The sequence below is a fragment of the Pseudomonas quercus genome (assembly GCF_012033695.1).
In the GTDB taxonomy this organism is placed as follows: Bacteria; Pseudomonadota; Gammaproteobacteria; order Pseudomonadales; family Pseudomonadaceae; genus Aquipseudomonas; species Aquipseudomonas quercus.
This window is the reverse complement of the sequence record NZ_JAAVJI010000005.1, coordinates 57,672-113,739: the sequence shown is the minus strand read 5'-3', so window position 1 is coordinate 113,739 and position 56,068 is coordinate 57,672. Positions and strand designations below refer to the sequence as shown.

The window sequence follows — 56,068 nt, the reverse complement described above, 5'->3', positions numbered from 1 at the left end:
TGGCACGTTTGACACAAGTCGCCAGCGTGCTAGTCCGCTGGGGCCTCGGCGCCTGCGCCCTGTGCCTGATCCTGTTGGCCCTGTATGTAAGCCTGGGGCGGCAACTGCTGCCCATGGTGAGCGACTACCGGCCTGCGCTGGCATTGAAGGCGAGCCAAGCGCTGAACATGCCGGTTGAGATCGGCAGGCTTGAAGGCACCTGGGGCGGGCTGGCACCCATCATTGTTGCGCACAATGTAACCCTCGGTACAGGCGCTGGCGTACTGCATCTGGAGCAGGTACGGGTAGTACCGGCGCTGTGGCGCAGCCTGATCACCCTAGAGCCTCATGTGGCCACCCTTCAGCTTGAGGGTGTGCAGTTGACCGTGCAGCAGGACGGCGATGGCCACTGGGCCATACAGGGCATGGCCAGCAACCCGGATCCTACACCCTTCGACCCTGGCGTGGCCCTGGCTCACCTGCGGCAGCTGGGTGAGTTGAATGTGGTGGATAGCCAGTTAACCGTGCGGCCATGGCAGCGAGACCCTATGGCGCTCACCTACCTGGGCCTGAGCCTGCGAACGTTGACAGGCGAGCAGCGGCTGGACGCCCGGTTCCACTTGCCGGACGGCAAACCGGTAGCCGTACAACTGCGTGCTCAGGCCGAGCAGGCACACTGGCAAGACGGTTCTGCTCAGGCTTACATCAGTTTGCCCCAGAGTGACTGGGCCCAATGGGTGCCCGCCAGCCTCCTGAACCAGTGGCGCTTCGCTGAATTGAAAGCGGGAGGAGAGGTGTGGCTGAGTTGGGCGCAGCAGCACCTGGCCAGCGCCACTTTGCGCCTGAATGCCCCGCGTGTTAAGGGGGGCATCGAAGGCCGTGCGCCTGCTGCTGCAGAAGACATTGCCCTTACGGCCTGGCTACAGCGCACGGGCGAAGGCTATATCGCCGTGGCCCAGCCGCTGGCCATGAGCCTGAAGGGGCAACGGTGGGAAACCCATATCAAAGCCGTGCAAGCGGGCGAGGCGTGGCAGGTGCAAGCGGACCGCCTTGATCTCGGCCCCTTGCTGCCTTTGCTGGATGCCTATATGCCGTGGCCAGACAAAGCAGCGCTTGCGGTGGACACCCTTAAACCTAGTGGCGCCCTGCGCAACCTGCAGCTTACGTTACGCCCGCAGGAAACAGGCGACCGCCGCCTCGAGTTCGAAGCAAACCTGGAACAAGTGGCTTTCCAGGCCTATCACGGCGCACCCGGCGCTGCCAACGTGAGCGGAAGTATCAGCGGCGATCTGGGGCAGGGTGAGCTGCGCCTGGCAAGCGATGACTTCATGTTGCACCTGTGGCCTATCTTCAAGCAGCAGTGGCACTACAAAGAGGCCCACGCGCGGCTTCAGTGGCACTTGAACAGCGAAGGTTTCAGCCTAGTGGCACCTGTGATTCAGGTGCTGGGCGAGGAGGGAAAGATCGCGGCTGATTTCATGATTCGGCTGCCTTTTGGCGAAGGCCTGGAGCCTTACATGGACCTTCGTGTTGGGTTGCATGACGGAGACGGTCGTTATACCGCCAAGTACTTGCCAGAAGCGCTAAGCCCACAGGTAGCGGATTGGCTACGCAGCGCTGTACAGCAGGGCAGCGTAGGGGAAGGCTATTTCCAATACCAAGGGTCTCTGGCCCATGCCGCCCCGGACCATGCGCGCAGCATCAGCCTGTTTTTCAACGTACACAACGCAACGCTTGCCTTCCAGCCTGGCTGGCCGGCGCTCCATGGTGTAGACGGCAAGGTGTACATCCAGGACGGTGATGTTCGCATCAATGCCAGCCGCGGCACGTTGTTGAATACCGCCCTGAGCGGTGTGAAGGTAAAAGTACCCCATGTACCGGAGGGGCAAGCACCACACCTTACAGTACAGGGTGCGTTCGAAGGTCCCCTAGGCGATGGCATCAACATTCTTCAAACCGCCCCCATAGGTACCGGCGAAGTGTTCTCAGGCTGGGAAGCGGAGGGGCCGTTGCAAGGCAGCGTGGACCTGGACATTCCCTTGGCCCATGGCCAGGCACCCAAGGTGGTGGTGGACTTCAACACCAGTGGTGCACGTTTGAAAATCCCCCAGCCGGTACTGGAACTCAGCCAGCTCAAAGGCGCTTTCCGTTTCGACCTGGATAAAGGGCTGTCAGCGCAAAGCGTGGAGGGCCAGGCCCTTGGAAAAGCCTTTACAGGCAGTATCGCTGCGCTTGGCGCCCCGGGGGCGCTGTTCACCCAGATAAACGTAGGCGGCCGAATGGACGTTGCCACTCTTGGCAGCTGGTTGGGCGCTACACAGGCGTTGCCCGTCAGCGGGGAATTCCCCTACCAACTGCGGTTGGATCTGAACGCCAACAGCCAGTTGGTAGTGGACTCCCCCCTTAAGGGGGTAACGGTGGACCTGCCTAGCCCTTATGGCAAGGCGCCCGAAGACAGCCGCTCCGCCCATGTGGAACTGGACCTGCAGGGCAGTGCCCCTCAACTGCGGGTCGCTTACGCCAACCTTGCCAGCTTTATCTATCAGCCGGCCGAAGGACGGTTCACTGCACCTATCGGCGCCAGCCGAGGCGAGCTGTGGCTGGGAGAGGGCACACCACGGCTGCCTCAGGGTACAGGCCTGCGTATTCGAGGTGCAGCTGACACGCTAGACCTCAAAGCGTGGCAAGCCGTTCGTGACCGTTACCTGCCTGCGACGGCAAAGGCTGGTGCACCAACTGCCAATGCGGCGATGGCCAGCTCAACCATCAGCGGCGCAGACGTGACCATCGGGCACCTGAGTGCGTTTGGGCAGTCTCTGGAACAGGCCAGGGTGCGCCTGGATCGCGCACCTGAGGCGTGGTTGCTGCAGGTCAACAGCTCGCAGGTGACAGGGCGCGCAACCCTGCCAGACAGCGCCTCGGTACCTTTGGACATCGATATGCAGGACATTCATTTGCCTGCCCCTGCACCCGATGATCCGACGGCGCCCGAGCCGCCAGATACGCCAGACCCGCTGGCAGACGTGGACCCCCATACGTTGCCTGCGACCAACGTGCACATCGCGCGGCTTTGGCAAGGTGATGACCTGGTGGGCGCCTGGTCGCTCAAGCTGCGCCCGTCAGCGCGAGGGTTGGCATTGAATGACCTGAACCTGGGCCTCAAAGGCATGCAGTTGCAAGGCGATGGCAGTTGGGAGGGTGCCCCTGGCTCCACAGCGAGCTGGTTCAAAGGCCGCGTGAGCGGGGGCAACCTGGCTGACGTACTCAAAGCCTGGCGATTTGCGCCTTCTGTCACCAGCAAAGACTTTGCGGTCGACATCGACGGCCGCTGGCCTGGGTCGCCAGCCTGGGCGTCGCCCAAGCGTTATTCAGGCAGCCTTGGTGCAACGCTCAACCGTGGTCAGTTCGTGGAAGTGGAAGGTGGTGCGCAAGCCCTGCGCGTGTTCGGCCTGCTCAATTTCAATGCCATCGGGCGGCGCCTGCGCCTGGACTTTTCCGACTTGTGGGATAGGGGGTTGAGCTACGACAAGGTCAAGGGCCAGTTGGCGGCCAGTGATGGGGTATACGTGACGCGAACGCCGATTACGGTGGCGGGGCCCTCGAGTAACCTGGAACTCGATGGCACGTTGGACATGGCCGCAGACCGCGTAGACGCCCGCCTGCTTGTCTCCCTGCCGGTAAGCACCAACTTGCCCCTGGCCGCGCTCATTGCAGGCGCGCCGGCCATTGGCGGAGCCCTGTTCCTGGTAGACAAACTGCTAGGGGACCGCGTGTCGCGCCTGGTCAGTGTCAAGTACCGCCTTGAAGGCACGCTAAAAGAGCCCAAACTTACGTTTGACCGCCCTTTCGACAAAGCGCATTGATCACGTCGATAGTTAGCCCCATTGAATCGAGTGCGCTAGGATGCGGGCATAGCTTCTTGCACAAGGCCCTGTGTCAGCCTCATTACCTTGGCCAATGCCGGTGCAGGTGCATCAGCGGTTTTCCTTGCAGGGCGCATTGCGACCTGCCTCTTTCGCGGAGTGAACATGAGCGAAATGTTGAACACGGTCAGCGCACAATTACTGGCGCCTGGCAATCTTACCCTCGACAGCCTCACTGGCGTGCTGGGTGAGCTGGCAGGCCCGGGCATCGATGCTGCAGACCTGTATTTCCAGGCCCAGGTATCCGAATCCTGGGCACTCGAAGATGGCATCGTCAAGGAAGGCAGCTTCAGTTTCGATCAAGGCGTTGGCGTGCGGGCTCAGGCGGGTGAAAAGACCGGCTTTGCCTACAGCAACACGATCACGAGGGAAGCTCTGGGCCTGGCGTCCCAGGCGGCCCGTTCCATTTCCAGGGCCGGCCAGCAAGGTCGGGTTCAAGCCTTCAAGGCGCCTACGGTCGAGCAGCTGTACGCGCCCGACAACCCGTTGGACGTGATGACCCGGGCCGAAAAAGTCGAGCTGTTGAAACGCATCGACGCCTACACCCGCACCCTCGACCCCCGTATACAGCAAGTGACCGTGAGCATGGCGGGTGTGTGGGACCGTGTATTGGTAGCGGCCATGGACGGCAGCCTTGCCGCTGACGTGCGCCCGCTGGTGCGTTTCAATGTGAGCGTTATCGTGGAGCAGAACGGCCGCCGTGAGCGCGGTGGCCATGGTGGTGGCGCACGCACCCATTACCAGTATTTCGTAGAGGAAGAGCGCGCCATGGGTTATGCCCGGGAAGCGCTGCGTCAGGCGCTGGTTAACCTGGAGGCGCAGCCAGCGCCCGCAGGCACCCTGCCCGTGGTGCTGGGCTCCGGCTGGTCAGGCGTACTGCTGCACGAAGCGGTCGGGCATGGCCTGGAAGGGGACTTCAACCGCAAAGGCAGCTCGGCCTATAGTGGCCAGGTGGGGCAGAAAGTAGCGTCCAGCCTGTGCACTATCGTGGACGATGGCACGTTGCAGGGGCGCCGTGGCTCGCTGAGCGTGGATGATGAAGGGACCCGTACCCAATGCACCACCCTCATCGAGAAGGGCATTCTCAAAGGCTACATGCAGGACAAGCTCAATGCCCGGTTGATGGATGCAGCAGCTACAGGCAATGGCCGGCGTGAGTCCTATGCGCACTTGCCCATGCCGCGCATGACCAACACCTACATGCTGGCTGGCGAACACGACCCTGAGGAAATCATCAAGTCGGTCAAAAAGGGGCTGTACTGCGCTAACCTAGGTGGTGGGCAGGTCGATATCACCAGCGGCAAGTTCGTGTTCTCCACCAGCGAGGCGTACCTGATCGAAGACGGCAAGATCACCGCACCGGTCAAGGGTGCTACCTTGATCGGCAACGGCCCGGAGTGCATGAGCCGGGTATCGATGGTAGGCAGTGACCTGTCGCTGGACAGCGGTGTAGGTACCTGCGGCAAGGACGGGCAATCTGTCCCTGTGGGTGTTGGCCAGCCCACGCTCAAGATCGACGCCATCACGGTGGGGGGAACAGGCGCTTAAACGCTGTGATCACTCAGCGACAGAGTCACGGCGAACGCGCGAACCAATGTCGTTAAGCTCGGGTGCAGTAGTAGGCCTGCCCCGGGCTTATCCTTCGAAGCCCCCCCCTCTTCTAACCATAGTGCTCGTGACAAGCGCGAGCCCTGTGTGCCCGTGTGACTGTTTTTCGCGTTAGCGATTTATCCAACCAGACATAGTTACAGCAAACGCTATAGGCGAGTCGGTACGTTAAGGCAACCGGCTGCAGCGGAGTTGATGCCGGGTTAGAGGCGGTGCGTTGACATCGGTGCTCATTCGCAGGTGCAACGCGCCCTGTACTTCCATGGAGCAAAATATGAACAAGACATTAGAGATCGTTAGCGAACGGCTGTTGGCCCCCCATGGCCTCACATTGGAAAACGTTTCTGAAGCCGCGGACAAGCTGGCGGGGCAAGACGCGCTGTTTTCAGACATGTACCTTCAAACCTCAACGGTCCAGAGCATCACGGTACAGAAAGCTGATCAAGGCAGTGAATCTGTTGAGACATACATAGACATCGACCGGGGAGTAAATGCGCGGGTTGCAACCCGTAATGGCAACCGCCTTGCCTTTAGCAATACCATCTCCTCAGAAGCGCTGAACCGAACGGTGCAAACCGTTGGTACCATGGGGCAGGGGATCGAGCATGCTCTGAAGGTTGGAATGGGCGATCTGCTGGTCACTGACAACGTGTTCCAGGCTTCGGACCGCGAGGATAAAGTCGAGCTGGCCAGAAGTATCCAAGCGTATGCGCGAACGCTGGACCCTCATGTGCGTGAAGTAAAGGTCGGTATATTTGGTATCTCCCAGCATGTCTTGGTGGCAAGGCCAGGTGGCGGCCTGGCGGCTGATATTCGGCCTCTGCTGATGTTCAACGTGGCTATAAAGATTGAACGGGATGGCCGTTGTGTCGAAGGGGGCTATAACGCGAGCCTTCCGCTTCACGACCTTGCCTTCCTCAATGAAGAGCGCGGGAAGGTAATTGCCCGTGAGGCACTGCGTATCGCCCGATTCAATCTGGAAGCCACTACTGCACCAACGGGTGCCATGCCCGTGATACTGCCCCCGGGTGAGGCCTCAACGCTGATGATGTATACCGTCGGCCGCGCACTGGAGGCTCACCAACATCCAGCATTGAAAGGTTACGCCATGCCGATAGGGAAACAGGTTGCTTCAAGCCTGTGCAATATCATTGACGATGGCGCTCTCGTAGGCGCTGTAGGGACCATGAGGGTCGATGATGAAGGTACCGCTACCCAGCGTACCGATCTGATCGAGAACGGCGTCCTCAAAGGGCTCATGCACGATAGGCTCAGTGCTGAGCTGGCGGGTGTAGCGCCTACAGGCAACGGTAGGCGCGACCGCTATTCGATACCACCGAAGGCGCGCAGGACGAACCTGCGTCTGCTGCCAGGGCAGTCCGAGCCAGGCGAAATTATCGAATCGGTGAAGCGGGGGATCTACTGCGCTCAGGTGAACCTGGGGCGTTTCACGCTGGAAGATGCGAACTTTGCATTCCCTGTCACTGAAGCCTACTTGATCGAGAATGGAAAGATCACGGCGCCGGTTAGTGGCGCCATGCTCACCGGTAATTTGGGCACGTTCCTAAACGGCATGTCCATGGTCGGTACCGATCAGGGTGTGGATACGGGCATGACCAATCTGTGTGGCACTGGCAGGGTTATGGCGACACCGGCTAGCCATGGCCACCCTACAATAAGGGTAGACGGCCTGGTCATAGAGCCAACGGTGTAATGCAAAGCGTGGCATGAAGCGACAACACCTGCCCTGAGTGACTAAAATTGCTCAGGGCAGGCGCAAGCCACGTTGCTCGTGTTTGAGTATTGCTCGTTGCGTTCTTCCTGCCCAACGAGTGAACATAGGCGCATGTCAAACTGTACCCACCTACACTCAGCCTCCTTCGCCGCGCGTGCTTTTCGCCGTATCCAAGCCGCAATGGCCTTCTATTCTTCTGTAGCAGGGGCAGGGGAGTACCATACACCTTGCGAATGGGTTTCACTGCCTGATATCAGCGCAAACCACGCTGTTGCTCGTCGATTTCACGGATGTATTTGAATATTTTTCGGCTGGCCGAAGGCGGGCGATTGTGCGTGGCTTCATGCTGCGCATGGCGTACGAGTGAACGCAATTGCTGCCGATCGGTCTCCGGGTATTGGGTAACGAAGTTGTCCAATACGCTATCGTCACCGGTAATAAGCCGGTCGCGCCAGCGTTCCAGGTTATGGAAACGTTCGTTGTACTGCCGGGTAGAGGCGTCCACTTGGTCCAGCAACTGCAGGATCGCATCTGTATCCTGGTCGCGCATAAGCTTGCCGATGAACTGCCTGTGGCGCTTGAGTGCGGCATTGGCGGTATGTTTAGGCGCTTCTTCAAGGGCGCGCCGTAGAGGCTCGGTAAGCGGGAGCTTGGCGAGCAGGTCGGGTTTGAGCGTGGTGAGCCGCTCGCCTAGTTCGGTCAGCGCGTGAAGTTCACGTTTGACCTGTGTCTTGCTCTTTCCCTCGCCGAGGGAATCGTCGTATGAATCAACCATGGGGGCCGTCCGCTAATAAACGCCGCCATGATAACCAGTCGGGGGCCGGTTGTCCGGCCCGGCCAGCGCCGGCCCTTGCCGCGATCTGTATTTGAAGCGTGGAGAATCCCATGAAAGCAGTCCAAAGCGTTGGTCCCGAGGCCCTACCGCTATTACAGCAACAGGTCGAGGAGATCATTACCGAAGCCCGTCGCCAGGGTGCCAGCGCCTGCGAAGTGGCAGTGTCCCTCGAACAGGGCCTGTCTACCTCTATCCGTCAGCGTGAGGTAGAAACCGTCGAGTTCAATCGGGACCAGGGTTTTGGTATTACGTTGTACCTGGGCCAGCGCAAGGGGTCGGCCAGTACGTCGGCAAGTGGTGCTGAAGCCATCCGCGAAACCGTTGCAGCGGCCTTGGCTATCGCCAAGCATACTTCCGAGGACGAAGCCTCCGGCCTGGCAGACGCTGGCTTGATGGCAAAGGACTTGCCCGCACTGGACCTCTATCACCCTTGGGACATTACCCCGGAAGCGAGTATCGAGTTGGCACTGGCCTGCGAAGCAGCTGCCTTCGACGCCAGCCCTTTGATCCAGAACGCCGACGGCAGCCAGGTTTCCACGCATCAGGGCTGCCGGGTATATGGCAACAGCCACGGGTTCATTGGAGGCTATGCCTCCACGCGGCATAGCCTCAGCTGCGTGATGATTGCCGGGCAAGGCGAGCAGATGCAGCGCGATTACTGGTATGACGTGAACCGAGAAGGGCATTTGCTGGCTTCACCACAGGCCATTGGGCGCAAAGCTGCAGAGCGCGCGGCTAGCCGCCTGGGCGCTCGCCCGGTGCCAACGTGCGAAGTGCCTGTGCTGTTCGCAGCTGACCTGGCGGGTGGGCTATTTGGTAGTTTTCTGTCTGCGGTATCGGGCGGCAACCTCTACCGTAAGTCGTCCTTCCTGGAAGGCAGCATGGGCCAGTTGCTGTTTCCTGAGTGGCTCACGCTGGACGAGCGCCCGCACATACCCCGCGCCCTGGGCAGCGCCGGCTTTGACGGAGATGGCCTGGCTACCTATGCCAAGCCGTTTGTGGAAGGGGGCAGGGTAGTGTCCTATGTGTTAAGCACCTATTCCGGGCGCAAGTTGGGCATGCCAAGCACGGCTAACTCAGGCGGCGTGCATAACCTGTTCGTGACCCATGGCAACGAAGACCAGGCCGCCCTCATCCGCCGCATGGGCCGCGGGTTACTAGTGACTGAGCTGATGGGCAGTGGCTTGAATATGGTCACAGGCGACTATTCCCGTGGTGCGGCCGGCTATTGGGTAGAGCATGGTGAAATCCAGTTCCCGGTTCAGGAAGTCACCATTGCCGGCAATATGAAGGACATGTTCCGCCAAATTGTGGCTATTGGGAACGATGTCGAGCAGCGAGGCAATACACGTACAGGTTCGGTATTGATCGAGCGAATGACTGTCGCGGGCAGTTAAGCATCGGGAAAATACTCCGCTCCGCTTGAAATGAGATTGATTATCAACTAATAGTCAATCTCAGGAGGTGGATTCCGCCTCCATCCAGCCTTACAGCGGAGCGGCCATGGACCATTGGAAACAGACCATTGAGCGCGCCAATGCGCTTTTTGCACAAGGGCAATGGGTGGATGCCCGGGAATACTACCTCCAGGCATTAGCACTGGCGCAGATCCTTTTCGAGCGCTGGGCTAATGCAGATGAAGCCGTTATGGCGTTCGTGGTTTCCCATCACAACCTGGCCGACCTGCACCTGCGCTTGCATCAGCCTGAAGAAAGCGCCGAGTACCTGTGTGCAGCGCACCAGCACCTGCTGGCTTCGGCCGCTCAGGAAAGCCTGCCTCAACCTCTGCGCGACGCTGCGCTTCGTCACAGCAACCGTACGTACACGGAACTGCTGGGATTCATCGCCGTCCATGGCCAATACCCCCGCACTTCGAGCTTGCTCGCCAGTGCCATGGGCCGACAGTCGCGCCACACGAGCGCTCATCACCGCTACGGAGTTCACTGACATGCCCCATACCCTGCCTGCCTTGCCCTATGACTACAAAGCACTAGAGCCGCACATCGATGCGCAAACGATGGAAATCCACCATACCAAGCACCATCAAACCTACGTCAATAACCTCAATGCAGCCTTGGAAGGCACCGAGTACGCCGAGTGGCCTATCGAAAAGTTGATGGCCAGTCATGCCAGCCTGGATGAGAAGCTCAAAGGCCCTGTTGCCAATAACGGCGGTGGGCATGCCAACCATTCACTGTTCTGGAAAGTCATGGCGCCGGGTGGGGGCGGCCAGCCCACCGGCAGCGTGAGCGACGCCATTGAAAAAGACGTGGGAGGCTTTGACGCGTTCAAGGACGCCTTCACCAAAGCAGCCCTGAGCCGGTTTGGGAGTGGCTGGGCATGGCTGAGTGTAACGCCTGAGAAAAAGCTGGTGGTTGAAAGCACCGCTAATCAGGACAGCCCCCTGATGAAGGGCAACACGCCCATCCTTGGCCTGGACGTGTGGGAGCATGCATATTACCTGAAGTACCAGAACCGCAGGCCCGAGTACATTGGTGCGTTCTTCAATGTGATCAATTGGGCTGAAGTGCAGAAACGCTACGATGCAGCGCTACAGGCTGCCTGACAGGCTATCGCTGCGACCGGCATATCGACCCGATGAGGCGCCGGTTGCCGGTCGCAGACTTGTGCGTTACTCGCCCTCGTCGAACTTGCCATTGATTAGTACTACCAAGGCATCCAATGCTTCTTGAGACTGGTCGCCTTCGGTACTCAAATGGATTTGTGTACCTTTCCCAGCGGCCAGCATCATTACTGCCATGATGCTTTTGCCATCTACCAGGCTGCTTTCGCTACGGCCTACCCGAACCTGGCAAGGGAAACGCCCGGCCACGCCTACGAATTTGGCAGCAGCACGCGCATGTAGGCCCAACTTGTTGATGATGGTGATATCGAGTGCGGGCATTGCGTAGGAAATCCTTGAATTCAGGGAAGGTCTCGGTGACGTACCTGAACGTTTCTGAGGGTGCCCTGCAATAGCTTGCCAAGGCGTTCGGTCAGATAGACCGAGCGATGGTGCCCTCCTGTGCAACCAATGGCAACCGTAACGTAAGCCCGGTTGCTGGCTGCAAAACGGGGAAGCCATTTCAGGAGGTACTGGGAGATATCCTGGAACATGTCTTCGACATCCGGCTGCGCTGCCAAGTAATCGATAACAGGCTGCTCCAGCCCTGAATGCTCTCGCAGTTCAGGCTTCCAGTAAGGGTTGGGGAGGCAGCGGACGTCGAACACCAGGTCTGCGTCCGTAGGCATGCCGCGTTTGAAGCCAAAGGACTCCAGTAAAAATGCCGTGCCTGCTTCCGGCTTCTCCAGCAACCTGAGCTTGAGGGTATCCCGCAGTTGATACAGGTTCAGGTGAGTAGTGTTTATCTTGAGGTCGGCCAAGTCCGCAATAGGGCTTAGCAAGTCGCTTTCCACGCCTATGGCTTCCGCCAGCGAGCGGTCGGCGCTGGTCAGTGGGTGACGACGACGGGTCTCGGAGAAGCGCTTGAGGAGTGTGTCCTCGTCAGCATCCAGAAACAGTACGTCACATTGGATGTGCTTATGGCGGACCTCTTCGAGCAACTGCGGGAAGCGCGAAAGGTGACTGGGCAGGTTACGCGCATCGATGGATACCGCTACCAATGGCTCAGCCAATTCGTTGTGGATCAGTGCACGGTCTGCCAGTTCTGGCAGAAGCCCGGCCGGCAGGTTGTCTATGCAATAGAAACCGTTGTCTTCCAGTACATCAAGGGCGGTGCTCTTGCCGGAGCCTGAACGACCGCTCACGATGACCAGGCGCATGGTCAGGCGCCAGCCTGCGCTTTGAGTACAACCTGGTACAGCGCGTTGCTGTCCTGGGCAGAGCGCAATTGCTCGCGTACGTCCTTGCGGTCGAGCATGCTTGCAATCTGACGGAGCAGTTCAAGGTGCGCGTCGGTAGCCGCCTCGGGTACCAGCAGCACAAAGATGAGGTCTACGGGTGCGCCATCGATGGCGTCGAAGTCCACAGGTGCCTGCAGGTGCAGAAGCGCGCTCATGGGCTGATCGCAGTTAGCCAGGCGGCAATGGGGGATGGCGATTCCGTTTCCGAAACCGGTTGAGCCCAACCGTTCACGAGCGAGGAGGGCATCGAATATCACCTGCTGGCTGACCTGAGGCAGGTCTGCGTGAATCAGCCTTGAAATCTCTTCAAGAACACGTTTTTTACTGCCGCCCGGCACGTTCACGAGGGAACGGCCGGGGGTCAGGATATTGTCTATTCGAATCATTGGGGGGTCAGCGAGCGGCCGCACCTTGCAGGTGGCTCTGCTGTTTTTCCTTATGCTTGAGCAATTGCCGGTCGAGTTTATCAGTCATGAGGTCAATAGCGGCGTACATATCGTCATGTTCCGCTTGAGCAACGATTTCCCCACAGTTTGGCACCCGGAGGGTGGCCTCCACACGCTGCTTCTGTTTTTCTACTTCCATGATCACCTGCACGTTGGTGATCTTGTCATAGTGCCGTTGAAGCTTGGCGAGTTTTTCGGTGGTGTAGTTACGCATGGCGTCGGTCACATCCAGCTGATGCCCACTGATGTTGACTTGCATACTGCTTCTCCTTATTGCCAGTGCATAAAGAGGCAGGCGAGGCACCTGCCACTGAAACGCTGGTGGCATCCCGGTAACGCAACATTGGCGTGCGTGCTGTAGCGCCAGTGACAGCAGGCGTTCCCGGGTGAGGCTTACATCAACCGCTTGCGTTCGCTCGAGGGCGCGATCCCTAGGGACTCGCGGTACTTGGCGACAGTGCGGCGTGCGACCTGAATGCCTTGTGCCTCCAGTAAACCAGCGATCTTGCTGTCACTCAATGGCTTTTTCTGGTTTTCCGCTGCCACCAGTTTCTTAATGATCGCCCGAATGGCTGTGGACGAGCATTCACCGCCCTCAGACGTGCTCACATGGCTTGAGAAAAAGTATTTCAACTCGTATATGCCGCGGGGCGTATGCATGTATTTCTGGGTAGTTACCCTGGAAATGGTGGACTCATGCATACCCACCGCCTCAGCGATGTCGTGCAGCACCAGCGGCTTCATGGCCTCATCGCCGTATTCGAGGAAACCACGCTGGTGTTCGACGATTTGGGTCGCCACTTTCATCAGCGTCTCATTGCGGCTTTGCAGGCTCTTGATGAACCAGCGCGCTTCCTGCAGTTGATTGCGCATGAACGTGTTATCGGCGCTGCTATCGGCGCGGCGAACGAAGCCTGCGTATTGCGGGTTTACACGCAGGCGTGGCATCGACTCCTGATTCAGCTCTACCAGCCAGCGCTCGCTGTCCTTGCGTACGATCACGTCAGGCACCACGTATTCGGGCTCACTGGATTCTATCTGCGAACCAGGGCGAGGGTTGAGGCTCTGCACCAGCTCTATAACCTGGCGAAGCTCATCCTCCTTGAGCTTCATCTTGCGCATCAGCTGGCTGTAGTCGCGCGCGCCCAGGAGCTCGATGTAGTCCGCCACCAAGCGTTGAGCCTCGGCCAGCCAAGGCGTCTTTGCAGGAAACTGCCTTAGCTGAAGCGCCAGGCATTCACTGAGTGTGCGCGCCCCAATGCCGGCTGGCTCGAACTGCTGAATGCGGTGGAGCACGGCTTCCACTTCGTCGAGTTCGATATCCAGTTCCGGATCGAACGCCTCACAGACCTCTTCCAGGCTTTCTTCAAGGTAGCCCTGGTTATTGATGCAATCGATCAGCGTGACTGCTATCAGCCTGTCGTTGTCCGACATGGGCGCCAGGTTGAGCTGCCACAGCAGATGGCTCTGCAGGCTTTCGCCTACTGATGTACGGGTTGTAAAGTCGTACTCGTCGTCATCGCCGCCTGGCAGGCTGCTGGTGCTGGTCTGGTAAATATCTTCCCAAGCCGTATCCACGGGAAGCTCGTCAGGAATGCGTTCACTCCAATCCCCTTCTTCGCTGCTTTCCGAAGTGCTGGAAGTTTCCTGGAACGTGGTTTCCTGAAAGGTAGGCTCCTGGGCTTCGACAGGTCCGGACTGCTCGGCTTTGTCAGCGAGCGGGTCATTGTTGTCGAAGTCGTCGCCTTCTTCCTGGCGTTCGAGCATTGGATTGGACTCCAGCGCTTCCTGAATCTCCTGCTGGAGGTCCAGGGTTGAGAGCTGGAGAAGGCGGATGGCCTGTTGCAACTGCGGTGTCATCGTCAGTTGCTGGCCCATCTTAAGGACAAGCGATGGTTTCATGGTGTGAGCTTGACACCCTGGTTGCCGGCGCGAGGCGCCATCCACAACGGGCGCCCCAGAGAGGCGCCTGAATTTAAGCAAATTATATGCCTGAAACCAGGGTGTTTGCCTAGAGGTCTTTACATTAAGACAAGGCCTACAGCCGGAACTCGTGCCCCAGGTACACTTCCTTCACCAGGTCATTGGCAAGAATAGTTGCTGAATCGCCCTCTGCAATCAACTGGCCATCGTTCACGATGTAAGCGATTTCGCAGATGTCCAGGGTTTCTCGAACGTTGTGATCGGTGATCAGCACGCCGATGCCCTTGGCCTTGAGGTGATGAATGATCTGCTTGATATCACCTACGGAGATGGGGTCGACCCCGGCAAAGGGTTCGTCCAGCAGGATGAATTTGGGCGCCGTAGCCAGTGCACGTGCGATCTCTACCCGGCGGCGCTCGCCCCCGGACAGGCTCATGCCCAGGTTATCCCGGATGTGCGTGATGTGGAATTCCTGCAGCAGGCCTTCCAGGGCCTGGCGACGACCAGCAGCGTCCAGGTCCTTGCGGGTTTCCAGGATGGCCATGATGTTGTCAGCCACGGACAGCTTGCGGAAAATGGACGCTTCCTGGGGCAGGTAGCCGATTCCCGCCTTGGCACGACCATGCATCGGCTGGTGGCTGACATCCAGGTCGTCGATCAGTACGCGGCCCTGGTCGGCCTGTACAAGGCCAACAATCATGTAGAAACATGTGGTTTTGCCAGCCCCGTTAGGCCCCAGCAGGCCAACGATCTGCCCGCTTTCGATGGAAAGGCTCACATCCCTTACCACTTGGCGGCTTTTGTAGCTCTTGGCCAGATGCTGGGCCTTCAACGTCGCCATTACTGGGCCTTCTGCGGCTGATCGGTTTTCTTCTTGGGCTGAATCACCATGTCGATGCGTGGGCGCGGTGCAGTGACCTTGCTACCCGTCGCGCGGCCGGCGTTCACAACCTGGCGTACCGTGTCGTAGACGATCTTCTCGCCTTCGGACGTATTGCCATCGTTGATGACCTTCGCCTTGTCGATCAGCACGATACGGTTCTGGGAGGCAAAGTACTGGATGGTGACGCCATAGGCCTGGACGATCGGCTTGTCCACGGCAGGCTTCTGCTCGTAGTACGCCAGGTTGCCCACAGCCGTGAATACGTCCACGTCGCCACTGGGCGTACGTGTAACGGTCACCTTGTTGCCCGTGATCTTCATGGAGCCCTGGGTGATGATTACGCCGCCGGTATAGACGGCCACGCCTTGCTTGTCATCAAGCTGAGCATCATCGGACTGGATATGAATGGGTTGGTCCCGATCATTGGGCAGCGCCAAGGCGTTCACGCTTCCCAGTGCCGCGCCCAGGCCAAGCAGAAAGGGGAGGGTTTTAACGAGCCTCATACTGTCCTCTTACAGTGGACAGCAAGTGGATCTTGCTGTCATTCAGATACGCCTTCATTCCCTTGGCAGTCGTGACGCCACCGGCGCCGTCGATTCTAACGTCTTGATCAGTTTCCGCATATTGCTTCTGCGGGAAGACCATGGCTCGGGAGGTGGTAATGACGGTAGCGCGATTTTGCTGGTCTGTCCGGTTGAGCCGAACCGCATCGATGAGTTCGACCTGGGTGCCGTCTGGATTCACCTCGGCACGTTCACTGACCACGTGCCAGGGGAACGTAGTGCCCCGGTAGATATCCATCACCGGCTTGGTCACATGCGTGATTTCACTGGCCTTGAGGTGTTCGACGCGATCAGCCGTCATTTCATACTGCATTTTGCCGTCTGGCAGGTACTGCACCGTGTGGGCGTTGACCGCGTAGTAATCGATGGTTGCAGCGTCCACGCTGGCTTTTGGGTTGTCCAGGAAGCGCTCTGGGCTGACGTTCCAGTACCCCACGGCAACCAGCAGCGCCACCAGTGAAACGGCAATGGCAAGCGTAAGCAACTTTCGGTTTGGCATGAGCAACCTACAGGTAATGATTCAATGCGGCGTCCAGGTTGCCTTGGGCGCGCAGAATGAGTTCGCAGTATTCCCGGGCGGCGCCTTCACCACCACGCGCCTGGGTAACGCCATGGGCGTGCTTGCGCACGAAGTCTGCGGCATTGGCCACTGCCATGCCCAGCCCTACGCGACGCATGACGGGGAGGTCTGGCAGGTCGTCCCCCAAGTGAGCGACTTGGTCGAGGGAAAGGCCAAGCTGCGCTACAAGCCCCTCAAGTACGGCCAACTTGTCTTCCCGGCCCTGAAACACGTGGGGTATGCCCAGGTTCCGGGCTCGACGTTCAGTGGCAACACTGTTGCGGCCACTGATAATGGCCGTGGCTACGCCAGAGGCCATGAGCATTTTGATACCTTGGCCATCAAGCGTATTGAACGCCTTCATCTCACTGCCGTCTTCAAGAAAGTAAAGGCGGCCGTCAGTGAGTACGCCATCAACGTCGAAGACAGCCAGTTTGATGCGGCTTGCGCGCTCGAGCAGGGTCCGCTCCATTACACGACCCCCGCACGGAGAAAATCATGCATGTTGACTGCGCCCACAGGATGGTTGCGTTCGTCTATCACCACCAATGCACCTATTTTGTAGTCTTCCATGATTTTGAGCGCCTGGGCCGCCAGCATGTCTGCCGTTACGGATTTTCCGTGGGCTGTCATCACCTGCTCGATGGGCGTGGCACGAACATCCAGGTCGCGGTCCAGGGTGCGGCGCAAATCGCCGTCGGTGAATACACCCGCCAGGCGCCCATCCTCCTCGACCACCACGGTCATGCCCAGGCCTTTCCTGGACATTTCCAGCAAGGCCTCCTTGAGTGGAGTGCCTCGCCTTACGGTAGGCAAGGCCCGGCCACTGTGCATCAACTGTTCAACCCGAAGCAGCAGGCGACGGCCCAATGCGCCTCCTGGGTGGGAGAAGGCGAAATCCTCAGCAGTGAAGCCACGTGCTTCCAGCAGCGCCACCGCCAGGGCATCGCCCATCACCAGTGCCGCCGTGGTCGACGAGGTGGGCGCCAGGTTCAGTGGGCAGGCTTCGTGCTCCACTCGGGCATCCAGATGCACTTCAGAGGCCCTGGCCAGCGTGGATTCCGAGTTGCCCGTCAGGCTGATAAGCCCGATGCCAAGGCGCTTGATCAGGGGCAGAAGCGTAAGAATTTCGGCGGTAGTGCCAGAGTTCGACAAGGCCAGCACGATGTCGTTGGGCGTAATCATGCCCATGTCCCCGTGGCTGGCTTCGGCCGGGTGCACGAAAAAGGCAGGCGTGCCGGTGCTGGCCAGCGTAGCGGCAATCTTGCGAGCAATGTGCCCCGACTTACCCATTCCCATGACCACGACCCGGCCGCTGCTGCCAAGAATCATCTCGCAAGCCTGCACGAAATCGGCATTTATATGCTCAAGCAGGCCTTCCACTGCCTTGATTTCAAGGTCGATGGTACGGCGCGCCGATTGGATAAGGTCGCGGGTGCTATTCATGCCGGGATGGTCGGTCTCAAGAAAGGGCCGAGATTATATCTGGAATGCCCGAGCTGCGCACGGGGCGGCAAACGCGAGCGATCAAGAGGGGCCCACACGCGATCGCGCCGCCGGCCGAGCCACCTTTGAACCTGTGCGGGCCACTAATGGGATCACGCGCTGTCACAGTCCAGTGGCGATGGTATAGTGCGCCGCGCTTCGACCCTGCCGATTTGTGCCCCAGCGTCTGGCCTGCACGTCTTACCGCAGTATCGCATCGTAAGGAGAACGAATGACTGTCGAACACGCCTACGCGGTCGAGCTGAAGGGCGTCACCTTCAAGCGCGGTGCGCGCAGCATTTTCGAGAATGTGGATATCCGCATTCCACGTGGCAAGGTGACCGGTATCATGGGGCCATCCGGCTCCGGCAAAACGACCTTGCTACGGCTGATGGGGGCGCAACTGCGCCCGACTACAGGCGAAGTGTGGGTCAATGGGCAGAACCTGCCAGCCCTTTCACGCAGTGATCTGTTCGATGCGCGCAAGCACATGGGCGTGCTGTTTCAAAGTGGGGCGCTATTTACCGACCTTGATGTCTTCGAGAATGTCGCCTTCCCTTTGCGGGTTCATACCGACCTGCCAGAGGAAATGATTCGCGACATCGTATTGATGAAACTGCAGGCCGTAGGGTTGCGCGGGGCCATCGCACTGATGCCCGATGAGCTGTCCGGCGGTATGAAGCGGCGAGTAGCCTTGGCACGCGCCATTGCCATGGACCCTCGGATCCTCATGTACGATGAGCCGTTCGTAGGGCAGGACCCAATTGCCATGGGCGTGCTGGTGCGCCTGATTCGCCTGCTCAACGACGCGCTTGGTATCACGAGTATCGTGGTGTCCCATGACCTGGCCGAGACGGCCAGCATCGCAGACTACCTGTATGTAGTGGGCGACAGGCAGGTGTTGGGTCATGGCACGCCTGCCGAGCTCATGGCCTCGGACAACCCACGTATCCGCCAATTCATGAAGGGCGAGCCCGATGGGCCGGTGCCTTTCCACTTTTCCGCGCCAGCTTTGGCCGACGACTTTCTGGAGAGTCGCTGATGCGTCGCAGGTCCTTGATAGAGCGGGTACGGCAATTGGGCCGGGCTGCTATCGATATCGTCGCCGGGTTTGGGCGCGCCACGTTGTTCCTGGGGCACGCCGTGTTCAGCCGGAATGGGATATCAGGTGGTTTTTCCCTGCTGGTGCGCCAGCTGTACTCGGTGGGTGTGCTGTCGCTGGCCATTATCTTGGTGTCGGGCGTATTCATTGGCGGTGTGCTGTCCCTTCAAGGGTTCAGCATCCTGGCTAAATACGGATCGGAACAGGCCGTCGGGCAGATGATTGCCCTTACGCTGCTGCGCGAACTCGGGCCTGTGGTAACGGCGCTGCTGTTCGCAGGGCGCGCCGGTTCAGCACTGGCGGCGGAAATAGGCAACATGAAGGCCACCGAACAGCTGTCCAGCCTGGAAATGATCGGCGTAGACCCGCTCAAGTACATCATCGCGCCCCGCCTGTGGGCCGGCTTCATCTCGCTGCCTATTTTGGCTGCGCTGTTCAGCGTGGTGGGCATCTGGGGCGGGTCGTGGGTGGCGGTGGACTGGCTGGGTGTGTACGAAGGTTCGTTCTGGGCAAACATGCAGAACAGCGTGAGCTTTTCCGAAGACGTGCTCAACGGCGTGATCAAAAGCGTCGTGTTCGCCTTCGTGGTGACCTGGGTGGCGGTTTATCAAGGGTATGACTGCGATCCCACCTCCGAAGGCATCAGCCGTGCAACCACACGTACTGTTGTTTACGCCTCATTGGCTGTACTGGGGCTCGATTTCATTCTGACCGCTTTGATGTTTGGAGATTTCTGATGCAAAACCGCACCCTGGAAGTTGGTGTCGGCCTGTTTCTCCTGGCCGGGATCCTTGCCCTGCTGCTGCTCGCTCTGCGAGTCAGTGGGCTATCGCCTGGCACTGCCCATGACACGTACAAGGTTTACGCTTTTTTTGACAATATCGCCGGGCTCACGGTCAGAGCAAAGGTGACCATGGCCGGTGTGACCATTGGTAAGGTCACGGCCATCGACCTCGACCATGACACCTTTACCGGTCGGGTAACGCTTCAAATAGACAAGAGCGTCGACAACCTGCCGGTAGACTCTACCGCTTCCATCCTCACCGCGGGCCTGTTGGGCGAGAAATACATCGGGGTCAGCGTAGGGGGCGAGAGCGCTGTGCTCAAGGATGGGCAGACCATTCATGACACGCAATCTTCGCTGGTGCTCGAAGACCTGATCGGCAAATTCCTGCTCAATAATGTGAGCAAAGAGGCGAAATAAGGAGTTTCAATGTTAGCTATCCTGCGTCAAGCCCTGGTCGCCATGCTGCTGGCAGTGCCCCTGCTGGCCAGCGCGGCCCCGGCAACTCCGGCTTATAGCCTGATCAAAGGCACCACGGATCAGTTGCTGTCCGACCTGAGCGCCAACCGTGAAAACTACCGTCAGAACCCTCAGGCATTCTATGACGCGCTCAACCGTATCGTAGGCCCTGTGGTAGATGCCGATGGCATTTCTCGCAGCATCATGACGGTCAAGTATTCACGCAGGGCGACGCCTGAGCAGATGCAGCGTTTCCAGGAAAACTTCCGTCGCAGCCTGTTCCAGTTCTATGGGAATGCCTTGCTGGAATACAACAACCAGGGCATCACCGTAGATGCACCCAAAGATGAAAGCGGCGACCGCACATCCGTCGGGATGCAGGTCAAGGGTAACAACGGTGCCGTGTACCCGGTTTCCTATACCTTGGAAAAGGTAAATGGTGACTGGAAGGTGCGTAACGTGATCGTGAACGGCATCAACATTGGCAAGCTGTTCCGTGACCAGTTCTCCGATGCCATGCAGCGTAATGGCAACAACCTGGACAAGACCATCGATGGCTGGGCAGGTGAAGTTGCCAAGGCCAAGGATGCGGCTGGCAGCCAGCCATTGCAGGGGCAGCCGTGAGCCTGGGGTCGATCGAGGTGGCTGGCGGTGAACTTCACCTGTCCGGCGTGCTGGACTACCGCACAGGCGCACGTTTGCGCGAGCAAGGTGCAAAGCTCATAGGGCAGCTACCCGCTGCCCAGGTGATCGTCGATTGTTCAGCCATCCAGAGTGCCAACAGTGTAGGGATCTCCTTGCTGTTGGCCTTGAGCCGGGACGCCAAGAAGGCCGGAAAGGCTTTTGGTATACGTGCCTTGCCCCAGGAGCTAAGCCAGATTGCCGAAGTCTGCGGCGTTGCCGGTTTGCTAAGCCGCGCTTGAGCCAAGGGCTTTTGCTGCACCATGCCCTGAAATGAAACAAGCCCGTTCGCGCTGCTACCCTCGCAGCCAACGGGCTTTTTTTGTATGATGGCCGACCCGCGCGCACAGGGCGCCGATCGAGGTTAAGCATGCAGGCCTTAGAAGTTAAACGCTTTCTTGAAGAGCAGCTGCCACAGGTTCAGGTAGAAGTCGAAGGTGAAGGCTGCAACTTCCAACTGAACATCGTCAGCGACGAACTGGCCGCGCTCAGTCCGGTCAAGCGGCAGCAGCAGATCTATACGCACCTGAACCCATGGATCGCCGATGGCAGCATCCATGCCGTGACCATGAAATTTTTCACCCGCGCAGCCTGGGCTGAGCGTACCTGAGCCACAGGCTTCGAGAGTGTTATGGATAAACTGATTATTACCGGCGGCGCTCGCCTCGATGGCGAGATCCGCATCTCCGGCGCCAAGAACGCTGCTCTACCGATCCTCGCTGCGACCCTGCTCGCCGATGGCCCGGTCACCGTGGCGAACCTGCCGCACCTGCACGACATCACTACCATGATCGAGCTGTTCGGGCGCATGGGCATCGAGCCTGTGATCAACGAAAAGCTGGCGGTCGAAATCGACCCGCGTACCATCAAAACGCTGGTTGCACCCTACGAGCTGGTGAAAACCATGCGCGCGTCCATTCTGGTGCTCGGCCCCATGGTTGCCCGTTTCGGCGAGGCGGAAGTGGCATTGCCTGGTGGGTGCGCCATCGGCTCCCGCCCTGTGGACCTCCACATCCGTGGCCTGGAAGCCATGGGCGCGACCATTGACGTGGAAGGCGGCTATATCAAGGCCAAGGCGCCGGAAGGCGGCTTGCGCGGGGCGAACTTCTTCTTCGACACCGTGAGCGTGACCGGCACCGAGAACATCATGATGGCCGCTGCCCTGGCCAAAGGCCGTACGGTCCTGCAGAACGCCGCCCGTGAACCGGAAGTGGTCGATCTGGCCAACTTCATCAATGCCATGGGCGGCAACGTGCAGGGCGCTGGCACGGACACCATTACCATCGAGGGCGTAGAGCGTCTTCATTCGGCGACCTACAAGGTGATGCCAGACCGTATCGAAACCGGCACCTACCTGGTAGCGGCGGCGGTAACAGGCGGGCGTGTGAAGCTCAAGGACACCGATCCCACCATCCTTGAAGCGGTGCTGGAAAAACTGCGTGAGGCGGGTGCTGAAGTCACGACCGGCGCAGACTGGATCGAACTGAACATGCACGGCAAACGGGCGCGTGCGGTCAACCTGCGCACAGCACCGTACCCGGCGTTCCCGACCGACATGCAGGCGCAGTTCATCTCGCTCAACTGTGTGGCCGAGGGTACAGGCGCGGTCATTGAAACGGTGTTCGAGAACCGTTTCATGCACGTATACGAGCTGCTGCGAATGGGGGCTCACATCCAGGTCGAAGGTAATACCGCGATCGTGACCGGTGTAGAAGGGCTCAAGGGCGCCCCTGTCATGGCCACCGACCTGCGTGCTTCTGCAAGCCTGGTGCTGGCTGCCTTGGTGGCTGAAGGTGACACCCTCATCGATCGTATCTACCACATCGACCGTGGTTACGAGTGCATCGAGGAAAAACTGCAAATGCTGGGCGCGAAGATTCGTCGCGTACCGGGTTAGGTTGCTTGGGGCCGGGTTAGCCCGGCCCATTTCTGATAGGGATTCGCTTCTCCCATGCTAACCATCGCGTTGTCCAAGGGCCGCATTCTCGACGATACCTTGCCGCTGCTCGCGGCTGCCGGTATTGCCCCGACCGAAGATCCGGACAAAAGCCGCAAGCTCATTATTCCCACCACCCAGGGCGATGTTCGCCTGTTGATCGTACGCGCCACCGATGTGCCCACTTATGTAGAGCACGGTGCGGCGGACCTGGGTGTAGCAGGCAAGGACGTGCTCATGGAGTACGGCGGCCAGGGTTTGTATGAGCCGCTGGACCTGAAAATCGCCTGTTGCAAACTGATGACCGCCGGTGCGGTCGGCGCACCCACGCCTAAGGGCCGGCTGCGTATCGCAACCAAATTCGTGAACGTTGCCAAGCGCTATTACGCCGAGCAGGGGCGCCAGGTGGATATCATCAAGCTGTACGGTTCCATGGAGCTCGCGCCCTTGGTTGGCCTTGCAGACAAGATCATTGACGTGGTCGACACCGGCAACACCCTGCGGGCCAATGGCCTGGAGCCCCAGGACCTGATCGCCATGGTCAGCTCCCGCCTCGTGGTCAACAAGGCCTCCATGAAAATGCAGCACGGGCGTATCCAGGCCTTGATCGACAGCCTGCGCCACGCGGTGGAATCCCGACACCGTAGCTGACACGTCGCGCGCCTTCTCAGGTGCGCTTTCACTATCCGCGCCATAGGCTATTTCCATGAAGAAAGGCTGATAACGGCGCGGTGGTGCTGCTAGATTGTCCGTTTATTTCGTCACCTTGCTCAACCCCTGAGGCTTGCCATGACCGCACCTACCGCCATCCGCCGACTCGACGCCACCGCCCTGGATTTCGCGCGGCATCTGGATCATCTGCTGAGCTGGGAAAGCGTGTCTGACGAAGCCGTAAACGGCCGGGTACTGGACATCATCAAAGCTGTACGCGAACAGGGCGACGCTGCTGTAGTCGAGTTCACTCAGCGTTTCGATGGCGTGCAGGCCAGCGCCATGGCTGACCTGATTCTGCCCCGTGCACGCCTAGAGCAGGCCTTGGAGCGTATTACGCCAGCCCAAAGGGAAGCCCTTGAAACCGCCGCTACCCGTGTGCGCAGCTACCATGAAAAGCAGAAGCAGGGCTCCTGGAGCTATACCGAGGCCGATGGCACGGTGTTGGGCCAGCAGGTGACCCCCCTGGATCGGGCAGGCTTGTATGTACCAGGTGGGAAGGCCAGCTATCCCTCTTCAGTGCTGATGAATGCCATTCCGGCAAAAGTGGCCGGGGTGCCCGAGGTTGTGATGGTGGTGCCTACCCCACGCGGTGAAATAAACGAGCTGGTGCTGGCCGCTGCCTGTATCGCGGGCGTGGACCGGGTATTCACCATCGGGGGCGCCCAGGCTGTCGCCGCGCTGGCCTATGGCACCGAGAGTGTGCCACGGGTCGACAAGATCGTCGGGCCGGGCAACATCTATGTGGCCACTGCCAAGCGCCATGTGTTCGGGCAGGTAGGCATCGACATGATCGCAGGCCCTTCGGAAATTCTTGTGGTGTGTGACGGCGGTACTGATCCGGACTGGATCGCCATGGACCTGTTCTCCCAGGCCGAGCATGACGAAGACGCCCAGGCCATTCTCGTCAGCCCGGACCAGGCATTCCTGGACAACGTGGCACAGAGCATAGACAAGCTGCTTCCCACCATGGAGCGAGCTGAGATCATTCGCACGTCTCTGGCCAATCGGGGTGCACTGATCAAGGTCGCAGACATGGCCCAAGCCATCGACGTGGCCAACCGTATTGCACCTGAACACCTGGAGCTGTCTGTGGACGCACCGAGCGAGTGGTTGCCGCACATCCGCCACGCGGGCGCCATTTTCATGGGGCGTCATACCAGCGAGGCCCTGGGTGACTATTGCGCCGGGCCCAATCACGTATTACCTACGTCAGGCACTGCACGTTTCTCTTCCCCCTTAGGCGTGTACGATTTCCAGAAGCGTTCGTCGGTTATCTTCTGTTCTGAGCAGGGTGCGTCCGAACTGGGCCGTACCGCTTCGGTACTGGCCCGCGGAGAGTCGTTGAGCGCCCATGCCCGTAGTGCCGAATACCGGATCAAGGAAGCCTGACCATGAGCAAGTTCTGGAGCCCCTTCGTCAAACAGCTGGTGCCCTATGTGCCTGGCGAGCAGCCGAAGCTCACCAACCTGGTGAAGCTTAATACCAACGAAAACCCCTATGGGCCTTCGCCCTTGGCCCTGGAGGCCATGCGGGCTGAAATCGGCGATACCTTGCGCCTCTACCCTGATCCGAACGGGGATCGGCTCAAACACGCTGTGGCCGCTTTCTACGATGTACAGCCCGGCCAGGTATTCGTGGGCAACGGTTCGGATGAAGTGCTCGCCCATATCTTCCACGGCCTGTTTCAACAGGATAAGCCGCTGTTGTTCCCAGACATCAGCTACAGCTTCTATCCCGTGTACTGTGGGCTTTATGGCATCGACTTCGAGCAGCTGGCCCTGGATGAAAGCTTCCAGATAAACCCAGATGACTACATCAGGCCCAACGGCGGGATCATTTTCCCAAACCCCAATGCACCCACCGGTTGCCTGATGGGCCTGAGTGCCATTGAACAGGTCGTTCAGGGTAACCCGGACTCAGTCGTGGTGGTGGACGAGGCGTATATCGATTTTGGCGGGGAGACGGCCATTTCTCTGGTAGGCCGGTATCCGAACCTGCTGGTAACCCAAACCTTGTCCAAGTCTCGCTCGCTGGCAGGGCTGCGGGTAGGGCTGGCGGTGGGGCACCCGGACCTGATCGAGGCGCTTGAGCGGGTGAAGAACAGCTTTAACTCTTACCCCATTGACCGTATTGCCCTGGCGGGGGCAGCGGCTGCATTCGAGGACCGTGCCTGGTTCGACCACACCCGGCACCGTGTCATCGCAAGCCGCGAGCAACTGTCCGCCGAATTGGCACAACGTGGGTTCGAGGTGTTGCCATCGGGGGCAAACTTTATCTTTGTTCGGCACCCCGACAAGGACGCTGCGGCGATAGCGGCGCATTTGCGTGAGCACAACGTGATCGTGCGGCACTTCAAGCAGGCCCGGATTGCCCAGTTCCTGCGAATCTCCATTGGTACGCCGGAGGAGAACCAAGCGTTGCTGGACGCTTTGGCGTAACGCGGTTCCCGGTCTGCGCCTTCGGCTGCGACCGGTCCCACAGGGCACTACCTCTCCTTTGTAAAGCGCTTTAAATACCCTAAGGGTCGTGCCTGGCACGATCCCTTGTGGGAGCCCGCGCGCAGCGGGCGAATGATGCGCCGCTACAGTGTGGCAATCCCTTTTGCCATAAGAAGGGTCAGCCCTCTTCCTTGGGCACCGCCGCCGGTGCTGGCGGTGGCCGCATCCCGACTTCAGCCGTCAGCTTCAGGGTCTTGCTGTCGCGCATTACCTCGATAACGATCTTGTCTCCAGGCTTGGTGCGGGCGACCTGGTTCATCGAACGCCGGCCATCGGAAGCCGTCTCGTTGTTGATGCTGAGTATCACGTCACCCAGCTGCAAGCCGGCTTTCTGCGCAGGGCCATCGCGGAAAATGCCAGCCACCACGATGCCTGGCCGGTCTTTCAGGCCAAAGGACTCTGCCAAGTCGTCCGTCAAAGGCTGAACTTCGATGCCCAGCCAGCCACGAATCACCTGGCCATGTTCGATGATGGATTTCATCACCTCCAACGCCAGTTTGGTGGGAATGGCGAACCCGATGCCTTGGCTTCCCCCGGATTTGGAGAAGATGGCGGTGTTGATGCCGGTAAGGTTGCCATTGGCATCCACAAGCGCGCCGCCGGAGTTACCGGGGTTGATAGCAGCGTCGGTCTGGATGAAGTCCTCGTAGGTATTGAGGCCCAACTGGTTGCGCCCTGTTGCACTGATGATGCCCATGGTCACGGTTTGGCCTACGCCAAAAGGGTTGCCGATGGCCAGGGCCACATCACCTATGCGCAGGCTGTCTGAACTGCCGATGGTAATGGCAGGCAGGTGCTGCAGGTCGATCTTCAGCACGGCCAGGTCGGTTTCCGGATCACTGCCAATAACGCGGGCAAGGGTTTCACGGCCATCCTTGAGGGCGACCACAATCTGATCCGCTCCGGAGGTCACATGGTTGTTGGTCAGCAGGTAGCCTTCCGGGCTCATGATCACCGCCGAGCCCAGGCTGGACTCCCACCGGCGCTGCCGCGGCAGGTTGTCACCGAAAAACCGTTTGAACTGGGGGTCGTCCAACAACGGGTGGGCCGATTTGTTCACTGCTTTAGTGGTATAGAGGTTGACGACCGCCGGGGCGGCCAAAGTGACAGCGTCAGCATAGGAAACAGGCCCGCGGACAACGGCGCCCGATTGCGGTGCGGTTTGCAGGTTCACATCCTGGCTAGGTAGGCCCACCCATTCGGGAAAGCGCAGGATAATCAGCAGGGCGACCAGAATGCCGGTCAGCAGCGGCCAGCTGAAGTAACGCAAGGCAATCGACATCAATGAGTCCTGAGCGGTAATAGCGTTTCCACCGAGCCGGTGCCGGCCCATAATGGGCGCCATTATACGAGCGCATCGCCGCTCGCAAACTGTCTTGTGGAGACTTTTATGGCGGTGTCGCTGAGCATCCTGGTAGAAGAGGCCGACCGTTATCTTAACGCGGCCAGCATTGCCGATTACTGCCCCAACGGGCTACAGGTAGAGGGGCGCCCCCAGGTACGCAAGATCGTCAGCGGCGTGACGGCCAGCCAGGCACTGCTGGACGCCGCTGTGGATGCCGGTGCCGACTTGGTGCTGGTGCACCACGGCTACTTCTGGAAGGGTGAAAACCCTTGTATCACGGGCATGAAGCATCGGCGGCTCAAGACATTGTTCAAGCACGATGTGAGCCTGCTCGCCTACCACCTTCCCTTGGACATACACCCAGACGTCGGCAATAACGTACAGCTGGCTGCGCGGCTTGGCATAACGGTGGAAGGCCCCCTTGATCCGCGTGACTCGAAAGTCGTTGGCTTGATCGGTTCGCTGGACATGCCTCAAACCGCATTGGCATTTTCCCGCCAGGTAGCGCAGGTGCTGGGCCGCGAGCCACTGGTGGTGTGCAGTGGCCAGGTGGTAAGGCGTGTAGGTTGGTGTACCGGGGGTGGCCAAGGTTACATCGACAAGGCTATCGAGGCTGGGGTAGACCTGTTTCTGACCGGTGAAGCATCCGAGCAGACGTTCCATAGCGCCTGTGAGAATCGCGTGTCATTCATTGCCGCCGGCCATCACGCTACCGAACGTTATGGCGTGCAGGCGCTGGGTGATTACCTGGCACGGCGCTTTGCCATCGAGCACGTGTTCATAGACTGCCCAAACCCGGTGTAGTCAAAACTCGCGGGCATATGCTCATACCTTTTGGATCTAAGGCGCTGCCTTAATAGGCCTTAATGCTGTGATAGAGTGCCCGGCTCGAACACGGCCCGCAGGCCGTCCTATCTGCAACGCAATCCGTGAGTAGCCATGGTCGACAAACTGACGCACTTGAAACAGCTCGAAGCGGAAAGCATCCACATCATCCGTGAAGTGGCCGCCGAGTTCGACAACCCGGTCATGCTGTATTCCATCGGCAAAGATTCTGCCGTGATGCTGCACCTGGCCCGTAAAGCCTTTTTCCCAGGAAAACTGCCTTTTCCCGTAATGCACGTGGACACCCGGTGGAAGTTTCAGGAGATGTACCAGTTCCGTGATCGCATGGTCGAGGAAATGGGCCTGGACCTGCTGGTGCACGTGAACCCGGAAGGCGTGGCGCAGGGTATCAACCCGTTCACCCACGGCAGTGCCAAACACACCGATATCATGAAAACCCAAGGCCTGAAGCAGGCATTGGACAAGTATGGTTTCGATGCGGCCTTCGGCGGTGCCCGCCGTGACGAGGAGAAGTCCCGGGCCAAGGAGCGGGTGTACTCGTTCCGCGACAGCAAGCACCGCTGGGACCCGAAAAACCAGCGCCCCGAGCTGTGGAACCTGTACAACGGCAAGGTGAACAAAGGCGAGTCCATCCGCGTGTTCCCCCTGTCCAACTGGACCGAGCTGGACATCTGGCAGTACATCTATCTGGAGCAGATCCCGATCGTTCCGCTGTACTTCGCGGCCGAGCGCGACGTTATCGAGAAGAACGGCACGCTCATCATGATCGACGACGACCGTATCCTCGAGCACTTGTCGCCTGAAGAGAAGGCAAGCATCGTTAAAAAGAAGGTCCGCTTCCGCACGCTAGGCTGCTACCCCCTCACAGGCGCGGTGGAGTCGGACGCAGATAGCCTGACCGACATCATTCAGGAAATGCTCCTGACCCGTACGTCCGAACGCCAGGGGCGCGTCATCGACCACGATGGTGCGGGCTCCATGGAAGACAAGAAACGTCAGGGCTATTTCTAAATCGGGGTCTAAACATGTCGCACCAATCCGAATTGATCAGCGAGGACATCCTTGCTTATCTGGCCCAGCATGAACGTAAGGAATTGCTGCGCTTCCTGACCTGCGGGAACGTGGACGATGGTAAGAGCACCCTGATCGGGCGCCTGCTGCACGATTCGAAGATGATCTACGAGGATCACCTCGAAGCCATCACCCGTGACTCGAAGAAGGTCGGAACCACGGGCGATGATATCGACCTGGCACTGCTGGTCGACGGCTTGCAGGCCGAGCGCGAGCAAGGCATTACCATCGATGTGGCCTACCGTTATTTCTCGACCGCCAAGCGCAAGTTCATCATTGCCGATACCCCGGGCCACGAGCAGTACACCCGCAACATGGCCACAGGCGCCTCGACCTGCGACCTGGCAATCATTCTGGTAGACGCGCGCTATGGTGTGCAGACCCAGACTCGCCGGCACAGCTATATCGCCTCACTGCTCGGTATCAAGCACATTGTGGTCGCCATCAACAAAATGGACCTCAAAGGCTTCGATGAAGGCGTGTTCGAAACCATCAAGGCTGACTACCTGCAGTTTGCCGAGGCCATCAAGCTAAACCCGTCAAGCCTTCATTTCGTGCCCATGTCGGCCCTCAAGGGCGACAACGTGGTCAACCACAGTGAGCGTTCCCCGTGGTACACCGGCCCGTCACTGATGGAGATCCTGGAAACCGTTGAGGTTGCCGCTGACCGCAACCTCACAGACCTGCGTTTCCCTGTGCAATATGTGAACCGCCCGAACCTCAATTTCCGCGGCTTCGCCGGCACCCTTGCCAGCGGTGTGGTGCACAAGGGTGATGACGTGGTTGTGCTGCCATCGGGCAAGAGCAGCCGTGTAAAGTCCATCGTAACGTTCGAGGGTGAGCTGGAGCAGGCTGGCCCTGGCCAGGCGGTAACGCTGACCATGGAAGACGAGATCGACATCTCCCGTGGGGACTTGCTGGTACATGCTGACAATGTACCTCCTGTTACGGACCAGTTCGAAGCAATGCTGGTATGGATGTCCGAAGAGCCGATGCTGCCGGGCAAGAAGTACGACATCAAGCGCGCGACGAGCTATGTGCCGGGTTCCATTGCCAGCATCATTCATCGGGTAGACGTGAACACCCTTGAAGAGGGGTCGGCCAGCGCGCTGGCGCTCAACGAGATTGGCAAGGTGAAGGTGGCCCTTGATTCGTCCATTGCCTTGGACGGCTATGCCAGCAACCGCACCACCGGCGCCTTTATCGTGATCGACCGGTTGACCAACGGCACTGTCGGCGCAGGCATGATCGTTGCGCCTGCGGTGGTCTCTCATGGCGCAGCCGGTACGCATGGCAAGCTGGCCCACGTGAGCGTGGAAGAGCGCGCACGACGGTTCGGGCAGAAGCCGGCCACCGTGCTGTTTACCGGGTTGTCCGGCGCAGGCAAGAGCACTTTGGCCTATGCAGTGGAGCGCAAGCTGTTCGACATGGGCCGCGCCGTCTTTGTACTGGATGGACAAAACCTGCGCCATGACCTGAACAAGGGCTTGCCCCAGGACCGCGCTGGCCGTACCGAAAACTGGCGCCGTGCCGCGCATGTGGCGCGCCAGTTCAACGAAGCGGGCCTGGTGACTCTGGCCGCCTTTGTCGCACCCGATGCTGAGGGCCGTGCCCAAGCGCAAGACCTGATCGGTAGCGATCGGCTGGTCACCGTTTATGTGCAGGCATCGCCACAAGCCTGTCGCGAGCGTGACCCTCAAGGCCTTTATGCGGCCGCTCAGGACAATATACCGGGCGAGTCCTTCCCGTACGATGTGCCGCTCAAAGCCGACCTGGTGGTCGATACGCAGGCGGTGTCGGTGGAAGAGGGCGTGAAGCAGGTCATTGACCTGCTACGGGCACGTGGCGCGGTTTAAGGCCGTTTCTGCCTGGGAGGTGTCCGGGAGGTTTTTGGCAAGTTCCCGGTCTTCGCCTTTGGCTGCAACCGGTCCCACACCAGCAGCGCATGGCATAGCCTGTTGGAGCTGGAGATAGCCTGCGAAAGGGGAGCTTCAGATGCCCCTTTCTGCAGGTCGCTGCGCGATTGAGACTTGCAAGTACTGCTACCCCAATGAAAAGGGCCTCATTCGAGGCCCTTTTTCATTATTTGCGCTTGATGCCGTAATGCTCGTCGAGCATGCCGGGATGGGCGCTGTCAGGCGCAGTGAATTGTATGGTGATGTGTTTGGTGTAGGCCTCGTGGGTCGATTTCGTTAGGATGGCCCTCACAAAATTCAGGCTGCTTTGCGTAGCACCCATAAGACGTAGATGTGGAGCCGTGATGCCACAGCGGTTGCTTGGAAACCTCACGAAAATAGCAGGCTAGGTGTATGGTTTTGACGGGTATTTCTATGTCCAGGATCTGAACACCTCAAGCTACGCGTACAAAGTGCTTTTCACACCTCTTGGGCCCAGTGCGAGCGGTTGTCGGGATATCCTGGAGGCCGAGTTGGGGTGCGAATTGGTTGGTCTTCATCTGGAAATGAAGTTCTACCTTTCAGAGGACGCGACCGATGGCATGATAGACTTCAGTACGCCCAAAGAAATGGGTTTCAAGCCGCTGAGCATGGCTTCCATGACGGAACTGGGACTAGGGCTAGCGCTTAGCATACGTGAGATACAGGCGCAGATTCGTCCCAACGGCATTGCAGCGCTTGTACTGGATGAGCGGCCGCAGTTGAAAGATTTCTATAGGCGGTTATATAGAAAGCATGCGGCTATTCTTAGTGAGTACGGTTACAAGCCGCAGATATACCTAGGGGGGCAGGGGTATGCAGTATTCGAAGAAGGCTTCGCAGCAAGTGTTATTGAGCGAACTCAAGGCGCACAAGTTTCAGGTCGCTAACCAAGCACTACAGGCTAACGAGGCTGCTTTGCGCTCTGGAAATTTTGAAATTCTACCTGCTCGAACGCGTAGCCCTTCGACCTGCGAGCAGCGGAAGTAACCTAGAAGCTTACGCATTCGCTCATCCTGAAAGGGCCTCATTCGAGGCCCTTTTTCGTTATTTGCGCTTGATGCCGTAATGCTCGTCGAGCATACCGGGCATGTCAGGGCCTTTCGGTGCGTAATCTTTGGGGGCTTCCGAGTCGCGTGGGGGCGTGAGGCGATCGCGGTGCACCTGGTTGGCGTCCGAGTGCAACGCCGCCAACAGGCGTTGGCGGGTAAGCTCGTCCAGCGCCAGGTGGTTAGCGCCTTCTGCCAGGTGGTCCTGCACTTCCTGATAGCTCTGGGTCAGTTTCTTCACCAGAACCGCCGTACTGTTGAAATGCGTTACCACTTCATGCTGGTAGTTGTCGAACTTCTGCTGAAGGTCATCCAATTGGCGCTGGGTACCCCCCGGTACGGCATTGGGCGCCACGCGTGCTATAAGGAACCCCGCCACGACACCCACGATGAGCGCCAGGGTGGGCAGCAACCAAATCAAGAGCGAGTATTCCACGAGTCCTTCCTCTATAAACGGCTTTGCATTACGTTAACGGCTCACACCGGCGCTGTATACCGTCATAGGGCCTGAAAAGCGCAGCGCTGCGCCGGCCCTTCACAGGTACAAACCGATAGCTAGACGAGTCGACCCTGGTCAGGGTCACGGAGTTCATACCCTTGCTGATTCGCGAAAACCCTCTGATGCTCGATGGTCCCATAGGCCAGCTTGAAGCCCTTTACCTTGAAGTGCCCGAGCCACAGGGCCTGGCATTGCTTTGCCATCCGAACCCGGAGCAGGGTGGGACAATGCTCAACAAAGTCATGTCTACCCTGCAGCGCACGGCCCGGGATGCGGGCTATATCACCCTGCGCTTCAACTACCGGGGCACGGGTAGCAGTGCCGGTAGCCACGACATGGGCCTGGGAGAGGTCGACGACGCACACGCTGCGGCCAACTGGCTGCGTATTCGCCATCCGGGGCTGCCGCTTACGGTACTGGGCTTTTCCTTTGGCGGGTTTGTCGCCGCTACCCTGGCTGGCAGGCTGGAGCGCCAAGGGGCACCCCTCCGGCACTTGTTCATGTGCGCGCCAGCCGTGGCACGCCTGCGGGACGATGAGCCGCTTCCACAGCACAGCCCCATCACTGTAATTCAGCCGGACAATGATGAAGTGGTGAACCCCACCCAGGTGTATGAGTGGTCAGCAGCCCTCGGCCAGCCCCATGAGCTGCTGAAAGTGGCTGAATGTGGTCACTTCTTTCATGGCAAACTTACCGAACTCAAAGACCTGGTCTTGCCACGCCTTGCCCCTCTGACTGCAGCCCGATAAGCGATCAACCATGACCACCCGGATTCTCACAGGCATTACCACCACTGGCACGCCCCATTTGGGCAACTACGCTGGTGCCATTCGCCCGGCGATCGAAGCCAGCCGCCAAAGCAATGTGGATTCGTTCTACTTCCTAGCGGACTACCACGCGCTGATCAAATGCGACGACCCCTTGCGCATCCAGCGTTCCCGCTTGGAAATTGCCGCGACCTGGCTGGCTGGCGGTCTCGATGTGGAGCGAGCCACGTTCTACCGGCAGTCCGACATCCCTGAAATCCCGGAGCTGACCTGGCTGCTCACGTGCGTTGCAGGCAAAGGGTTGCTTAATCGCGCCCATGCCTACAAGGCGTCGGTGGACAAAAACGTGGACGCCGGTGAAGACCCGGATGCCGGCGTCACCATGGGGTTGTTCAGTTATCCGGTGCTGATGGCTGCTGACATCCTGATGTTCAATGCCCACAAAGTGCCGGTGGGGCGTGACCAGATCCAGCATGTGGAAATGGCCCGTGACATCGGCCAGCGCTTCAACCACCTGTTTGGCAAGGGCAGCGACTTGTTCGTGCTGCCTGAAGCCGTGATAGAAGAAAGCGTGGCTACCTTGCCTGGCCTGGATGGTCGCAAGATGTCCAAAAGCTATGACAACACCATTCCCTTGTTCAGCAGCCCCAAGCAGCTCAAGGACGCTATCGCCAGAATCGTTACGGACTCACGCCTGCCGGGAGAGCCGAAAGATCCAGGCGCCAGCCACCTGTTCACCCTCTACAGTGCATTCGCTACCCCTGCGCAAACTCAGGCGTTCCGTGCGCACCTGCTGGGCGGGCTAGGGTGGGGAGAAGCCAAGCAGCAATTGTTCGCCTTGCTCGACAGCGAACTGGGCGGCGCCCGCGACCGTTACCACCAGTTCATGGAGCGCCCGGCAGACCTGGAAGACATTCTTCAGGCAGGTGCCGCCAAGGCGCGCAAGGTGGCTACGCCCTTCCTCGAACAGTTGCGTGAAGCCGTAGGCCTGCGGTCGTTCCGTACACAGGTGGGAAGCACCGGTGAAGCGCGCAAGAAAGCGGGCAAGGCTTCACGTTTTGTCAGTTTCCGTGAGCAGGACGGTACATTCCGGTTCCGCCTGCTGAGCGCTGAGGGTGAGCAGTTGCTGCTGTCCAGGCCGTTCGCTGATGGCAAAAGTGCAGGTGCCGTCACCAAGGCCCTTCAAGAGGCCGAGGTTGACCTTCGGGCCAACGGTGCCGGCTTCGAGTTGTGGCTGGATGACACCTGTGTCGCCGACAGCCCGGCCTTCACAGACGATGCTAGCCGTGACGCCGCCATGAGTGCGGTACGTGAAGCGCTACGGCCCCAGGCCTGAGCCTCATCACAGGCCGTGACGTTCGGTCGCGGCCTTGATTGCCATCCCACAGGGCCGCCGTTACAGTGACGGCCCGGTTTTAAAGCCCCGTAGATGACCTATGACGCCCCTTGAACGATACCAAGCCGACCTTCAACGTCCTGATTTCTTCCACGATGCGGCCCAGGAAATAGCGGTTCGCCACCTGCAGCGTTTGTACGATGACCTGATTGCGGCCAACGGTGCCAAGCCGGGCTTGCTGGGCAAGCTGTTCGGGAAGAAGGACACGGTGCCGGTCAAGGGGTTGTACTTCTGGGGCGGGGTGGGGCGCGGTAAAACGTACCTGGTGGATACCTTCTTTGAAGCGCTTCCGTTCAAGGAAAAGACCCGTACGCACTTCCACCGCTTCATGAAGCGTGTGCATGAGGAAATGAAGCACCTCAAGGGGGAGAAGAACCCGCTTACCCTGATCGCCAAGCGTTTTGCCGACGAGTCGCGCGTCATCTGCTTCGACGAATTCTTCGTTTCGGACATCACCGATGCCATGATTCTGGGCACCTTGATGGAAGAGCTGTTCAAGCACGGCGTTACGCTGGTGGCCACGTCCAACATCGTGCCTGACGGTCTCTACAAGGATGGCCTGCAGCGTGCACGCTTTCTGCCGGCCATTGCACTGATCAAGCAGCACACCGAAATCGTGAACGTCGACAGCGGTGTGGATTACCGCCTGCGCCACCTCGAACAAGCTGAGCTGTTTCATTTTCCGCTCAATGAAGCGGCCGAAAAAAGCCTGCGCGAAAGCTTCAAGGCGCTGACGCCTGATTGCACTGCGCCGGTCGAGAACGACGTGCTGATGATCGAAAACCGCGAGATCAAGGCGTTGCGCACGTGTGATGACGTGGCCTGGTTCGATTTTCGTGCGTTGTGCGACGGCCCGCGTAGCCAGAACGACTACATCGAACTGGGCAAGATCTTCCACGCCGTCATTCTCAGTGGTGTAGAGCAGATGAGTGTGGCAACCGATGACATCGCACGGCGCTTTATCAACATGGTCGACGAGTTCTACGACCGTAACGTGAAGCTGATCATCTCGGCAGAAGTGGAGCTTAAAGACCTGTACTCCGGTGGCCGGTTGAATTTCGAGTTCCAGCGCACCCTTAGCCGGTTGCTGGAAATGCAGTCCCATGAGTTCCTTTCACGCGCTCACAAGCCATGAATTGAAAAAGCTGCTTGAGTTTTTCCTCGTAATCCGGATAATTCGCCTGCTCTGAACGTGGAGGAAGTGATGCCCCTCCCCGAACAGGCCCCTGGCCGACCCCCGACGCGATGACCCGAGCCCCCAAAAGCGTCTGGATGCGGCTGTCTTTGACCTTGTCAAAGCAAGCACTATTCAGTAAGCTCCGCCGTCTATTTTTGCTGGGCGGCCCCTGAGGCTATAAAGAATGAAAACTTTTACTGCTAAACCGGAAACAGTAAAGCGCGACTGGTTTGTCGTCGACGCCGCTGGCCAGACCCTGGGTCGTCTGGCTACTGAAATCGCGAGCCGTCTGCGTGGCAAGCACAAGCCTGAATACACTCCACACGTTGACACCGGTGACTACATCGTTGTTATCAACGCCGAGCAGGTTCGTGTAACCGGCGCCAAGTCTACGGACAAGGTGTACTACTCCCACTCCGGTTTCCCGGGCGGTATCAAATCGATCACTTTCGATAAGCTGATCGACAAGGCACCTGAGCGCGTGATCGAGACAGCGGTCAAAGGCATGCTGCCGAAGAACCCGCTGGGTCGCGACATGTACCGTAAGCTGAAAGTCTATGCGGGCGCTGCACACCCTCATACTGCTCAGCAGCCCCAAGAACTGAAGTTTTAACGGAATAGTCCACTATGTCGGCGACTCAAAATTACGGCACTGGCCGTCGCAAGACCGCAACCGCTCGCGTTTTCCTGCGTCCGGGTACCGGTAACATCTCCATCAACAACCGCGCGCTGGACACGTTCTTCGGTCGTGAAACCGCTCGCATGGTTGTTCGTCAGCCTCTGGAACTGACCGGCAACGTTGAGAAATTCGACGTGTTCGTGACCGTTTCCGGTGGTGGCGTAAGCGGCCAGGCTGGCGCTATCCGTCACGGCATTACCCGTGCCCTGATGGTCTACGACGAAACCCTGCGTGGCGAACTGCGCCGTGCTGGCTTCGTGACTCGCGATGCACGTGAAGTCGAGCGTAAGAAGGTCGGTCTGCGCAAAGCGCGTAAGCGTCCTCAGTACTCCAAGCGTTAATTCGCTGCTCGTGCTTCAAGAAAAAGCCCGGTTCGAAAGAGCCGGGCTTTTTCGTTTCAAGGGCACTACAGTGGGAGGAAAGGCTGCTTAGCACAACGTGCTTGCGCCCGTAGGGGCCAAAATTCCTGTAAGATTCGCCGTTATTGCGCGCCTGAGGCGCTCTTTGCTGTCGCCGAGCAGGCCTTGACCTGCACGCCGCAAAGGAGCACATCCGGTGCGTTTGTTTATCTGCTTTCAGCGAGGAGATCGCCATGGGCGTAACCAACCGGTTGGCCTGCTACTCCGATCCTGCCGACCATTATTCCCATCGCGTGCGTATCGTACTGGCTGAAAAAGCCGTTACAGTGCACATCATTGATATCGTTCCTGGGCGTCAACCTGCAGCACTGATGGAGGTCAACCCCTACGGCTCGCTCCCTACCCTGGTAGACCGTGACCTGGCCTTGTACGAGTCCACAGTGGTGATGGAGTACCTGGACGAACGTTACCCACACCCACCCTTGCTGCCGGCTTATCCCGTCGCCCGTGCCAATGCGCGCCTGTTGATGCATAGAATCCAGCGCGATTGGTGCTGCCATGTGGATGCACTGCTAGACCCTCGCAGTAAGGAAGCAACTCGCGTGGATGCTCGCAAGCACCTTCGGGAGAGCCTGGCGGGCGTTTCGCCTCTGTTTGCCGAGATGTCTCATTTCATGAGCGATGAGCAAAGCCTGGTGGATTGCTGTCTATTGCCTATCCTCTGGCGCCTGCCAGTTATGGGGGTAGAGTTGCCACGCGCGGCCAAGCCGCTGCTCGATTACATGGATCGGCAGTTCGCTCGGGAAGCTTTTCAGGCCAGCCTTTCGGCAGCCGAACGCGAAATGCGTTAGTTCTATAGGAGCCATTAATGAATTCCAGTCGTCCCTATCTAGTCCGCTCACTCTACGAGTGGATAGTAGATAACGATTGCACGCCCCATATCCTGGTCAATGCTGAGTATCGCGATGTTCAGGTGCCTGAAGGGTTCGCAACAGATGGGCAGATCGTGCTCAATGTTTCTCCGGATGCTATTCGTCACCTACACATGGACAATGAAGCCGTCAGTTTCGAAGGGCGCTTCTCAGGTGTGGCTCACACGCTGTATGTGCCCATAGGCGCAATCATGGGCATTTATGCCCGTGAGAATGGCCAAGGCATGGTATTCGATCCTGAAGTGCCAGACCTGGACCATGAGCCAACCATCGAGCCTGAGCAAGCGAGCAGCCCTGGCCTGCCGCCAGACGACGAGCCGCCTCGCCCTAGCGGCCGACCTAGCCTGAAAGTAGTGAAATGAAAAAGGCGACCCTAGGGTCGCCTTTTTTGCGAATAACCTACGGCTGTCAGTCGATATACTCGAACAGCTTTACAATCTTCTGCACGCCGGAGACACCCTGCACCAAGGTAGTTGCCCGGTTAGCCTCCTGCTGAGTGACCAAGCCCAGCAAGTAGACAATGCCGTTCTCAGTCACCACCTTGATGCGTGAGCCAGGAATGGTGCTGTCGGCGAACATCTGGGTTTTGATCTTGGTGGTCAATACAGCGTCATTGCTGCGAGCGAGCAGGGAAGAGGGCTGGATGACCTGCAGTTCGTTCTCCACCTTTTTCACGCGCTGGACAGACGCAGCGGCTTGTTCGGCCATGGACTTGAGGTCTGCACGTGGTGTCTGGCCCGCCAGCAGCACGACGCCGTTGTAGCTGGTGACCACGATGTGAGAACCCTGATCCAGGTCAGGGCTGGCCTTGGCAACGTTTACCGCTACCTTGGTTTCGATCAGTGAGTCGTCGATCTTGCTACCCAGGGTGCGGGTGCCACGATTATCGTCGATCGGTTTTTCACGGGTAGCGGTCAGCACTGAGCTACAGCCGGAAAGGGCAAGGCAAATGGTCAGGGCCGCGAGGCCGATACGGGTGGGGCTCATTCTTCACTCCCGAACAGTTGGCTGTCGATCAAGTCGCAGAGGCAATGGATCGCCAGAAGGTGTACTTCCTGAATGCGTGCCGTCACTTGGGATGGTACACGTATCTCCACATCCTCAGGCAGCAACAGCGAGGCCATGCCGCCCCCGTCCCGGCCCGTAAGGGCCACAACCGTCATATCGCGGTCGTGTGCTGCCTGGATGGCCTGGATCATGTTGGCCGAGTTGCCGCTGGTTGAAATGGCCAGTAGCACATCCCCTGCCTGCCCCAGTGCACGAATCTGCTTGGAGAAGATTTCGTTGTAGCTGTAGTCGTTGGCGATGGACGTAATGGTCGAGCTGTCGGTAGACAGCGCGATGGCTGGCAGGCCGGGCCTTTCGCGTTCAAAGCGGTTCAGCATTTCGGAGGAGAAGTGTTGCGCATCCCCCGCAGAGCCCCCGTTCCCACAGGACAGTACTTTGCCCTCGCCAAGCATGGCATTGACCATTACCTGGCTGGCCAGCTCGATATGGGGTGCTAGCACCTCCATTGCGTGCTGCTTGGTGTCGATGCTGGCTTGAAACAGCCGGCGAATCCGGGATTGCATGTCCATCGTTTACCTTAAAAACCTGGCCCTGCCGTATACGCAGAGGCTTGTCGGCGAGGGCAGGGCGCTCGAGTTAACGAGATGAGTCGGGCGGGCCACCCTAGGGTCAGCTGGCGAAAGCATCCTTTAGCCAGGTAAGGCCAGGCGCATTAACGTCGTAACCTTCAAGCGCAATGATATCAAAACGGCATGGGTGTTCTGCCCAAGCGGGTGCCTGGAGCAGGAACCGTTGGGCCGCCGTGATCACACGTGCCTGCTTGCGGCGGTCGATGCTACCGAGTGCACCACCCCACTGGTGGTGCGCGCGATAACGAACTTCGGCGAATACTACTGTATCGCTGTCTAGCATGACCAGATCCAGTTCGCCCTCGCGGCAACGCCAGTTTCGGGCGATCACGGTCAAGCCGTGCTCGCACAAGTGTCGCTCAGCCCATGCTTCGGCCTGTTGACCTGCAAGGCCAGGGCTGGCTTTTGGCGTCATTGGCTACCAGCTGGCAGCGCTTCGACTTTGCCGTTGCTGAACCGAGCCCACGGCAACTGCCGCTCGATGCGCTGTGCGCTGTTCAGGCTGAGGCTGCCTGAAAGCCCTTCAATACGGTTGTCAGGCAGTGCCTTGAGCTGACCAAGGCGGGGGGCCAAGGTGTAGGCATCTGCCCCCATGGCATACAGGCGCCCCAGGCTGCCGTTGGCCTGTGGCCACTGGCGTGCCACCTGCTGGCGCAGGGCATTGTTTGCATCCAGCAACCACGGGGTTTCACAGAAGCGCACCCCATTGAGGTCGTTATACTGAGCCTGGTCCCCACTGGCACTGTAGATATGGGAAGTGGCATACACGGGCACATCGCCTGCGTACTGGTAGTTGAGCGTAGGCTTGATCTGTTGCGCTTGCTGAGGGGTCGCTGTCAGGTAGATGAAATCCACGTCCTGGCGCCGGGTGCCCTGGCCGCCGGTGCCCGTCTGCCTGACCTGCATCAGCTCAGCGATCTGCTGGGCCAGCGCCACAGGCTGGTCAACCTGAATGGCGGAGACCAGGCTGCCCCCGTTCGCCAGCCAGTCCTGTCTAAAGGCCGCTAGCACGCGGTCGCCAAATTCACCCTTGGGTACGATGGCCGCAGCGCTATGGAAGCCATCAGCCCGTGCGCGCCGTGCCACTTCGCGTGCCTCGTCTTCTGCGGCCAGGCCGAACTGGAACAGTTGCGCGGGGCCGGCCTGGGTGCTGTCACTGTAGTTGAGCGCCAAGGTAGTGATGGGTAGCTGGGCATGGCTGCTCAACTGCTTGACCAGGTTCTTCTCAAGAGGGCCCACCACCAGTTGGATGCCGGCAGCTTGAGCCTGGCGGTAAAAGTCGTCCATGGACGTGACACGGGAACTGTCGTACACCTCGATGGTAGGTGCGGGCTGGCCGGCCTGCAGCGCCTGGTAATGGGCAGCCATGAAACCGTCACGTAGCGCACGCGCCACGCCCGCCAACGGGCCTTGCTGAGGCAGCAGAAGCGCGATATGGTCCAGTGGCTGGTTGGTCAAGGCCATCAATTGCTGTACCGGTGCAGGAAGGGTATGAGCAGCAGGGTGGCTAGGGTGCTGGGCTTGCCAGGCCTGGATCGCCGCCTTCTGCTGATCCAGCGTGCCCGGTGTTTTCACCACTTGCGCCAGGCTGAGCCAGCCAGCCAGGTCATCGTTACCGGCAGGCTGCAATTGATCCGCTGGGAGGCTCGACACAAGCGCCCAGATGCTCTCCTGGTTGGCAGTTGCCCCCTCGCCCTGCAGCATGGGCGCCATGAATACGCGCTCACGTGCGGCGGCCAGCGGCTGCCCATCAGCTTCCAGTGCTTGGGCGCGAACGGTTTGGGTGCGTACCTGCTGCTCTATCGGCAACTCCCCCAAGTGCTGCAGGCTAGGGTGGCTCAATGCCGTAAGTGCTGCCTTGGCGTCGTTACGGCCCAAAGCCAGCTCAGCTAGCAATGTACTTGCAAAGACTTGTTGCCCCGGCTTGAGGCGGTTCAAGTCAACGCTGCCCAGGATCTGCGTAGCCTGTGCATCCTGGTGTTGCTCCCGGGCTTTGCTCGCGGCGCTCAGGCGCAATACCGCTGCCTCGTCAGGGGATTTACTGGCTGCCGCCTGCTGTAAAAGCTGCTCGACACTGAGGTTGGCCGTATTTGGCAGTTCACCCAGGGGCGAGCCCTGCTGGCTGGCACAGGCCGCAAGAAGCGTGGCCATGAATAAGGCGATTAGCAGACGCAGGCAACCGGTCATGTACATCTTCCTGATACGAATCGTTGAACGGGCAATTGTACCCAAGCCCTGTGGCCGGTGCGATGCTGCAGGCCGAGCCCCCTGAATGCGGCAAAAGCCGCCCGAGGTCGCTACAATGCCCGCTTTCCGGCGTTTCCAAGGTGTGTGCTGTGACCCTCTCAGGCGCGACAGATTCAACTTTAGGCACACTTTATGTAGTGGCCACTCCCATCGGCAACCTCGACGACATGACCCCGCGGGCCTTGCAGGTGCTCAAGAGTGTTGCGCTCATTGCGGCCGAAGACACGCGCCACTCCCTGCGCCTGCTCCAGCATTTCGGCATCTCCACGCCCCTGGCGGCCTGTCATGAACACAATGAGCGTGAAGACGGCGGCCGTTTCTTGGGCCGGCTTCAGGCTGGCGAGCACATTGCGCTGATTTCCGATGCCGGTACTCCGCTGATTTCGGACCCCGGTTATCACCTGGTGCGACAGGCGCGTGCCGTTGGCGTGCGCGTGGTGCCCGTACCTGGCGCATGCGCCGTCATTGCCGCCTTGTCGGCGGCAGGCCTACCTTCGGATCGCTTTATCTTTGAAGGCTTTTTGCCCGCCAAGGCAGCGGCCCGTGCCAGCAGGCTGGCAGCGCTGCAGGAAGAGCCTCGTACAATGATCTTCTATGAAGCGCCCCACCGTATCCTTGAGTCGGTGCAGGCCATGGAGCTGGCTTTTGGGGCAGACCGCCCTGCCGTGCTTGCACGCGAGCTGACCAAAACGTTCGAAACCCTCAAGGGCGTACCACTGGCTGAGTTGCGTGCTTTCATCGAGGCCGATCCCAACCAGCAACGCGGCGAGTGTGTCGTGCTGGTGGGTGGGTGGGTGGCGCCTGTGGGAGAGGAGGCCGTCAGCGCCGACGCCTTGCGTATTCTGGACCTACTGCTGGCAGAAATGCCCCTCAAGCGAGCCGCTGCTCTGGCGGCCCAGATCACAGGCGTGCGAAAGAACCTGCTGTACCAAGCCGCCCTTGATCGTCAGGCCTGATTAAAACGCAAAGGCCCCTCCCAGGCCATACAGCTGAAGGAAATGCCGCCGTGGGCTGGCCCCACGGCGGTAACGCCTGTATCCTTGGCGGCGGAGAGTCGGTTGGGCAGTCGCTGCCGTTGCATGCTCGCATGCGCGGGGGAGGAAAGTCCGGGCTCCATAGGGCAGAGTGCCAGGTAACGCCTGGGAGGCGCGAGCCTACGGAAAGTGCCACAGAAAATAACCGCCTAAGCGCTTCGGCGCCGGTAAGGGTGAAAAGGTGCGGTAAGAGCGCACCGCACGGCTGGTAACAGTTCGTGGTCAAGGCAAACCCCACTCGGAGCAAGACCAAATAGGGTTCCATAGGCGTGGCCCGCGCTGGAACCGGGTAGGTTGCTAAAGGTGTCCAGTGATGGCCATCGTAGAGGAATGACTGTCCTCGACAGAACCCGGCTTACAGGCCGGCTCTCCACCTTTTTCGTTTCTCCTCGCCGTTTCGCTTTTCCCCTCCCAGCGTTTCGCTTATCACCCCCTTTGGGTAATACCGAAAAAATCTTAATCATCCCGATTAGCTTTAACTATTTGACGTAATTGCCTGTATGGAAAGGGTATTTCCAGGTATTTCCGTTTCTATTTTGAGGGTTTCCACGCTCTCTATGCGCTAAATCACCGATATGTAAGGGAATTCACTGACCACGCGCCTTGACGCTGTAGGGAGCGGGTTCCTATAGTGTGCGCGAGTGGCGGGAAGTGGTAGGAAGTGGGAAATTCAGGCGCGTAGGGAATAACAGCGCGACAGTGTCTTTTTCGGGGTAGCTCAACAGTGTTTCGCGGAGCCAATGCCATCAGTCTCGACGCAAAGGGCCGTCTCGCTATGCCGAGCCGGTACCGTGACGAGCTGGATAAGCGCAGCTCTGGCCAGTTGATCATCACCATCGACACCGTTGACCGTTGCCTGAATGTCTATCCCCTCGACGAGTGGGAAATCATAGAAACCAAGCTCAAGGCGCTGCCCTCGTTGCGAGAAGAGGTCAAGCGCCTGCAACGGCTGCTTATCGGGAACGCCGTGGACCTGGAGCTGGATGCCAGCGGGCGCTTCCTGGTGCCGCCACGCCTGCGAGAACACGCTCGGCTGGACAAGAAGGCGATGCTGGTAGGCCAACTGAACAAGTTTCAACTGTGGGACGAGGACACCTGGAACGCAGTTTCCGCGGCGGACCTCGATGCTATCCAACAACCGGGCGCCATGCCTGACGAATTGCGTGACCTGATCCTGTGACGACTGACAGCAGCTTCAACCACATTACCGTGTTGCTAGACGAGGCGATCGAGGCCTTGGCCGTGCGCGCGGACGGCTGCTATATAGATGGCACGTTTGGCCGAGGCGGGCATAGCCGCCTGCTACTTGAACAACTGGGCAGCGACGGCCGGTTGCTGGGCTTCGACAAGGACCCTCTAGCCATTGCCACTGGGCAAGCGCTAGCGGCCGAAGACGGCCGCTTTGTCATTGTGCAGCGCAGTTTTGCTGAAATGGCCAGCCAAGCCCAGCAACTGGGCCTGTCCGGAAAAGTCAGTGGCATCCTTCTGGACCTGGGCGTGTCCTCGCCTCAGCTGGACGACCCCAGCCGCGGCTTCAGTTTCATGAACGACGGCCCGCTGGACATGCGCATGGACCCAGACCGTGGCATCAGCGCTGCACAGTTCATCGCCCAGGCGCCCGAGGAAGAAATTGCCCGTGTGTTCAAGGAGTATGGGGAAGAGCGTTTTGCCCGGCGGATGGCCCGTGCCGTGGTGGAGCGCCGTGCGCAGCAGCCCTTCGAGCGCACAGGTGACTTGGCCGAGGTGCTTAAAGTCGCCAACCCGGCCTGGGAAAAGCACAAGCACCCGGCAACACGTGCGTTCCAGGGGCTGCGCATTCATGTGAACAATGAACTGGCAGACCTGGAGGCCGGCCTGCAATCGGCTTTGGACATTCTGGCAGTAGGCGGCCGGCTGGTGGTGATCAGCTTCCACTCCCTGGAAGATCGCATCGTGAAACTGTTCATGCGGCGCCTGGAGAAGGGCGAAGCCGACACCTTGCCGCGCAACCTGCCTGTGCAGGTTCAGCGGTTCGAACCGGTTATTCGTACATTGGGCAAGGCGCGTTTTGCGTCTGAAGAAGAGCTAAAGGCCAACCCGCGCTCACGCAGCGCCGTCATGCGCGTGGCGGAGAAACTACGGTGAGCAAGGTGTTCTTCAAACCCCTGCCCACCGGGAGCTTCCTTATGCTGCTGCTGTTTGTGGCGGTACTGGTGTCGTCCATTGCCGTGGCTTACAGCGCACACCTCAACCGTACCCTGCTCAACGGCCTTTACACCGAGTTGAGCGAACGGGACAAAGCACAGGCCGAATGGGGCCGGCTGATTCTGGAACAAAGCACCTGGACGGCCCATAGCCGCATCGAGGCCCTGGCCACCGACCAATTGAAGATGCATGTGCCCGATGCCGCCGATGTACGCATGGTGGCGCCATGATGAAGCTGGAAGGGGCGCTCTTCCCCTGGCGTTTTCGCGTGGTGCTGGGGTTGCTGGGCATCATGGTGGCCGCCATCAGTTGGCGCATCATCGACCTCCAGGTCATCGACCGGGCCTTTCTCAAGGGGCAGGGCGATGCGCGCAGCATGCGTCATATTCCCATTCCAGCTCACCGTGGGCTGATCACCGACCGTAACGGCGAACCCTTGGCCGTTAGTACGCCCGTAAGTACGCTCTGGGCCAACCCCAAGGAGCTGCAGCTGGCCAAGGACCGCTGGCCCGAGCTTGCACGTGCACTGGGGCAAGACCCGGCGCAAATGAGCGAGCGGTTCGAAGCCAACGCCAGCAAGGAATTCCTTTACCTGGTGCGCGGCCTTACGCCGGAGCAGGGCCAGGCTGTGATGGACCTGAAAGTGCCAGGTGTGTACAGCCTTGAGGAATTCCGCCGCTTTTACCCAGCGGGCGACGTAACCGCCCACATGGTGGGCTTCACCGACCTGGACGACCACGGCCGTGAGGGCGTGGAACTGGCCTATGACGAATGGCTGGCAGGCGTGGCTGGCAGGCGCCAAGTGATCAAGGACCGCCGCGGGCGATTGATTCGCGACGTGCAGGTCACGAAGAATGCCAAAGCCGGGAAAACCCTGGCCCTGTCCATTGACCTGCGCCTGCAGTACCTGGCTACCCGCGAACTGCGAAAGGCCATTACCGACAACCAGGCCAAGGCGGGCAGCCTGGTGATCATGGACGTGAAAACCGGCGAAGTGCTGGCCATGGTCAACATGCCCACCTACAACCCCAACAACCGTCGCACCATGGTCCCGGCTGCCATGCGTAACCGTGCGATCATCGACGTGTTCGAACCCGGTTCCACAATGAAGCCGCTGTCCATGAGTGCAGCACTGGAAACCGGTCGCTGGAAACCCACCGATAAGGTCGAGGTGTATCCCGGCTCGTTGCAGATCGGCCGCTACACCATCAAGGACGTGTCCAAGAGCGAGGGTCCTGTACTGGACCTTACGGGCATTCTGATCAACTCCAGTAACGTGGGCATGAGCAAGGTGGCGTTCGATGTAGGTGGCGAGAACATCTACCGCGTGATGTCATCCGTCGGCCTGGGCCAGTACTCAGGCCTCGGGTTCCCAGGCGAGCGGGTAGGCAACCTGCCCAACCACCGCGAATGGCACAAGGCTGAAACCGCCACCTTGTCCTACGGCTATGGCCTGTCGGTCACCGCTCTGCAGCTGGTGCATGCCTACGCTACCCTGGCCAACCATGGCAAGCTGGTGCCGTTGTCGATCCTCAAGGTAGATAACGAACCCGAGGGTGCGCAGGTTATTCCGCAGAACGTGGCCTCCACCATCCAAGGCATGCTTCAGCAAGTGATCGAGGCGCCCCGTGGCGTGTACCGCGCTCAGGTGCCGGGCTACCACGTTGCCGGTAAGAGCGGTACCGCGCGCAAGGCCACCATTGGTTCGCGCGGTTACACCGAAAACGCCTACCGTTCCTTGTTTGCCGGCTTCGGCCCCATCAGCAACCCGCGGTATGCCGTGGTGGTGGTGATCGATGAGCCGGGTGCAGGGGGTTACTTCGGTGGCCTGGTATCGGCCCCTGTGTTCAGCAAGGTCATGTCCGGTACGTTGCGCCTGATGAACGTGCCGCCAGACAACCTCCCTGCCACGCCGCAGCAGCAGGCCAACGCCACGCCCGTGGCTGTCCCTCTGGCTGCCCCTGTCAAAGGACGGCAAGGCTGATGAGCATGCCCTTGACTCACCTGTTCCCGGATGCCGGGCGTGACCCGCTCATTCGTGAGCTGGCCTTGGACAGCCGCGACGTGCGGCCCGGTGACCTGTTCCTGGCCGTCCCGGGCGCCCGCGTAGACGGGCGTGCGCATATTGCCGATGCCTTGGTGCGAGGGGCGGCGGCGGTTGCCTACGAAGCCCAAGGCGCTACAGTGCTGCCGCTTACCGACACGCCATTGATCCCTGTTCGTGGCTTGGCTGGGCAACTGTCTGCCATTGCCGGCCGTTTCTATTCCGAGCCTGGCCGGCACCTGCGATTGATCGGGGTTACAGGCACCAACGGTAAAACGAGTGTTACCCAACTGATTGCCCAGGCATTGGACCACCTCGGCCTGCCGTGCGGCTTGATCGGCACCTTGGGTAGCGGGTTTCATGGGGAGCTCAAAAGCGGCCGCATGACCACGCCTGACCCCGTAAGTGTTCAGGCCACGCTGGCCGACCTGCGCAAGGCCGGGGCACGTGCGGTTGCCATGGAGGTGTCTTCGCATGCGCTAGAGCAAAGCCGGGTCGCGGCCTTGGACTTCGGCATCGCCGTCTTCACCAACCTGTCCCGCGATCACCTGGATTACCACGGCAGCATGCAGGCCTATGGGCAGGCCAAGGCAAAACTGTTTGCCTGGCCTACGCTACGCGCCCGTGTCATCAACCTGGACGACGCGTTCGGCCAGGACCTGGCGTCCCGGCCAGGCGTGTCCAAGGTCATCAGCTACAGCCTCGAAGACGACAGTGCCACGCTGTATTGCCGAGACGCCCGTTTCGACGACCATGGCGTGAGCGCGACATTGGTCACTGCCCACGGTACGTTCAGCCTGCGCAGTACATTGCTTGGGCGCTTCAACCTGAGCAACCTGCTGGCCGCCATCGGTGCCCTGGTCTCGCTGGATTACCCGCTGGATGAAATTCTAAAAGCTGTTCCACGTTTGCAAGGGCCCGAAGGGCGTGTGCAGCGCCTGGGTGGCGGAAATCGGCCACTGGTCGTGGTCGATTATGCCCACACACCCGACGCCCTTGAAAAAGTGCTCCAGGCCCTTCGCCCGCATGCGACACGCCAGCTGGTATGCCTGTTCGGCTGTGGTGGCGACCGTGACCGTGGCAAGCGGCCCTTGATGGCCAGCATGGTCGAGCGCCTGGCCGACCGCGTGATCGTGACGGATGACAACCCTCGCAGCGAGGCCCCGGAAGCGATCTTCGCTGACATACGCCCAGGTTTTGACCAGCCGGACCAGGCCTGCTTCGTAGCGGGGCGCGGCGCCGCTATCGCTCAGGCTATCGCCCAGGCAAAAGCCGGGGATGTAGTAGTACTGGCCGGCAAGGGCCATGAGGATTACCAGGAAATTCTAGGAGAGCGCCAGCCGTTCTCCGACATTCAACAGGCCTCACAGGCCCTGGCCACCTGGGAGGCAGACCATGCTTGAACCCCTGTCCCTGAGCCGCGTGGCCACTGCCCTCAATGGGCAACTGGCAGGCGAGGACTGCACCTTTAACGGCGTCAGTATCGACAGCCGCAACATTGTTCCGGGCCAGTTGTTCATTGCGCTGGCTGGCCCTCGTTTCGATGGCCACGACTACCTGGCCGATGTAGCGGCCAAAGGCGCTGTTGCGGCGCTAGTGGAGCACCCGGTAAGCGACGTTAACTTGCCACAGCTGGTGGTAAGGGATTGTCGCGTGGCATTGGGCCAGTTAGGTGCATTGAATCGCGACGCGTTCAATGGGCCAGTTGCGGCCATTACCGGCTCCAGTGGCAAAACCACTGTCAAGGAAATGTTGGCGGCGGTGCTGCGTGTGCGTGGCCCGGCACTGGCCACTCGCGGCAACCTGAACAATGACCTGGGTGCACCCCTGACGCTGCTGGAGCTGAGTGAAGAACATTGGGCGGCTGTGATTGAGCTGGGCGCCTCGCGTGTCGGCGAGATCCGCTACACCGTCGGCCTTACCCGGCCGTTGGTTGCATTGATAAACAACGCAGGAACCGCCCATGTAGGCGAATTTGGCGGCCCTGAAAAAATCGTCGAGGCCAAGGGTGAAATCCTTGAGGGCCTGGGTGATGGCGGCGTCGCGGTGCTCAACCTGGATGACAAGGCGTTTCCCCTATGGGCCGCCCGGGCAGGCACGCATACGGTGCTGACCTTTTCCCTGACAAACCCCGAGGCCAGTTTCCACGCTGGCCCTGTGAGTACGGATGCCCGTGGCTGCCCGGCCTTCGAACTGCGCTGCAAGGACGGTATCGAGCCTGTTCAGCTGAACTTGTTGGGCGAGCACAATGTGCGCAATGCCCTGGCGGCGGCGGCTGCGGCGCGCGCCATGGGCGCCACGCTGCCGGAGATCGCGCGGGGCCTGAACAGCGTGCAGCCGGTCAAGGGCCGCACGGTGTCGCAGGTCACGGCACAGGGTACGCGCGTTATTGATGATACTTACAACGCTAACCCCTCCTCGGTAGCGGCGGCGGTTGATATACTCGCCGGCTTTTCCGGTCGCACTGTCCTGGTGCTCGGGGACATCGGCGAGCTGGGGGACTGGGCAATCGAAGGCCACCGCGAGGTCGGCACCTATGCCCGGGGCAAGGTCAGCGCGCTATACGCTGTTGGTCCGCTCATGGCCAACGCCGTCATTACCTTTGGTGAACACGCCCGCCATTTTCACACCCAGGCTGAACTGATTGCGGCATTGGCCGCTGAGCAGGTCGCCGACACAACCATTTTAATAAAAGGCTCGCGCAGCGCTGCGATGGAACACGTCGTAGCGGCCTTGTGCGGTGCAAGCGGGGAGACACATTAATGCTGCTGCTGTTGGCCGAATTCCTTCAACAGTTCTACAAGGGCTTTGCGGTCTTTCAGTACCTCACCCTGCGCGGGATACTGGGTGTACTGACAGCGCTGGTCCTGGCGCTGTGCCTGGGGCCTTGGTTCATTCGTACCTTGCAGATTCGCCAGATCGGCCAGGCCGTGCGCAATGATGGCCCGCAATCGCACCTGTCCAAGTCGGGTACCCCCACCATGGGCGGTGCGCTCATCCTGTCCGCCATCGGCGTTAGCACACTGCTGTGGGCTGACCTGACCAACCGTTACGTGTGGGTGGTGCTGGCCGTTACTTTCGCGTTCGGGGCCATCGGCTGGGTCGATGACTACCGCAAGGTGATCGAAAAGAACTCGCGCGGCCTGCCCAGCCGCTGGAAGTATTTCTGGCAATCGGTATTCGGCATCTGTGCGGCCGTGTTCCTCTACACCACGGCCAATTCACCCGTGGAAACCACACTGATCATTCCGTTATTCAAGGACGCCAGTATTGCCTTAGGTGCGGGCTTCATGGTGTTGGCGTACCTGGTTATCGTGGGTTCGAGCAATGCGGTGAACCTTACTGACGGCCTGGATGGGCTGGCGATTCTGCCTACCGTAATGGTGGGGGGAGCGTTGGGGATCTTCTGCTACTTGTCCGGCAACGTGAAATTTGCAGACTACCTGCTGATCCCTTATGTACCGGGCGCTGGCGAGCTGATTGTGTTCTGCGGCGCGCTGATTGGCGCCGGCCTTGGTTTTCTGTGGTTCAACACGTACCCCGCACAGGTGTTCATGGGGGACGTAGGCGCGCTCGCGCTGGGCGCCGCCCTGGGTACCATCGCCGTTATCGTTCGACAGGAAATCGTCCTGTTCATCATGGGTGGGGTGTTCGTGATGGAAACGCTGTCCGTGGTGATCCAGGTCGCCTCCTTCAAGCTGACTGGAAAACGCGTATTCCGCATGGCACCCATCCACCACCATTTCGAACTCAAAGGCTGGCCCGAGCCCCGGGTGATCGTGCGCTTCTGGATCATTACCGTGATCCTGGTGCTGATCGGCCTGGCCACGTTGAAGCTGAGGTAACCCATAGTGTCGCTGATCGCTTCCGATCAATTCCGCATCGTTGTCGGCCTCGGCAAGAGCGGCATGTCCCTGGTTCGCTTCCTGGCGAAGCAGGGCGTTGCCTTTGCCGTAGCCGACACGCGCGCGAACCCTCCGGAGCTGGCGACCTTGCAGCGTGACTTCCCCTATGTGGACGTGCGTTGCGGTGAACTGGATGTGGATTTCCTCTGCCGTGCCAGCGAATTGTATGTCAGCCCCGGCCTTACAGTAGCCACGCCGGCCCTGGTAGAGGCGGCCTTGCGAGGCGTAAAGCTAAGCGGTGATATTGACCTGTTCGCCCGCCATGCCAAGGCGCCCATCATTGCCATTACCGGTTCCAATGCCAAAAGCACTGTGACAACGCTGGTAGGTGACATGGCGCAAGCGGCTGGCAAGCGCGTGGCCGTGGGCGGGAACCTGGGTACGCCCGCGCTGGACTTGCTGGCAGATGACGTGGAGCTGTACGTGATCGAGCTCTCAAGCTTCCAGCTCGAAACCACCCACCAGCTCAATGCCGAAGTCGCCACCGTGCTGAACCTCAGTGAAGACCACATGGACCGCTATAGCGGCATACCAGGCTATCACCAGGCGAAACATCGGATTTTCCGCGGTGCCCGCCAGGCGGTGATCAACCGGCAGGATGCACTGACGCGCCCGCTGCTGCGCGATGACATGCGCGCAGGGTCGTTCGGGCTGGATGTGCCTGACTTGAACGCCTTTGGCCTGCGCCAGGAGGCAGGTGCCAAATACCTCGCCTTTGGCCAAACGCTCTTGCTGCCGGTCAGTGAGCTCAAGGTCCGTGGCGCACACAACCAGGCCAATGCGCTGGCTGCCCTTGCGTTGGGCCATGCCGCCGGCTTGCCCATGGCCGCCATGCTTGAAGCCCTACGGGGTTTCACTGGCCTGGCACACCGGTGCCAATGGCTGGGCGAACGTAACGGCGTGGCCTGGTACGACGACTCCAAAGCCACCAACGTGGGAGCGGCGCTGGCCGCTATCGAGGGCCTGGGCAGCGACATCGCTGGCAAGCTGGTGCTGGTGGCCGGTGGCGATGGCAAAGGGGCCGACTTTTCTGGCCTGCGTGCACCGGTGAGCCGGTATTGCCGGGCGGTGGTATTGATTGGCCGTGACGCCCAGCGTGTGGCGCAAGCCTTGGATGAACAGGTAGTAAAAGTGCACGTGAACGATTTGAATGCCGCCGCCCGGTGTTGCGCCGAGTTGGCCGAGCCAGGCGATGCCGTTCTATTGTCGCCGGCGTGCGCCAGCCTGGACATGTTCCGTAACTATGAAGAACGCGGGCGGCTGTTCGCCCAAGCCGTGGAGGCATTGGCATGATCTTCAACGCCATCAAGCCTTACCCCTCGCCGCTGATCGGTAACCGTGGGATCGATATCGACTTCCCCATGCTGGCAGGTTGCCTGGCATTGCTGGGCCTAGGGCTGGTGATGATCACGTCGGCGTCGTCTGAAGTAGCGGCGGCCCAGACCGGTAACACCCTTTACAACATGGTTCGCCACCTGATCTATCTGGTGTTGGGCCTGGGGGCGTGCGGGGTCACTCTGCTGATCCCTATCGCCACCTGGCAACGCATGGGCTGGATACTGCTGGCAGGGGCGTTCGGCTTGCTGTTCATGGTTATCGTGCCAGGCATTGGCCGTGAGGTGAACGGCTCCATGCGCTGGATCGGCTTCGGGGCGTTCAACGTTCAGCCCTCGGAATTGGCTAAGGTGTTCGTGGTGATCTTCCTGGCCGGTTACCTGGTAAGGCGCCAGACCGAAGTGCGCGAAACCTGGATGGGTTTCTTCAAACCGTTCATTGTGCTGATGCCCATGGCCGTGCTGCTGCTGATGGAGCCAGACTTCGGCGCCACCGTGGTGATGATGGGGGCGGCTGCGGCCATGCTGTTCCTCGGGGGAGTAGGGCTGTTCCGCTTTGCCTTGATGGTAGTGCTGGCCGTTGGCGCGGTCTTTGTGCTGGTACAGGCTCAGCCTTATCGCATGGCGCGCCTGATCACCTTTACTGACCCCTGGTCGGACCAGTTCGGCTCTGGCTACCAGCTTACTCAGGCGCTGATCGCCTTTGGCCGTGGTGAATGGTTCGGCGTAGGCCTGGGTAACAGCGTCCAGAAGCAATTCTACCTGCCTGAAGCGCACACCGACTTCGTGTTCTCGGTCCTGGCCGAGGAGCTGGGCGTAGTAGGCTCCCTATGCACGGTGGCCCTGTTCGTATTTGTGTGCATTCGCGGCATGTACATCGGCCTGTGGGCCGAGCGCTCCAAGCAGTTTTTTGCGGCGTACATGGCCTACGGTCTGTCGTTCCTGTGGATCGGCCAGTTCCTGATCAATATCGGCGTAAACGTTGGGCTGCTACCCACCAAGGGCCTGACCTTGCCGTTCCTCAGCTACGGAGGCAGCTCGCTGGTGATCTGCTGTGCCTGCCTGGGCCTGTTGCTGCGGATCGAGTGGGAAAGCCGTACGCACCTGGGCAGCGAAGAGGTGGAGTTCACCGAGAAGGACTTTGCCGAGGAGCCACGTCATGCCCGGTAACGTATTGATCATGGCCGGTGGTACCGGGGGGCATGTGTTCCCGGCGCTGGCCTGTGCGCGGGAATTCCAGGCGCGTGGGTACGCTGTGCACTGGCTGGGCACACCTCGAGGTATCGAAAACGAACTCGTGCCGGCTGCGGGCATCACGCTGCACACCATCCAGGCCAGCGGGTTGCGGGGCAAAGGCCGCTTGGCCTTGCTCAAAGCACCGTTGATGCTGGCCAGGTCAGTTTTGCAGGCGCGCGCGATCATCAAGCAGCTGAAGCCTGTGTGCGTTGTAGGCTTTGGCGGCTATGTCACAGGGCCTGGCGGCCTGGCCGCACGGCTGAGCCAGGTACCCGTGATCGTGCACGAGCAGAATGCTGTGGCTGGCACCGCCAACCGGCTGCTGGCCCCCTTGGCCAGCCGTATCTGCGAAGCCTTCCCGCAGACCTTCGCCGCCTCGGCCAAACGCCGCACCACAGGTAACCCTGTGCGCACCGAACTGTTTCTGGAAACCCCCCGCCAGCCCTTGGCAGGCCGCCGCGCGCGCCTGCTGGTGATGGGCGGCAGCCTGGGTGCCGAGCCTTTGAACAAGCTGGTCCCCATGGCGCTCGCGGCGCTGCCTGAAGCAGAGCGCCCAGAGGTGTTCCATCAGGCTGGCAAGGTGCACGACGGCGTGACAGCCGAGCGCTACAAGGCCGCTGGTGTTACAGCCCAGGTCGCGCCTTTCATTGCAGATATGGCTCAGGCCTATGCCTGGGCAGACCTGGTGATCTGCCGTGCCGGTGCCCTGACCGTCAGCGAGCTGGCTGCCGCTGGCTTGCCCTCGCTGCTGGTACCCTTGCCCCACGCCATTGACGACCATCAGAGCCGCAATGCCGAATTTCTGGCCCGTGAAGGCGCTGCCTTCGTGATGCCGCAAGCAACAACCGGCGCCGCCGAACTGGCCGCGCGCCTTGAAGAGGTTTTGATGCAACCGCACACACTCGTGACCATGGCCGAGACTGCCCGCCGCCTGGCGAAACCCGATGCAACCCGCAGCGTTGTGAACGCGTGCCTGGAGGTGGCCCATGGTTGAGAGCCAACGTGCCATGCCACAACCTGAAATGCGCCGCATCCGCCGCATCCACTTCGTAGGTATCGGCGGGGTGGGCATGTGCGGAATTGCCGAGGTGCTGCTCAACCTTGGCTATCAGGTATCGGGCTCAGACCTGAAAGACTCAGCCGTGACCAATCGCCTGCGCGATTTCGGTGCGGAAGTGTTCATTGGCCACCGCGCTGAAAACGCTGCGCGCGCCGATGTGCTGGTAGTGTCCAGTGCTGTGAACGTCAGCAACCCTGAAGTGGCGACTGCACTTGAGCGTCGCATTCCTGTGGTGCGCCGTGCCGAAATGTTGGCTGAACTGATGCGCTACCGTCATGGTATCGCTGTGGCCGGCACCCACGGCAAAACCACCACCACCAGCCTGCTGGCGTCGGTATTCGCCGCAGGTGGCCTGGACCCAACTTTTGTGATCGGTGGCCGCCTCAATGCAGCCGGCACCAATGCTCAGCTGGGCGGCAGCCGGTACCTGATCGCCGAAGCCGATGAAAGCGATGCGAGCTTCCTGCACCTGCAGCCGCTGGTAGCCGTTGTCACCAACATCGACGCCGACCACATGGAAACCTACGAAGGCGACTTCAACAAGTTGAAGAAGACCTTTGTGGAGTTTCTCCACAACCTGCCGTTCTACGGCCTGGCCGTAGTGTGCGTCGACGATGCCGTGGTACGGGAAATTCTGCCCCAGGTCGCACGGCCCACGGTGACCTATGGTGTGCACGAAGCCGCTGATGTGCGGGCGATCAACCTTCGGCAGGACGGCATGCAAACGTACTTTACGGTACTGCGCCGCGACCGCGAGCCGCTGGACGTGTCGGTGAACATGCCGGGCAATCACAATGTACTCAACGCGCTGGCCACCATTGCCATCGCCACCGACGAGGGCATCAGCGACGAGGCCATTGTGGCCGGGCTGTCCTGCTTCCAAGGGGTGGGCCGCCGCTTCCAGGTGTATGGCGAACTGCCGGTGGACGGTGGGTCGGTGATGCTGGTGGATGACTACGGGCATCACCCACGTGAAGTGTCTGCAGTCATCCAGGCCGTTCGGGGCGGATGGCCCGAGCGCCGCCTGGTGATGCTCTATCAGCCGCACCGGTACAGCCGCACACGCGACCTGTACGATGACTTCGTGCAGGTGCTGGCCGATGCCAACGTACTCATGCTGATGGAAGTGTACCCGGCCGGGGAAGAGCCTATTCCAGGCGCCGATAGCCGCCAGTTGTGCCGCAGCATCCGCCAGCGTGGCCAGTTGGACCCGATCTACGTGGAGCGAGGTACGGACATCGCACCTGTGGTCAAGCCTTTGCTACGCCCGGGTGACATCCTGTTGTGCCAAGGCGCAGGGGATGTTGGCACCATTGCGCCTCAGTTGCTGAAAAGCCCGTTGTTTGCCGGTGCAGT

At 59.8% G+C, this 56,068-nt stretch carries 56 protein-coding genes and 1 other RNA gene (2 of these 57 only partly in view); 40 read left to right on the top strand and 17 right to left on the bottom strand.

What is annotated here, in order from left to right; translation table 11 throughout:
- The 3 genes from HBH25_RS11020 to HBH25_RS11010 form a co-directional block, all read left to right on the top strand.
- Positions 1-3,842, top strand: the 3' portion of a protein-coding gene (locus HBH25_RS11020) for a YhdP family protein (RefSeq protein ID WP_168083965.1). 1 nt of this gene lie to the left of the window's left edge; 3,842 of the gene's 3,843 nt are visible here — the last part of the coding sequence; only part of the start codon is in view: it crosses the left edge, with 2 bases visible at positions 1-2; it ends in the stop codon at positions 3,840-3,842.
- Between the two features lie 165 nt (positions 3,843-4,007).
- Entirely contained in the window at positions 4,008-5,450 is a 1,443-nt protein-coding gene (gene tldD / locus HBH25_RS11015) for a metalloprotease TldD (RefSeq protein WP_168083964.1), read from the top strand.
- Between the two features lie 334 nt (positions 5,451-5,784).
- The gene (locus HBH25_RS11010) at positions 5,785-7,224 is read left to right on the top strand and encodes a TldD/PmbA family protein (RefSeq protein ID WP_168083963.1); all 1,440 of its coding nucleotides are present in this window, start codon (positions 5,785-5,787) and stop codon (positions 7,222-7,224) included.
- Between the two features lie 274 nt (positions 7,225-7,498).
- On the opposite strand, the gene yjgA is transcribed toward HBH25_RS11010, so the two are convergent.
- Positions 7,499-8,020, bottom strand: a complete 522-nt coding sequence (gene yjgA, locus HBH25_RS11005) for a ribosome biogenesis factor YjgA (protein WP_168083962.1) — start codon at positions 8,018-8,020, stop codon at positions 7,499-7,501.
- Positions 8,021-8,130: 110 nt separating this feature from the next.
- Between yjgA and pmbA the strand changes: the two genes are divergently transcribed.
- The 3 genes from pmbA (at position 8,131) to HBH25_RS10990 (ending at position 10,646) form a co-directional block, all read left to right on the top strand.
- A complete protein-coding gene (gene pmbA / locus HBH25_RS11000; protein ID WP_168083961.1) occupies positions 8,131-9,477 on the top strand; it encodes a metalloprotease PmbA in 1,347 nt (448 codons plus the stop codon).
- Positions 9,478-9,583: 106 nt separating this feature from the next.
- Positions 9,584-10,027, top strand: coding sequence for a tetratricopeptide repeat protein (locus HBH25_RS10995; RefSeq protein WP_168083960.1), 444 nt, complete (start codon positions 9,584-9,586; stop codon positions 10,025-10,027).
- Between the two features lies 1 nt (position 10,028).
- Positions 10,029-10,646: a superoxide dismutase gene (locus HBH25_RS10990; protein ID WP_168083959.1), complete on the top strand. Its 618-nt coding sequence runs from the start codon at positions 10,029-10,031 to the stop codon at positions 10,644-10,646.
- 66 nt (positions 10,647-10,712) lie between these two features.
- Here HBH25_RS10990 and HBH25_RS10985 read toward each other — a convergent pair whose 3' ends face one another.
- From HBH25_RS10985 to HBH25_RS10940, 10 genes are all read right to left on the bottom strand, one after another.
- On the bottom strand, positions 10,713-10,985 hold the full coding sequence (locus HBH25_RS10985) for an HPr family phosphocarrier protein (RefSeq protein ID WP_168083958.1): 273 nt from the start codon (positions 10,983-10,985) through the stop codon (positions 10,713-10,715).
- 20 nt (positions 10,986-11,005) lie between these two features.
- The gene (gene rapZ, locus HBH25_RS10980) at positions 11,006-11,863 is read right to left on the bottom strand and encodes an RNase adapter RapZ (protein WP_168083957.1); all 858 of its coding nucleotides are present in this window, start codon (positions 11,861-11,863) and stop codon (positions 11,006-11,008) included.
- A gap of 2 nt (positions 11,864-11,865) precedes the next feature.
- A complete protein-coding gene (ptsN, locus tag HBH25_RS10975) occupies positions 11,866-12,330 on the bottom strand; it encodes a PTS IIA-like nitrogen regulatory protein PtsN (protein WP_168083956.1) in 465 nt (154 codons plus the stop codon).
- A gap of 7 nt (positions 12,331-12,337) precedes the next feature.
- Positions 12,338-12,649 (bottom strand): ribosome hibernation-promoting factor, HPF/YfiA family, encoded by a 312-nt coding sequence (hpf, locus tag HBH25_RS10970; RefSeq protein ID WP_168083955.1) that lies wholly within the window; start codon positions 12,647-12,649, stop codon positions 12,338-12,340.
- A gap of 134 nt (positions 12,650-12,783) precedes the next feature.
- A complete protein-coding gene (locus tag HBH25_RS10965; protein WP_168083954.1) occupies positions 12,784-14,292 on the bottom strand; it encodes an RNA polymerase factor sigma-54 in 1,509 nt (502 codons plus the stop codon).
- A 136-nt stretch (positions 14,293-14,428) separates the two neighbouring features.
- Positions 14,429-15,154, bottom strand: a complete 726-nt coding sequence (gene lptB, locus HBH25_RS10960) for an LPS export ABC transporter ATP-binding protein (RefSeq protein WP_168083953.1) — start codon at positions 15,152-15,154, stop codon at positions 14,429-14,431.
- A complete protein-coding gene (gene lptA, locus HBH25_RS10955) occupies positions 15,154-15,699 on the bottom strand; it encodes a lipopolysaccharide transport periplasmic protein LptA (protein ID WP_168083952.1) in 546 nt (181 codons plus the stop codon). The genes lptB and lptA overlap by 1 nt, the downstream gene beginning before the upstream one ends.
- Positions 15,686-16,258, bottom strand: coding sequence for an LPS export ABC transporter periplasmic protein LptC (lptC, locus tag HBH25_RS10950; RefSeq protein ID WP_168083951.1), 573 nt, complete (start codon positions 16,256-16,258; stop codon positions 15,686-15,688). The genes lptA and lptC overlap by 14 nt, the downstream gene beginning before the upstream one ends.
- A gap of 7 nt (positions 16,259-16,265) precedes the next feature.
- Positions 16,266-16,790, bottom strand: a complete 525-nt coding sequence (locus HBH25_RS10945) for a KdsC family phosphatase (protein WP_168083950.1) — start codon at positions 16,788-16,790, stop codon at positions 16,266-16,268.
- Positions 16,790-17,764, bottom strand: a complete 975-nt coding sequence (locus HBH25_RS10940; RefSeq protein ID WP_168083949.1) for a KpsF/GutQ family sugar-phosphate isomerase — start codon at positions 17,762-17,764, stop codon at positions 16,790-16,792. The genes HBH25_RS10945 and HBH25_RS10940 overlap by 1 nt, the downstream gene beginning before the upstream one ends.
- 271 nt (positions 17,765-18,035) lie before the next feature.
- On the opposite strand from HBH25_RS10940, the gene HBH25_RS10935 reads away from it, so the two are divergent.
- The 10 genes from HBH25_RS10935 to hisC all read left to right on the top strand — a co-directional run bounded on the left by HBH25_RS10935 (position 18,036) and on the right by hisC (position 25,917).
- Positions 18,036-18,845 carry an ATP-binding cassette domain-containing protein gene (locus tag HBH25_RS10935; protein WP_168083948.1) on the top strand — a complete coding sequence of 270 codons (810 nt, stop codon included), beginning with the start codon at positions 18,036-18,038 and terminating at the stop codon, positions 18,843-18,845.
- Positions 18,845-19,642: a lipid asymmetry maintenance ABC transporter permease subunit MlaE gene (gene mlaE / locus HBH25_RS10930; protein WP_168083947.1), complete on the top strand. Its 798-nt coding sequence runs from the start codon at positions 18,845-18,847 to the stop codon at positions 19,640-19,642. The genes HBH25_RS10935 and mlaE overlap by 1 nt, the downstream gene beginning before the upstream one ends.
- Complete coding sequence (gene mlaD / locus HBH25_RS10925) at positions 19,642-20,109, top strand: outer membrane lipid asymmetry maintenance protein MlaD (RefSeq protein ID WP_168083946.1); 468 nt, start codon at positions 19,642-19,644, stop codon at positions 20,107-20,109. Before mlaE ends, mlaD begins: the two co-directional genes overlap by 1 nt.
- A 9-nt stretch (positions 20,110-20,118) precedes the next feature.
- On the top strand, positions 20,119-20,772 hold the full coding sequence (locus tag HBH25_RS10920) for an MlaC/ttg2D family ABC transporter substrate-binding protein (protein ID WP_168083945.1): 654 nt from the start codon (positions 20,119-20,121) through the stop codon (positions 20,770-20,772).
- Positions 20,769-21,071: an STAS domain-containing protein gene (locus tag HBH25_RS10915; protein ID WP_168083944.1), complete on the top strand. Its 303-nt coding sequence runs from the start codon at positions 20,769-20,771 to the stop codon at positions 21,069-21,071. Before HBH25_RS10920 ends, HBH25_RS10915 begins: the two co-directional genes overlap by 4 nt.
- A 128-nt stretch (positions 21,072-21,199) precedes the next feature.
- Positions 21,200-21,439 carry a BolA family protein gene (locus HBH25_RS10910; RefSeq protein WP_168083943.1) on the top strand — a complete coding sequence of 80 codons (240 nt, stop codon included), beginning with the start codon at positions 21,200-21,202 and terminating at the stop codon, positions 21,437-21,439.
- 21 nt (positions 21,440-21,460) lie between these two features.
- The gene (gene murA, locus HBH25_RS10905) at positions 21,461-22,726 is read left to right on the top strand and encodes a UDP-N-acetylglucosamine 1-carboxyvinyltransferase (RefSeq protein WP_168083942.1); all 1,266 of its coding nucleotides are present in this window, start codon (positions 21,461-21,463) and stop codon (positions 22,724-22,726) included.
- A gap of 54 nt (positions 22,727-22,780) precedes the next feature.
- A complete protein-coding gene (gene hisG, locus HBH25_RS10900) occupies positions 22,781-23,416 on the top strand; it encodes an ATP phosphoribosyltransferase (protein ID WP_168083941.1) in 636 nt (211 codons plus the stop codon).
- A gap of 138 nt (positions 23,417-23,554) precedes the next feature.
- The gene (gene hisD / locus HBH25_RS10895; protein WP_168083940.1) at positions 23,555-24,868 is read left to right on the top strand and encodes a histidinol dehydrogenase; all 1,314 of its coding nucleotides are present in this window, start codon (positions 23,555-23,557) and stop codon (positions 24,866-24,868) included.
- 2 nt (positions 24,869-24,870) lie between these two features.
- A complete protein-coding gene (gene hisC, locus HBH25_RS10890) occupies positions 24,871-25,917 on the top strand; it encodes a histidinol-phosphate transaminase (protein ID WP_168083939.1) in 1,047 nt (348 codons plus the stop codon).
- 178 nt (positions 25,918-26,095) lie between these two features.
- Here the strand turns inward: hisC and algW are convergent, their stop codons facing one another.
- Entirely contained in the window at positions 26,096-27,259 is a 1,164-nt protein-coding gene (gene algW, locus HBH25_RS10885) for a Do family serine endopeptidase AlgW (protein WP_168083938.1), read from the bottom strand.
- A gap of 108 nt (positions 27,260-27,367) precedes the next feature.
- Between algW and HBH25_RS10880 the strand changes: the two genes are divergently transcribed.
- The 4 genes from HBH25_RS10880 (at position 27,368) to HBH25_RS10865 (ending at position 32,063) form a co-directional block, all read left to right on the top strand.
- Positions 27,368-28,126, top strand: coding sequence for a Nif3-like dinuclear metal center hexameric protein (locus HBH25_RS10880; protein WP_168083937.1), 759 nt, complete (start codon positions 27,368-27,370; stop codon positions 28,124-28,126).
- Positions 28,127-28,261: 135 nt separating this feature from the next.
- Entirely contained in the window at positions 28,262-29,179 is a 918-nt protein-coding gene (cysD, locus tag HBH25_RS10875) for a sulfate adenylyltransferase subunit CysD (protein ID WP_168083936.1), read from the top strand.
- Between the two features lie 14 nt (positions 29,180-29,193).
- Positions 29,194-31,095 carry a sulfate adenylyltransferase subunit CysN gene (gene cysN, locus HBH25_RS10870; protein WP_168083935.1) on the top strand — a complete coding sequence of 634 codons (1,902 nt, stop codon included), beginning with the start codon at positions 29,194-29,196 and terminating at the stop codon, positions 31,093-31,095.
- A 449-nt stretch (positions 31,096-31,544) separates the two neighbouring features.
- On the top strand, positions 31,545-32,063 hold the full coding sequence (locus tag HBH25_RS10865) for a hypothetical protein (RefSeq protein ID WP_168083934.1): 519 nt from the start codon (positions 31,545-31,547) through the stop codon (positions 32,061-32,063).
- A 157-nt stretch (positions 32,064-32,220) separates the two neighbouring features.
- On the opposite strand, the gene HBH25_RS10860 is transcribed toward HBH25_RS10865, so the two are convergent.
- Positions 32,221-32,658: a ZapG family protein gene (locus tag HBH25_RS10860; protein ID WP_168083933.1), complete on the bottom strand. Its 438-nt coding sequence runs from the start codon at positions 32,656-32,658 to the stop codon at positions 32,221-32,223.
- A gap of 161 nt (positions 32,659-32,819) precedes the next feature.
- Between HBH25_RS10860 and HBH25_RS10855 the strand changes: the two genes are divergently transcribed.
- From HBH25_RS10855 to HBH25_RS10825, 7 genes are all read left to right on the top strand, one after another.
- Positions 32,820-33,470 carry an alpha/beta hydrolase gene (locus HBH25_RS10855; RefSeq protein ID WP_178088932.1) on the top strand — a complete coding sequence of 217 codons (651 nt, stop codon included), beginning with the start codon at positions 32,820-32,822 and terminating at the stop codon, positions 33,468-33,470.
- Positions 33,471-33,480: 10 nt separating this feature from the next.
- A complete protein-coding gene (locus HBH25_RS10850; protein ID WP_168083932.1) occupies positions 33,481-34,824 on the top strand; it encodes a tryptophan--tRNA ligase in 1,344 nt (447 codons plus the stop codon).
- A 100-nt stretch (positions 34,825-34,924) separates the two neighbouring features.
- Positions 34,925-36,019: a cell division protein ZapE gene (zapE, locus tag HBH25_RS10845; protein ID WP_168083931.1), complete on the top strand. Its 1,095-nt coding sequence runs from the start codon at positions 34,925-34,927 to the stop codon at positions 36,017-36,019.
- A 226-nt stretch (positions 36,020-36,245) separates the two neighbouring features.
- Positions 36,246-36,674: a 50S ribosomal protein L13 gene (rplM, locus tag HBH25_RS10840; protein WP_168083930.1), complete on the top strand. Its 429-nt coding sequence runs from the start codon at positions 36,246-36,248 to the stop codon at positions 36,672-36,674.
- A 14-nt stretch (positions 36,675-36,688) separates the two neighbouring features.
- The gene (rpsI, locus tag HBH25_RS10835; RefSeq protein ID WP_168083929.1) at positions 36,689-37,081 is read left to right on the top strand and encodes a 30S ribosomal protein S9; all 393 of its coding nucleotides are present in this window, start codon (positions 36,689-36,691) and stop codon (positions 37,079-37,081) included.
- A gap of 251 nt (positions 37,082-37,332) precedes the next feature.
- Positions 37,333-37,950, top strand: coding sequence for a glutathione S-transferase N-terminal domain-containing protein (locus tag HBH25_RS10830; protein ID WP_168083928.1), 618 nt, complete (start codon positions 37,333-37,335; stop codon positions 37,948-37,950).
- Between the two features lie 17 nt (positions 37,951-37,967).
- On the top strand, positions 37,968-38,393 hold the full coding sequence (locus tag HBH25_RS10825) for a ClpXP protease specificity-enhancing factor (protein ID WP_168083927.1): 426 nt from the start codon (positions 37,968-37,970) through the stop codon (positions 38,391-38,393).
- A gap of 46 nt (positions 38,394-38,439) precedes the next feature.
- Here the strand turns inward: HBH25_RS10825 and HBH25_RS10820 are convergent, their stop codons facing one another.
- The 4 genes from HBH25_RS10820 to HBH25_RS10805 form a co-directional block, all read right to left on the bottom strand.
- The gene (locus tag HBH25_RS10820; RefSeq protein ID WP_168083926.1) at positions 38,440-39,018 is read right to left on the bottom strand and encodes a BON domain-containing protein; all 579 of its coding nucleotides are present in this window, start codon (positions 39,016-39,018) and stop codon (positions 38,440-38,442) included.
- Positions 39,015-39,608: a phosphoheptose isomerase gene (locus HBH25_RS10815; protein WP_168083925.1), complete on the bottom strand. Its 594-nt coding sequence runs from the start codon at positions 39,606-39,608 to the stop codon at positions 39,015-39,017. Before HBH25_RS10815 ends, HBH25_RS10820 begins: the two co-directional genes overlap by 4 nt.
- A gap of 100 nt (positions 39,609-39,708) precedes the next feature.
- Complete coding sequence (locus HBH25_RS10810; RefSeq protein WP_168083924.1) at positions 39,709-40,083, bottom strand: YraN family protein; 375 nt, start codon at positions 40,081-40,083, stop codon at positions 39,709-39,711.
- Positions 40,080-41,855, bottom strand: coding sequence for a penicillin-binding protein activator (locus tag HBH25_RS10805; protein ID WP_168083923.1), 1,776 nt, complete (start codon positions 41,853-41,855; stop codon positions 40,080-40,082). The genes HBH25_RS10810 and HBH25_RS10805 overlap by 4 nt, the downstream gene beginning before the upstream one ends.
- A gap of 149 nt (positions 41,856-42,004) precedes the next feature.
- Between HBH25_RS10805 and rsmI the strand changes: the two genes are divergently transcribed.
- From rsmI to murC, 13 genes are all read left to right on the top strand, one after another.
- Positions 42,005-42,871 (top strand): 16S rRNA (cytidine(1402)-2'-O)-methyltransferase, encoded by an 867-nt coding sequence (gene rsmI, locus HBH25_RS10800; RefSeq protein ID WP_324616887.1) that lies wholly within the window; start codon positions 42,005-42,007, stop codon positions 42,869-42,871.
- 94 nt (positions 42,872-42,965) lie between these two features.
- Positions 42,966-43,323, top strand: an RNA gene (gene rnpB, locus HBH25_RS10795) — RNase P RNA component class A.
- Positions 43,324-43,673: 350 nt separating this feature from the next.
- Positions 43,674-44,129, top strand: a complete 456-nt coding sequence (gene mraZ, locus HBH25_RS10790; protein WP_168083922.1) for a division/cell wall cluster transcriptional repressor MraZ — start codon at positions 43,674-43,676, stop codon at positions 44,127-44,129.
- Entirely contained in the window at positions 44,126-45,073 is a 948-nt protein-coding gene (rsmH, locus tag HBH25_RS10785) for a 16S rRNA (cytosine(1402)-N(4))-methyltransferase RsmH (protein ID WP_168083921.1), read from the top strand. Before mraZ ends, rsmH begins: the two co-directional genes overlap by 4 nt.
- Complete coding sequence (ftsL, locus tag HBH25_RS10780; protein WP_168083920.1) at positions 45,070-45,363, top strand: cell division protein FtsL; 294 nt, start codon at positions 45,070-45,072, stop codon at positions 45,361-45,363. The genes rsmH and ftsL overlap by 4 nt, the downstream gene beginning before the upstream one ends.
- Positions 45,363-47,117, top strand: coding sequence for a peptidoglycan D,D-transpeptidase FtsI family protein (locus HBH25_RS10775; protein ID WP_168084126.1), 1,755 nt, complete (start codon positions 45,363-45,365; stop codon positions 47,115-47,117). Before ftsL ends, HBH25_RS10775 begins: the two co-directional genes overlap by 1 nt.
- Entirely contained in the window at positions 47,117-48,580 is a 1,464-nt protein-coding gene (locus HBH25_RS10770; protein WP_168083919.1) for a UDP-N-acetylmuramoyl-L-alanyl-D-glutamate--2,6-diaminopimelate ligase, read from the top strand. The genes HBH25_RS10775 and HBH25_RS10770 overlap by 1 nt, the downstream gene beginning before the upstream one ends.
- Entirely contained in the window at positions 48,573-49,940 is a 1,368-nt protein-coding gene (locus HBH25_RS10765) for a UDP-N-acetylmuramoyl-tripeptide--D-alanyl-D-alanine ligase (RefSeq protein ID WP_168083918.1), read from the top strand. Before HBH25_RS10770 ends, HBH25_RS10765 begins: the two co-directional genes overlap by 8 nt.
- A complete protein-coding gene (gene mraY, locus HBH25_RS10760; protein ID WP_168083917.1) occupies positions 49,940-51,022 on the top strand; it encodes a phospho-N-acetylmuramoyl-pentapeptide-transferase in 1,083 nt (360 codons plus the stop codon). The genes HBH25_RS10765 and mraY overlap by 1 nt, the downstream gene beginning before the upstream one ends.
- Positions 51,023-51,028: 6 nt before the next feature.
- Positions 51,029-52,375 (top strand): UDP-N-acetylmuramoyl-L-alanine--D-glutamate ligase, encoded by a 1,347-nt coding sequence (gene murD, locus HBH25_RS10755; protein ID WP_168083916.1) that lies wholly within the window; start codon positions 51,029-51,031, stop codon positions 52,373-52,375.
- Entirely contained in the window at positions 52,372-53,586 is a 1,215-nt protein-coding gene (ftsW, locus tag HBH25_RS10750; protein WP_178088930.1) for a putative lipid II flippase FtsW, read from the top strand. Before murD ends, ftsW begins: the two co-directional genes overlap by 4 nt.
- Positions 53,576-54,646, top strand: coding sequence for an undecaprenyldiphospho-muramoylpentapeptide beta-N-acetylglucosaminyltransferase (gene murG / locus HBH25_RS10745; protein ID WP_168083915.1), 1,071 nt, complete (start codon positions 53,576-53,578; stop codon positions 54,644-54,646). Before ftsW ends, murG begins: the two co-directional genes overlap by 11 nt.
- Positions 54,639-56,068: the 5' portion of a UDP-N-acetylmuramate--L-alanine ligase gene (gene murC / locus HBH25_RS10740; protein ID WP_168083914.1), read on the top strand. 25 nt of this gene lie beyond the right edge of the window; only the first 1,430 of its 1,455 coding nucleotides appear in the window; it begins with the start codon at positions 54,639-54,641; its stop codon lies off the right edge, out of view. Before murG ends, murC begins: the two co-directional genes overlap by 8 nt.

Bases quoted from the DNA above. Each gene is read 5' to 3' on its own strand.
- HBH25_RS10995 (WP_168083960.1), top strand. From the start codon at position 9,584: ATGGACCATTGGAAACAGACCATTGAGCGCGCCAATGCGCTTTTTGCA.
- HBH25_RS10945 (WP_168083950.1), bottom strand. From the start codon at position 16,790: ATGGAGCGGACCCTGCTCGAGCGCGCAAGCCGCATCAAACTGGCTGTC.
- cysD (WP_168083936.1), top strand. From the start codon at position 28,262: ATGGTCGACAAACTGACGCACTTGAAACAGCTCGAAGCGGAAAGCATC.
- mlaD (WP_168083946.1), top strand. From the start codon at position 19,642: ATGCAAAACCGCACCCTGGAAGTTGGTGTCGGCCTGTTTCTCCTGGCC.
- HBH25_RS10830 (WP_168083928.1), top strand. From the start codon at position 37,333: ATGGGCGTAACCAACCGGTTGGCCTGCTACTCCGATCCTGCCGACCAT.
- HBH25_RS10825 (WP_168083927.1), top strand. From the start codon at position 37,968: ATGAATTCCAGTCGTCCCTATCTAGTCCGCTCACTCTACGAGTGGATA.
- ftsW (WP_178088930.1), top strand. From the start codon at position 52,372: ATGATCTTCAACGCCATCAAGCCTTACCCCTCGCCGCTGATCGGTAAC.
- HBH25_RS10940 (WP_168083949.1), bottom strand. From the start codon at position 17,764: ATGAATAGCACCCGCGACCTTATCCAATCGGCGCGCCGTACCATCGAC.
- hisD (WP_168083940.1), top strand. From the start codon at position 23,555: ATGACCGCACCTACCGCCATCCGCCGACTCGACGCCACCGCCCTGGAT.
- HBH25_RS10910 (WP_168083943.1), top strand. From the start codon at position 21,200: ATGCAGGCCTTAGAAGTTAAACGCTTTCTTGAAGAGCAGCTGCCACAG.
- HBH25_RS10935 (WP_168083948.1), top strand. From the start codon at position 18,036: ATGACTGTCGAACACGCCTACGCGGTCGAGCTGAAGGGCGTCACCTTC.
- HBH25_RS10815 (WP_168083925.1), bottom strand. From the start codon at position 39,608: ATGGACATGCAATCCCGGATTCGCCGGCTGTTTCAAGCCAGCATCGAC.
- tldD (WP_168083964.1), top strand. From the start codon at position 4,008: ATGAGCGAAATGTTGAACACGGTCAGCGCACAATTACTGGCGCCTGGC.
- yjgA (WP_168083962.1), bottom strand. From the start codon at position 8,020: ATGGTTGATTCATACGACGATTCCCTCGGCGAGGGAAAGAGCAAGACA.
- zapE (WP_168083931.1), top strand. From the start codon at position 34,925: ATGACGCCCCTTGAACGATACCAAGCCGACCTTCAACGTCCTGATTTC.
- HBH25_RS10820 (WP_168083926.1), bottom strand. From the start codon at position 39,018: ATGAGCCCCACCCGTATCGGCCTCGCGGCCCTGACCATTTGCCTTGCC.
- rapZ (WP_168083957.1), bottom strand. From the start codon at position 11,863: ATGCGCCTGGTCATCGTGAGCGGTCGTTCAGGCTCCGGCAAGAGCACC.
- hisG (WP_168083941.1), top strand. From the start codon at position 22,781: ATGCTAACCATCGCGTTGTCCAAGGGCCGCATTCTCGACGATACCTTG.
- murA (WP_168083942.1), top strand. From the start codon at position 21,461: ATGGATAAACTGATTATTACCGGCGGCGCTCGCCTCGATGGCGAGATC.
- hpf (WP_168083955.1), bottom strand. From the start codon at position 12,649: ATGCAAGTCAACATCAGTGGGCATCAGCTGGATGTGACCGACGCCATG.
- HBH25_RS10985 (WP_168083958.1), bottom strand. From the start codon at position 10,985: ATGCCCGCACTCGATATCACCATCATCAACAAGTTGGGCCTACATGCG.
- cysN (WP_168083935.1), top strand. From the start codon at position 29,194: ATGTCGCACCAATCCGAATTGATCAGCGAGGACATCCTTGCTTATCTG.
- pmbA (WP_168083961.1), top strand. From the start codon at position 8,131: ATGAAAGCAGTCCAAAGCGTTGGTCCCGAGGCCCTACCGCTATTACAG.
- HBH25_RS10920 (WP_168083945.1), top strand. From the start codon at position 20,119: ATGTTAGCTATCCTGCGTCAAGCCCTGGTCGCCATGCTGCTGGCAGTG.
- ptsN (WP_168083956.1), bottom strand. From the start codon at position 12,330: ATGATTCGAATAGACAATATCCTGACCCCCGGCCGTTCCCTCGTGAAC.
- HBH25_RS10805 (WP_168083923.1), bottom strand. From the start codon at position 41,855: ATGACCGGTTGCCTGCGTCTGCTAATCGCCTTATTCATGGCCACGCTT.
- murG (WP_168083915.1), top strand. From the start codon at position 53,576: ATGCCCGGTAACGTATTGATCATGGCCGGTGGTACCGGGGGGCATGTG.
- HBH25_RS11010 (WP_168083963.1), top strand. From the start codon at position 5,785: ATGAACAAGACATTAGAGATCGTTAGCGAACGGCTGTTGGCCCCCCAT.
- HBH25_RS10765 (WP_168083918.1), top strand. From the start codon at position 48,573: ATGCTTGAACCCCTGTCCCTGAGCCGCGTGGCCACTGCCCTCAATGGG.
- rplM (WP_168083930.1), top strand. From the start codon at position 36,246: ATGAAAACTTTTACTGCTAAACCGGAAACAGTAAAGCGCGACTGGTTT.
- HBH25_RS10850 (WP_168083932.1), top strand. From the start codon at position 33,481: ATGACCACCCGGATTCTCACAGGCATTACCACCACTGGCACGCCCCAT.
- hisC (WP_168083939.1), top strand. From the start codon at position 24,871: ATGAGCAAGTTCTGGAGCCCCTTCGTCAAACAGCTGGTGCCCTATGTG.
- mlaE (WP_168083947.1), top strand. From the start codon at position 18,845: ATGCGTCGCAGGTCCTTGATAGAGCGGGTACGGCAATTGGGCCGGGCT.
- HBH25_RS10810 (WP_168083924.1), bottom strand. From the start codon at position 40,083: ATGACGCCAAAAGCCAGCCCTGGCCTTGCAGGTCAACAGGCCGAAGCA.
- HBH25_RS10775 (WP_168084126.1), top strand. From the start codon at position 45,363: ATGAAGCTGGAAGGGGCGCTCTTCCCCTGGCGTTTTCGCGTGGTGCTG.
- HBH25_RS10770 (WP_168083919.1), top strand. From the start codon at position 47,117: ATGAGCATGCCCTTGACTCACCTGTTCCCGGATGCCGGGCGTGACCCG.
- mraY (WP_168083917.1), top strand. From the start codon at position 49,940: ATGCTGCTGCTGTTGGCCGAATTCCTTCAACAGTTCTACAAGGGCTTT.
- lptB (WP_168083953.1), bottom strand. From the start codon at position 15,154: ATGGCGACGTTGAAGGCCCAGCATCTGGCCAAGAGCTACAAAAGCCGC.
- HBH25_RS10965 (WP_168083954.1), bottom strand. From the start codon at position 14,292: ATGAAACCATCGCTTGTCCTTAAGATGGGCCAGCAACTGACGATGACA.
- algW (WP_168083938.1), bottom strand. From the start codon at position 27,259: ATGTCGATTGCCTTGCGTTACTTCAGCTGGCCGCTGCTGACCGGCATT.
- HBH25_RS10990 (WP_168083959.1), top strand. From the start codon at position 10,029: ATGCCCCATACCCTGCCTGCCTTGCCCTATGACTACAAAGCACTAGAG.
- lptA (WP_168083952.1), bottom strand. From the start codon at position 15,699: ATGAGGCTCGTTAAAACCCTCCCCTTTCTGCTTGGCCTGGGCGCGGCA.
- HBH25_RS10880 (WP_168083937.1), top strand. From the start codon at position 27,368: ATGGCGGTGTCGCTGAGCATCCTGGTAGAAGAGGCCGACCGTTATCTT.
- rpsI (WP_168083929.1), top strand. From the start codon at position 36,689: ATGTCGGCGACTCAAAATTACGGCACTGGCCGTCGCAAGACCGCAACC.
- lptC (WP_168083951.1), bottom strand. From the start codon at position 16,258: ATGCCAAACCGAAAGTTGCTTACGCTTGCCATTGCCGTTTCACTGGTG.